Source organism: Mycobacterium sp. RTGN5 (assembly GCF_033804465.1).
In the GTDB taxonomy this organism is placed as follows: Bacteria; Actinomycetota; Actinomycetes; order Mycobacteriales; family Mycobacteriaceae; genus Mycobacterium.
In genome coordinates, this window is the sequence record NZ_JAPZLA010000001.1 from 2,264,130 (window position 1) to 2,321,800 (window position 57,671).

At 67.7% G+C, this 57,671-nt stretch carries 48 protein-coding genes and 1 pseudogene (2 of these 49 cut by a window edge); 33 read left to right on the forward strand and 16 right to left on the reverse strand.

Translation table 11 applies throughout. The features are described 5' to 3' along the window. Positions 1 to 162, forward strand: partial view of an ABC transporter ATP-binding protein gene (locus tag SLQ31_RS11045; protein ID WP_319433036.1) — the 3' portion only. 579 nt of this gene lie to the left of the window's left edge; 162 of the gene's 741 nt are visible here — the last part of the coding sequence; its start codon lies beyond the left edge, outside the window; it ends in the stop codon at positions 160 to 162. Positions 163 to 179: 17 nt separating this feature from the next. On the opposite strand, the gene mtr is transcribed toward SLQ31_RS11045, so the two are convergent. Further along, complete coding sequence (gene mtr, locus SLQ31_RS11050; protein WP_319432229.1) at positions 180 to 1,592, reverse strand: mycothione reductase; 1,413 nt, start codon at positions 1,590 to 1,592, stop codon at positions 180 to 182. A gap of 10 nt (positions 1,593 to 1,602) precedes the next feature. Next, on the reverse strand, positions 1,603 to 2,595 hold the full coding sequence (locus SLQ31_RS11055) for an alpha/beta hydrolase (RefSeq protein WP_319433038.1): 993 nt from the start codon (positions 2,593 to 2,595) through the stop codon (positions 1,603 to 1,605). Between the two features lie 192 nt (positions 2,596 to 2,787). Between SLQ31_RS11055 and mqo the strand changes: the two genes are divergently transcribed. From mqo to SLQ31_RS11100, 9 genes are all read left to right on the forward strand, one after another. After that, positions 2,788 to 4,359: a malate dehydrogenase (quinone) gene (gene mqo, locus SLQ31_RS11060; protein ID WP_319433040.1), complete on the forward strand. Its 1,572-nt coding sequence runs from the start codon at positions 2,788 to 2,790 to the stop codon at positions 4,357 to 4,359. Continuing rightward, positions 4,356 to 4,859 carry a GNAT family N-acetyltransferase gene (locus tag SLQ31_RS11065; RefSeq protein WP_319432230.1) on the forward strand — a complete coding sequence of 168 codons (504 nt, stop codon included), beginning with the start codon at positions 4,356 to 4,358 and terminating at the stop codon, positions 4,857 to 4,859. Before mqo ends, SLQ31_RS11065 begins: the two co-directional genes overlap by 4 nt. Beyond that, entirely contained in the window at positions 4,856 to 6,673 is a 1,818-nt protein-coding gene (locus SLQ31_RS11070; protein WP_319432231.1) for a magnesium chelatase subunit D family protein, read from the forward strand. The genes SLQ31_RS11065 and SLQ31_RS11070 overlap by 4 nt, the downstream gene beginning before the upstream one ends. Positions 6,674 to 6,693: 20 nt before the next feature. Then, complete coding sequence (gene cobO / locus SLQ31_RS11075) at positions 6,694 to 7,308, forward strand: cob(I)yrinic acid a,c-diamide adenosyltransferase (protein WP_319432232.1); 615 nt, start codon at positions 6,694 to 6,696, stop codon at positions 7,306 to 7,308. 2 nt (positions 7,309 to 7,310) lie between these two features. Beyond that, complete coding sequence (locus tag SLQ31_RS11080) at positions 7,311 to 8,687, forward strand: cobyrinate a,c-diamide synthase (RefSeq protein WP_319432233.1); 1,377 nt, start codon at positions 7,311 to 7,313, stop codon at positions 8,685 to 8,687. Beyond that, a complete protein-coding gene (gene cobA, locus SLQ31_RS11085) occupies positions 8,684 to 9,901 on the forward strand; it encodes a uroporphyrinogen-III C-methyltransferase (protein WP_319432235.1) in 1,218 nt (405 codons plus the stop codon). The genes SLQ31_RS11080 and cobA overlap by 4 nt, the downstream gene beginning before the upstream one ends. Positions 9,902 to 9,934: 33 nt before the next feature. Continuing rightward, positions 9,935 to 11,500 carry an MFS transporter gene (locus SLQ31_RS11090; RefSeq protein WP_319432237.1) on the forward strand — a complete coding sequence of 522 codons (1,566 nt, stop codon included), beginning with the start codon at positions 9,935 to 9,937 and terminating at the stop codon, positions 11,498 to 11,500. 95 nt (positions 11,501 to 11,595) lie between these two features. Next, positions 11,596 to 13,089, forward strand: coding sequence for an MFS transporter (locus SLQ31_RS11095; protein ID WP_319432239.1), 1,494 nt, complete (start codon positions 11,596 to 11,598; stop codon positions 13,087 to 13,089). Positions 13,090 to 13,188: 99 nt separating this feature from the next. Further along, positions 13,189 to 13,452, forward strand: a complete 264-nt coding sequence (locus SLQ31_RS11100; protein WP_319432241.1) for a hypothetical protein — start codon at positions 13,189 to 13,191, stop codon at positions 13,450 to 13,452. 20 nt (positions 13,453 to 13,472) lie between these two features. Here SLQ31_RS11100 and SLQ31_RS11105 read toward each other — a convergent pair whose 3' ends face one another. Beyond that, entirely contained in the window at positions 13,473 to 14,849 is a 1,377-nt protein-coding gene (locus SLQ31_RS11105) for a purine-cytosine permease family protein (protein ID WP_319432243.1), read from the reverse strand. A 124-nt stretch (positions 14,850 to 14,973) separates the two neighbouring features. On the opposite strand from SLQ31_RS11105, the gene SLQ31_RS11110 reads away from it, so the two are divergent. The 4 genes from SLQ31_RS11110 (at position 14,974) to SLQ31_RS11125 (ending at position 20,891) form a co-directional block, all read left to right on the forward strand. After that, entirely contained in the window at positions 14,974 to 16,029 is a 1,056-nt protein-coding gene (locus tag SLQ31_RS11110) for an ABC transporter permease (protein ID WP_319432245.1), read from the forward strand. 2 nt (positions 16,030 to 16,031) lie between these two features. Beyond that, positions 16,032 to 16,706, forward strand: coding sequence for a VOC family protein (locus tag SLQ31_RS11115; RefSeq protein WP_319433042.1), 675 nt, complete (start codon positions 16,032 to 16,034; stop codon positions 16,704 to 16,706). A gap of 23 nt (positions 16,707 to 16,729) precedes the next feature. Then, a complete protein-coding gene (locus SLQ31_RS11120) occupies positions 16,730 to 18,475 on the forward strand; it encodes a proline--tRNA ligase (RefSeq protein WP_319432247.1) in 1,746 nt (581 codons plus the stop codon). Positions 18,476 to 18,599: 124 nt separating this feature from the next. Beyond that, positions 18,600 to 20,891 (forward strand): hypothetical protein, encoded by a 2,292-nt coding sequence (locus SLQ31_RS11125; protein ID WP_319432249.1) that lies wholly within the window; start codon positions 18,600 to 18,602, stop codon positions 20,889 to 20,891. A 24-nt stretch (positions 20,892 to 20,915) separates the two neighbouring features. Here SLQ31_RS11125 and SLQ31_RS11130 read toward each other — a convergent pair whose 3' ends face one another. Further along, positions 20,916 to 21,401: a ferritin-like domain-containing protein gene (locus tag SLQ31_RS11130; RefSeq protein WP_319432250.1), complete on the reverse strand. Its 486-nt coding sequence runs from the start codon at positions 21,399 to 21,401 to the stop codon at positions 20,916 to 20,918. Next, complete coding sequence (locus SLQ31_RS11135; RefSeq protein ID WP_319432251.1) at positions 21,398 to 21,928, reverse strand: hypothetical protein; 531 nt, start codon at positions 21,926 to 21,928, stop codon at positions 21,398 to 21,400. The genes SLQ31_RS11130 and SLQ31_RS11135 overlap by 4 nt, the downstream gene beginning before the upstream one ends. Positions 21,929 to 22,053: 125 nt before the next feature. On the opposite strand from SLQ31_RS11135, the gene rimP reads away from it, so the two are divergent. The 8 genes from rimP to SLQ31_RS11175 all read left to right on the forward strand — a co-directional run bounded on the left by rimP (position 22,054) and on the right by SLQ31_RS11175 (position 31,545). Beyond that, complete coding sequence (gene rimP / locus SLQ31_RS11140) at positions 22,054 to 22,584, forward strand: ribosome maturation factor RimP (RefSeq protein WP_319432253.1); 531 nt, start codon at positions 22,054 to 22,056, stop codon at positions 22,582 to 22,584. Then, on the forward strand, positions 22,581 to 23,594 hold the full coding sequence (nusA, locus tag SLQ31_RS11145) for a transcription termination factor NusA (RefSeq protein WP_319432255.1): 1,014 nt from the start codon (positions 22,581 to 22,583) through the stop codon (positions 23,592 to 23,594). The genes rimP and nusA overlap by 4 nt, the downstream gene beginning before the upstream one ends. A gap of 376 nt (positions 23,595 to 23,970) precedes the next feature. Beyond that, positions 23,971 to 25,389 carry an FAD-dependent oxidoreductase gene (locus tag SLQ31_RS11150; protein WP_319432257.1) on the forward strand — a complete coding sequence of 473 codons (1,419 nt, stop codon included), beginning with the start codon at positions 23,971 to 23,973 and terminating at the stop codon, positions 25,387 to 25,389. A 71-nt stretch (positions 25,390 to 25,460) separates the two neighbouring features. Next, positions 25,461 to 25,853, forward strand: a complete 393-nt coding sequence (locus SLQ31_RS11155; RefSeq protein ID WP_319432259.1) for a YlxR family protein — start codon at positions 25,461 to 25,463, stop codon at positions 25,851 to 25,853. Between the two features lie 81 nt (positions 25,854 to 25,934). After that, positions 25,935 to 28,736 carry a translation initiation factor IF-2 gene (gene infB, locus SLQ31_RS11160; RefSeq protein WP_319432261.1) on the forward strand — a complete coding sequence of 934 codons (2,802 nt, stop codon included), beginning with the start codon at positions 25,935 to 25,937 and terminating at the stop codon, positions 28,734 to 28,736. Further along, a complete protein-coding gene (rbfA, locus tag SLQ31_RS11165; RefSeq protein WP_319432263.1) occupies positions 28,736 to 29,242 on the forward strand; it encodes a 30S ribosome-binding factor RbfA in 507 nt (168 codons plus the stop codon). The genes infB and rbfA overlap by 1 nt, the downstream gene beginning before the upstream one ends. Beyond that, on the forward strand, positions 29,217 to 30,215 hold the full coding sequence (locus tag SLQ31_RS11170) for a bifunctional oligoribonuclease/PAP phosphatase NrnA (protein WP_319432265.1): 999 nt from the start codon (positions 29,217 to 29,219) through the stop codon (positions 30,213 to 30,215). The genes rbfA and SLQ31_RS11170 overlap by 26 nt, the downstream gene beginning before the upstream one ends. Beyond that, positions 30,208 to 31,545, forward strand: a complete 1,338-nt coding sequence (locus tag SLQ31_RS11175; RefSeq protein ID WP_319432267.1) for an MATE family efflux transporter — start codon at positions 30,208 to 30,210, stop codon at positions 31,543 to 31,545. Before SLQ31_RS11170 ends, SLQ31_RS11175 begins: the two co-directional genes overlap by 8 nt. On the opposite strand, the gene SLQ31_RS11180 is transcribed toward SLQ31_RS11175, so the two are convergent. Further along, positions 31,542 to 32,210 (reverse strand): TetR/AcrR family transcriptional regulator, encoded by a 669-nt coding sequence (locus SLQ31_RS11180; RefSeq protein ID WP_319432269.1) that lies wholly within the window; start codon positions 32,208 to 32,210, stop codon positions 31,542 to 31,544. The genes SLQ31_RS11175 and SLQ31_RS11180 overlap by 4 nt on opposite strands. Positions 32,211 to 32,254: 44 nt before the next feature. On the opposite strand from SLQ31_RS11180, the gene SLQ31_RS11185 reads away from it, so the two are divergent. Further along, positions 32,255 to 33,541 carry a glycosyltransferase gene (locus SLQ31_RS11185; RefSeq protein WP_319432271.1) on the forward strand — a complete coding sequence of 429 codons (1,287 nt, stop codon included), beginning with the start codon at positions 32,255 to 32,257 and terminating at the stop codon, positions 33,539 to 33,541. On the opposite strand, the gene SLQ31_RS11190 is transcribed toward SLQ31_RS11185, so the two are convergent. Then, the gene (locus SLQ31_RS11190; RefSeq protein WP_319432273.1) at positions 33,538 to 34,098 is read right to left on the reverse strand and encodes a class I SAM-dependent methyltransferase; all 561 of its coding nucleotides are present in this window, start codon (positions 34,096 to 34,098) and stop codon (positions 33,538 to 33,540) included. The two genes, SLQ31_RS11185 and SLQ31_RS11190, sit on opposite strands and share 4 nt — an antisense overlap. 510 nt (positions 34,099 to 34,608) lie before the next feature. Between SLQ31_RS11190 and SLQ31_RS11195 the strand changes: the two genes are divergently transcribed. After that, positions 34,609 to 37,185, forward strand: coding sequence for a chitinase (locus SLQ31_RS11195; RefSeq protein ID WP_319432275.1), 2,577 nt, complete (start codon positions 34,609 to 34,611; stop codon positions 37,183 to 37,185). A 6-nt stretch (positions 37,186 to 37,191) separates the two neighbouring features. Here SLQ31_RS11195 and SLQ31_RS11200 read toward each other — a convergent pair whose 3' ends face one another. Beyond that, positions 37,192 to 37,950 (reverse strand): enoyl-CoA hydratase, encoded by a 759-nt coding sequence (locus tag SLQ31_RS11200; protein WP_319432277.1) that lies wholly within the window; start codon positions 37,948 to 37,950, stop codon positions 37,192 to 37,194. Positions 37,951 to 38,002: 52 nt separating this feature from the next. After that, positions 38,003 to 38,551, reverse strand: a complete 549-nt coding sequence (locus SLQ31_RS11205; RefSeq protein WP_319432279.1) for a helix-turn-helix domain-containing protein — start codon at positions 38,549 to 38,551, stop codon at positions 38,003 to 38,005. Positions 38,552 to 38,679: 128 nt separating this feature from the next. On the opposite strand from SLQ31_RS11205, the gene SLQ31_RS11210 reads away from it, so the two are divergent. Continuing rightward, positions 38,680 to 38,946 (forward strand): DUF2277 domain-containing protein, encoded by a 267-nt coding sequence (locus SLQ31_RS11210; RefSeq protein ID WP_319433044.1) that lies wholly within the window; start codon positions 38,680 to 38,682, stop codon positions 38,944 to 38,946. After that, entirely contained in the window at positions 38,943 to 39,488 is a 546-nt protein-coding gene (locus SLQ31_RS11215) for a DUF1802 family protein (RefSeq protein ID WP_319432281.1), read from the forward strand. Before SLQ31_RS11210 ends, SLQ31_RS11215 begins: the two co-directional genes overlap by 4 nt. On the opposite strand, the gene SLQ31_RS11220 is transcribed toward SLQ31_RS11215, so the two are convergent. Beyond that, the gene (locus SLQ31_RS11220) at positions 39,447 to 41,129 is read right to left on the reverse strand and encodes a CocE/NonD family hydrolase (protein ID WP_319432283.1); all 1,683 of its coding nucleotides are present in this window, start codon (positions 41,127 to 41,129) and stop codon (positions 39,447 to 39,449) included. The two genes, SLQ31_RS11215 and SLQ31_RS11220, sit on opposite strands and share 42 nt — an antisense overlap. 82 nt (positions 41,130 to 41,211) lie before the next feature. Between SLQ31_RS11220 and SLQ31_RS11225 the strand changes: the two genes are divergently transcribed. From SLQ31_RS11225 to truB, 3 genes are read left to right on the forward strand one after another with little or no spacing between them, the layout of a single operon-like run. Continuing rightward, a complete protein-coding gene (locus SLQ31_RS11225) occupies positions 41,212 to 42,147 on the forward strand; it encodes a metallophosphoesterase (RefSeq protein ID WP_319432284.1) in 936 nt (311 codons plus the stop codon). Further along, positions 42,144 to 42,812 carry a 4'-phosphopantetheinyl transferase gene (locus SLQ31_RS11230; RefSeq protein WP_319432286.1) on the forward strand — a complete coding sequence of 223 codons (669 nt, stop codon included), beginning with the start codon at positions 42,144 to 42,146 and terminating at the stop codon, positions 42,810 to 42,812. The genes SLQ31_RS11225 and SLQ31_RS11230 overlap by 4 nt, the downstream gene beginning before the upstream one ends. Continuing rightward, positions 42,809 to 43,696, forward strand: a complete 888-nt coding sequence (truB, locus tag SLQ31_RS11235) for a tRNA pseudouridine(55) synthase TruB (RefSeq protein WP_319432288.1) — start codon at positions 42,809 to 42,811, stop codon at positions 43,694 to 43,696. Before SLQ31_RS11230 ends, truB begins: the two co-directional genes overlap by 4 nt. A gap of 13 nt (positions 43,697 to 43,709) precedes the next feature. On the opposite strand, the gene SLQ31_RS11240 is transcribed toward truB, so the two are convergent. From SLQ31_RS11240 to mntR, 4 genes and pseudogenes are all read right to left on the reverse strand, one after another. Further along, on the reverse strand, positions 43,710 to 50,027 hold the full coding sequence (locus SLQ31_RS11240) for an AAA family ATPase (protein WP_319433046.1): 6,318 nt from the start codon (positions 50,025 to 50,027) through the stop codon (positions 43,710 to 43,712). A gap of 66 nt (positions 50,028 to 50,093) precedes the next feature. Further along, positions 50,094 to 50,228 (reverse strand): annotated as a pseudogene (locus SLQ31_RS11245) (double zinc ribbon domain-containing protein); the annotation flags it as partial. Position 50,229: 1 nt separating this feature from the next. Then, positions 50,230 to 51,270, reverse strand: a complete 1,041-nt coding sequence (locus SLQ31_RS11250) for a phosphotransferase (RefSeq protein WP_319432290.1) — start codon at positions 51,268 to 51,270, stop codon at positions 50,230 to 50,232. 124 nt (positions 51,271 to 51,394) lie between these two features. Next, complete coding sequence (gene mntR / locus SLQ31_RS11255; RefSeq protein WP_413641750.1) at positions 51,395 to 52,117, reverse strand: manganese-binding transcriptional regulator MntR; 723 nt, start codon at positions 52,115 to 52,117, stop codon at positions 51,395 to 51,397. A gap of 62 nt (positions 52,118 to 52,179) precedes the next feature. Between mntR and SLQ31_RS11260 the strand changes: the two genes are divergently transcribed. Next, positions 52,180 to 53,157, forward strand: a complete 978-nt coding sequence (locus SLQ31_RS11260) for a bifunctional riboflavin kinase/FAD synthetase (RefSeq protein ID WP_319433048.1) — start codon at positions 52,180 to 52,182, stop codon at positions 53,155 to 53,157. A 25-nt stretch (positions 53,158 to 53,182) separates the two neighbouring features. Here SLQ31_RS11260 and SLQ31_RS11265 read toward each other — a convergent pair whose 3' ends face one another. Next, positions 53,183 to 53,668 carry an SRPBCC domain-containing protein gene (locus SLQ31_RS11265; protein WP_319432294.1) on the reverse strand — a complete coding sequence of 162 codons (486 nt, stop codon included), beginning with the start codon at positions 53,666 to 53,668 and terminating at the stop codon, positions 53,183 to 53,185. Then, positions 53,668 to 54,009: a metalloregulator ArsR/SmtB family transcription factor gene (locus SLQ31_RS11270; RefSeq protein WP_319432296.1), complete on the reverse strand. Its 342-nt coding sequence runs from the start codon at positions 54,007 to 54,009 to the stop codon at positions 53,668 to 53,670. Before SLQ31_RS11270 ends, SLQ31_RS11265 begins: the two co-directional genes overlap by 1 nt. 168 nt (positions 54,010 to 54,177) lie before the next feature. On the opposite strand from SLQ31_RS11270, the gene rpsO reads away from it, so the two are divergent. The 3 genes from rpsO to SLQ31_RS11285 form a co-directional block, all read left to right on the forward strand. Beyond that, positions 54,178 to 54,447 carry a 30S ribosomal protein S15 gene (gene rpsO, locus SLQ31_RS11275; RefSeq protein WP_319432298.1) on the forward strand — a complete coding sequence of 90 codons (270 nt, stop codon included), beginning with the start codon at positions 54,178 to 54,180 and terminating at the stop codon, positions 54,445 to 54,447. Between the two features lie 300 nt (positions 54,448 to 54,747). Continuing rightward, positions 54,748 to 56,997: a polyribonucleotide nucleotidyltransferase gene (locus SLQ31_RS11280; RefSeq protein ID WP_319432299.1), complete on the forward strand. Its 2,250-nt coding sequence runs from the start codon at positions 54,748 to 54,750 to the stop codon at positions 56,995 to 56,997. Continuing rightward, positions 56,975 to 57,671 carry the 5' portion of a pitrilysin family protein gene (locus SLQ31_RS11285; RefSeq protein WP_319432300.1) on the forward strand. Its footprint extends 650 nt past the window's final position, so 697 of the gene's 1,347 nt are visible here — the first part of the coding sequence; the start codon lies at positions 56,975 to 56,977; its stop codon lies beyond the right edge, outside the window. Before SLQ31_RS11280 ends, SLQ31_RS11285 begins: the two co-directional genes overlap by 23 nt.

Sequence of the window (57,671 nt, forward strand, 5' to 3'; positions counted from 1 at the left end):
CACGACCTGCCGTACGCCGCCCAGCTGTGCGACCGGGCGATCGTCCTGGACGGGGGAGTGGTGGTGGCCGACGACACCGTCACCGCCGTGCTCTCCGACAGCGAGCTGCTGGCCGCCCATCGGCTCGAATTGCCCTGGGGCTTCACCGTTCCCGTGCGCTGAGTTCCTCTCGCCGAAGATTAGTGTCGACGCGCCGACGGCCAGCGCGGCTCGCCGCACAACGACAGCAGCGCGTTCTCGATCACCTCGGGCAGCGCCGGGTGGATCCAGTACTGGCCGCGGGCCATGTCCTGGCCGGCCAGCCCGAAACTCATCGCCTGGATCAGCGGCTGGATCAACGACGACGCCTGGTGGCCCATGATGTGCGCGCCGAGGATCACCCCGCTGTCCGCCTCGACGATGAGCTTGGCGATGCCGGTGGTGTCCTCCATCGCCCAGCCGTAGGCCACATCGGCGTAGTCCTGCAGCTTGACCTTGATGGTGTAACCGGCTGCGCGGGCCTCGTTTTCGGTGAGCCCGACCGAGGCGATCTGCGGATCGGTGAACACCGCCGACGGCACGAAGCGGTGATCCGACGGCATCAGATGTTCGAGGTCGTCCCAGCCCTGCAGCAGGTTGTGTCGCACCCGGCGGGCCTCGTGGTTGGCGACGTGCTTGAGCTGAAAATGCGAGGACACGTCGCCGAGTGCGAAAATATTTCGCGCCGTGGTCCGTTGGTACTCGTCGACCACAACGAGTCCGTCCTCGTCGAGTTCCACCCCGACCAGGTCCAGGTCCATCAGATCCCCGTTGGGAATCCGGCCGGTGGCCACCAGCACCGTGTCGGCCGATACCGAGGAGCCGTCATCGAGTTCGACGACCACCTGATCGCCCTCGTGGTGCGCCCCGATCATGTTGCGGTGACTGCGAATTTCCCACTTCTTGGCGGCGACGTCGGTGAACCGCTCGCATATCGTGTCGTCGCAGTGCGACAGCATGACGCCCCCGCGGATGATGATGGTCACCCGCGTGCCCAGCGCGGAGAACACGTGCGCGAACTCGGCGGCGACGAATCCGCCGCCGATGATCACCAGGTGTTTGGGCAGCTCGGGGATGCGCATGATGGTGTCGCTGGTGTGCACCTGCACCCCACAGCCCGCGATGGCCTCGGGAATCATTGCCCGTGCGCCGGAAGCGATCACGACCTGCTCGGCGGTGAACTCGTCGCCCTTCTCGGTGCGCAGCTGGTAACCCGCCTCGGTGCGACCGGTGAAGCGGGTGTGGCTGTCGTAGACCGTGACGTTCGGCAGGGATCGGCGGTAGTGTTCGCCGCCGGCCGCCAGCGGGTCGATGCGGCCGAAGACCCGCGAGACGATGTCGTTCCAGCGCACCCCGTCGATGTGGGCGTCGACGCCGTATCGGGCCGACTCGCGCACGATCTGGGCCACCTCGGCGGCGTAGACGAACATCTTGGTGGGAATGCATCCCACGTTCAGGCAGGTACCGCCGAACACGCCCTGCTCGCAGATCGCAATCTTCTTGCCTGCGTAGCGCTCATCGATGATCGAATTTCCCGACCCGGTCCCGATGATCGCAATATCGAAGTGCTGCAACGAAATCCCCTTATCCCCGGCCCGCGTTCGACGCGGCCGATTCCAGATGCGCACGGTAGAACTCCAGCCAGGAGTCCAGTTCGCGATAGGACTGCACCCGCGGCTCGGTCAGCGACAGGAACACGTCGTGCTTGGCGTCGCGGATCGGAACGATGGTGCTGCGGTTGCCGATGCAGCCCGCCCGGCGCGCGATCTGGGTGACGTCGAGCACGGCGTCACCACGCTGCATGCTCGACGCGTCGGCGCTCTCGGTCACGCTGTGGTCGGAACGCAGGATCAGGTTCGGCACACCGACATCCAGGCCGCGATGCAGCGTGGCGTGGCCGCGGCGGATGGCGTGGATCCAGCCGAACGTCACCGGGAAGCCGCCCAGCGGCTTCCACAGCAGGTTGTAGTCGAACTCGCCGTCGTAGTCGCGGTGCAAGGTCAGCCCGTAGCCGCCCTTGCTGGTGGGGCGCACCACCCGGGTCTTGCGCACCCGTGACATCGCGCCGATCGCCGTCGAGGTGAGCCGGGTGCGCAGGATCGCCGGGCCGTGCAGGTCCAGCCACGGACTGTTGAGAATCAGCCCCCCGAGGGACAGCGCGGCCGTCGCGTTGCGCCGGTGCACCCGGTTTAGCCACAGCGACACGATCAGCCCGCCGGCGGAGTGTCCGTACACCAGGATCGTCGAGGCCGGAGCCGCTCGGCCGGCGACATCGGGTCGAGCGTTCTCGGTCGTAATGATTTCAACCGCCCGCTCGAGCTCGCGGTCGTAGCGGGCGAGGTCGGTGGTGAAGTGCGGCGTCTGGCCGTCGCGCCAGGACCGGCCGCATTTGTGTTGGTCCAGCGCATAGAACCGAAACCCGGCGGCCGCGAAGTGGTCGGCCAGTTCGGTGTTGAAGAAATAGTCGGTGAAGCCGTGCACCGCCAGCACGGTGTGCGTGGCCGGCGCGCCGTCGGCGCGGCGCACGAGCGTGGCGAACAAATCGCCCTCGCCGTCAGGGTCCGGCCCCAACGCCATGGTGCTCTGTTGGTAGCCGGGTAGGACATCGTCGGCCCATTCGGCCCGAGCTGCCGTCACACGCCCTACCCTAACCGGGTGTGGTGCTCGCTACATCGGGGTGTGGTGCTGGCGACTCTCCCGAATAACTGAGTGTCCATCGGGATAACCTGACTACCTGTACAGCCGTTACGAGTGAAGGACGACGAGCCGGTGTCTGATACCACCAAGACCGACGTGGTGCTGGTTGGCGCAGGAATCATGAGCGCGACGTTGGGGGCGCTGCTGCGACTGGTCCAACCGGACTGGTCGATCACGCTGGTCGAGCGCCTCGACGCGGCCGCCGCGGAGAGTTCCGATCCGTGGAACAACGCCGGCACCGGCCACTCGGCGCTGTGCGAGCTCAACTACACCCCGGAGAAGGCCGACGGCACCATCGACATCGCCAAGGCCATCAACGTCAACGAACAGTTCCAGGTCACCCGCCAGTTCTGGAGCTATGCGCACGAGAACGGCATCCTGCCCGACGTCCGCAGCTTCCTGAACCCCATTCCGCACGTCAGCTTCGTGCAGGGTGCCGAGCACATCGATTACCTGCGCCGCCGCCGCGACACCCTGGTCCGTAACCCGCTGTTCGCCACGATGGAGTTCATTGGCGACCGCGACGAGTTCACCCGCCGCCTCCCGCTGATGGCCAAGGGCCGGGACTTCTCCGAGCCGGTCGCCCTGAACTGGACCGAGGACGGCACCGACGTGGACTTCGGGTCGCTGACGCGTCAGCTGCTCGGCTACGGCACCCAGCGCGGGATGACCACGCTCTTCGGCCACGACGTGCTCGACCTGCACAAGGAGTCCGACGGCAGCTGGACGGTCAAGATCCACAACCGGCGCACCGGGCAGAAGCGCAAGCTGTCCGCCAAGTTCGTGTTCATCGGCGCCGGCGGCGGTGCTCTTTCGCTGCTGCAGAAGGCCGGCATCCCCGAGGCCAAGGGCTACGGCGGCTTCCCGGTCAGCGGCCAGTGGCTGCGCACCGGCAACGCCGAACTGGCCGCCGCGCACCACGCCAAGGTCTACGGCCTGCCGCCGCTGGGTGCCCCGCCGATGTCGGTGCCGCACCTGGACACCCGCGTCATCAACGGGCGCTCGTGGCTGCTGTTCGGCCCGTTCGCCGGCTGGTCGCCGAAGTTCCTCAAGGAAGGCAAGGTCACCGACCTGCCGCTGTCGGTCAAGCCCAACAACCTCGCCTCGATGATCGGCGTCGGGCTCACCGAGATGGGTCTGCTGAAGTACCTCATCAGCCAGCTCGCCCTCAGCGAGGCTGACCGCGTCAACGATCTTCGCCAATTCGCGCCCACTGCACGGGATTCCGACTGGGAGATCGATGTCGCCGGCCAGCGCGTGCAGGTGATCCGCCGCGATGCCAAGAAGCTCGGTGTCCTCGAGTTCGGCACCGCCGTGCTGACCGCCGCCGACGGCTCGATCGCCGGTCTGCTCGGTGCATCCCCGGGTGCCTCCACCGCCGTCCCGGCGATGATCGACGTCCTGCAGCGCTGCTTCCCCGACCGCTACCAGGGCTGGGTGCCCAAGCTCAAGGAGATGGTGCCCTCCCTGGGCGTCAAGCTTTCGGAGAACCCGGAGCTATTCGCCGAGCTGTGGGCGCACGGCACCAAGGTGCTCGGGCTGGAAAGCCGAACCGACGCCGCCCGCGCCGCACTGGCCGCGGGAGCCGACATCGCACCCGTCGCTTCGGGTTCCGGTAACCCGGAACCCGCGGGGGTCGTGTGACGGTCGCCTTGCGCCGATTCTGGGCCAAGGACCTCGACGCGGCCACCCTCTACGAGCTGCTGAAGCTTCGGGTCGAGGTGTTCGTCGTCGAGCAGGCTTGCCCGTATCCGGAGCTCGACGGCCGTGACCTGCTCGCGGAGACCCGCCACTTCTGGCTGGAGCAGCCCGACGGCACGGTGATCGCCACCCTGCGGCTGATGGAGGAGCACGCCGGCGGGGAGAAAACGTTCCGCATCGGCCGGGTCTGCACCCAGCGCGCCGCCCGAGGCCAGGGCCACACCACGCGGCTGCTGCAGGCCGCGATCGCCGAGGTGGGCGACTACCCGTGCCGGATCGACGCCCAGACCTACCTCGCCGACATGTACGCCCAGCACGGCTTCGTCGCCGCCGGAGCCGAATTCGTCGAAGACGGAATCCCGCATGTGCCGATGGTGCGGCGTACCACCGGAGCCGCTTGGCCGGCGACATCGGATACCGCCGCCGAAAATGAACAGCCGTGAGCACAGCCCCGTATCCGTTCAGCGCCATCGTCGGGCACGACCAGCTGCGGCTGGCCCTGGTGTTGTGCGCGGTGCGCCCGGAGATCGGCGGCGTGCTGATCCGCGGCGAGAAGGGCACCGCGAAGTCGACGGCGGTGCGGGCCCTGGCCGCGATCCTGACCGAAGTCGATCCCGACTCGCGGCTGGTGGAGCTGCCGATCGGGGCGACCGAGGACCGGGTGGTCGGCTCACTGGATCTGCAGAAGGTCCTGCGCGACGGCGAGCACGCGTTCTCGCCGGGCTTGTTGGCCCGGGCGCACGGCGGAGTGCTCTACGTCGACGAGGTCAACCTGCTCCATGACCATCTCGTCGACATCATGCTCGACGCCGCCGCGATGGGCCGGGTGCACATCGAGCGCGACGGCATCTCGCACTCGCATGAGGCGCGCTTCGTCCTGATCGGCACCATGAATCCCGAAGAGGGTGAACTGCGTCCGCAGCTGCTGGACCGCTTCGGGCTGACCGTCGATGTGCACGCCTCCCGCGATGTCGCGGTGCGCAGCGAGGTGATCCGCCAGCGGCTGTCCTATGAGGCCGACCCGGCCGGGTTCGCTGCCCGGCACGCTGCACAGGACAGCGATCTGGCCCGCCGGATCGCCGCCGCCCGTGATCGGGTCGCCGATGTGGTGTTGCCCGACGCCGAGCTGACCCGGATCGCGGCGCTGTGCGCGGCTTTCGACGTCGACGGGATGCGCGCCGATCTGGTGGTGGCGCGCACCGCGATGGCGCACGCGGCCTGGCGTGGCGCACAAGCCGTGGCGCAGGAGGACATTCGGGTGGCCGCCGAGCTGGCGTTGCCGCACCGGCGCAGGCGTGACCCGTTCGACGATCCCGGTCTTGACCCCGCGCAGCTCGACGAGGCCCTGGCCGCCACCGAAAGTGGGCCGGAGCCGGAACCCGAACCCGACCCGCCCGGCGGCGGGCAGGCAAGCGACGGATCGTCGCAACCATCTGCGCCGCAAGGCAATTCGTCGTCGCCGCCGCGGCAGTCCGCGCCACCCGCGGCGTCGTTTCGTACCCGGACGCTGACCGTACCCGGAATAGGGGAGGGCACCCCCGGCAGGCGCTCGCGGGCCCGCAACCGATCCGGGGCAGTGGTCACCGCCACCGACGTCCCCGAGCAGGGCCACGGGTTGCATCTGTTCGCCACCGTGCTCAACGCCGCAGGCAACGGCCGGCTGCGCCCACAGCCCGAGGACATCCGCCGGGCAGTGCGGGTGGGTCGCGAAGGCAACCTGGTGATCTTCGTCGTGGACGCCTCCGGGTCGATGGCCGCGCGGGACCGGATGTCCGCGGTCTCCGGGGCGGCGCTGTCGTTGTTGCGTGACGCCTATCAGCGCCGCGACAAGGTCGCCGTCATCACCTTCCGTCAGGACGGTGCCCGGGTCCTGCTGCCGCCGACGACGTCGGCGTATATCGCCTCGCGACGGCTCACCCGATTCGACACCGGTGGCACCACGCCGTTGGCGCAGGGGCTGCTGGCCGCCCGCGACGTTGTGGTTCGTGAGCGGGTGCGCGACCGGACCAGGCGCCCGTTGGTGGTGGTCCTCACCGATGGCCGAGCCACCGGTGGCCCGGATCCGCTGGGGCGCAGCCGTTCTGCGGCTCGCCGGCTGGTAGCCGAGGGTGCTGCCGCGGTGGTGGTGGATTGCGAGACGTCGTACGTCCGGCTGGGCTTGGCCGCCGATCTGGCTGAGCATCTGGAAGCCCCCTTACTGCAGTTGGAGCAGCTGCGCGCAGACTATCTGGCACAGGCGCTGCGCCGCGCGGCCTGAGTGTTGGAAGGGGACCGCCGATGCCGCAGGGCCAGCCCGCTGCCGTGCCCGATGACGGCCTGACCACTCGGGCGCGGCGCAAGACCCCGGTGCTCGCGGTGCACACCGGGCCCGGCAAGGGCAAGTCGACCGCGGCCTTCGGAATGGCGTTGCGGGCGTGGAACGCCGGGATGAGTGTGGCGGTGTTCCAGTTCGTCAAGAGCGCCAAGTGGAAGGTCGGCGAGGAGTCGGCGTTCGCGGCGCTGGGCACGCTGAACACCGAGCAGGGCATCGGCGGCGCGGTGGAGTGGCACAAGATGGGCTCGGGCTGGTCGTGGACTCGCAAGACCGGGTCGGACGACGACCACGCCGCGGCCGCCGCCGAGGGCTGGACCGAAATCGCCGGCCGGCTGGCCGAGCAGCGGCATGACTTCTACGTCCTCGACGAGTTCACCTACCCGCTGAAGTGGGGCTGGATTGCCGTAGATGACGTAGTCGAGGTGCTCCTGGCCCGACCAGGAAACCAACACGTGGTGATCACCGGACGCGACGCTCCGCAGCGGCTGATCGACGCCGCCGACCTGGTGACCGAGATGACGAAGATCAAACACCCGATGGACGCCGGCCGTAAGGGCCAGCGCGGTATCGAGTGGTAAGCATGAGCAACGTCCCCGCCCTCGTGATCGGCGCTCCCGCATCGGGGAGCGGAAAGACCACTGTCGCAACGGGTTTGATCGGAGCACTGCGGTCGGCTGGACATCGGGTCGCGCCGTTCAAGGTCGGCCCCGACTTCATCGACCCCGGTTACCATGCGCTGGCCGCGGGCCGGCCCGGTCGTAACCTCGACCCGGTTCTGGTGCCCGAAGAGCTGATCGGCCCGCTGTACCGGCACGGCACCCGCGACGCCGACATCGCGGTGATCGAAGGTGTGATGGGCCTTTTCGATGGCCGCATCGACGAACACATCGTCACCCCGGCTCGTGGCTCCACCGCGCACGTCGCCGAAATTCTCGGCACCCCCGTGCTGCTGGTGGTCGACGCTCGCGGTCAAAGTCACAGCATCGCCGCTGTGCTACAGGGGTTTTCGACATTCCACCCCGGTGTTCACATCGCCGGAGTGATTCTCAACCGGGTCGGCACCGCCCGCCACGAGCAGGTGCTACGCCAATCCTGCGAGGCCGCCGGGGTTCCGGTGCTCGGCGCGATCCCGCGCCACGACGAATTGTCGGTGCCCTCGCGGCATCTGGGCCTGGTCACCGCCGTCGAGCATGGCGAGCGGGCGCTGGCCGCTGTCGCCGCGATGACCGCGCTCGTCGCCCGCCACGTCGACCTGCCTGCCGTCGTCGCGCTGAGCAGCTCGCGAGTAACGGCCCGTGCCTGGGCCCCCGAAGACGTCGTCGGGCAGCCCACCGACGCGCGCCCGGTGGTGGCCGTGGCCGCGGGCAAGGCGTTCAGCTTCGGCTACGCCGAACACCCCGAGCTGCTGCGCGCCGCGGGCGCCGATGTCGTCGCGTTCGACCCGCTCACGCAAACGCTGCCCGCCAAGACCGCCGCGGTGGTGCTGCCGGGCGGCTTCCCCGAGCAGCACCTGGCCGACCTGTCGGCCAATACCGAACTGCGCACCCAGATCCGCGAGTTGGCCCGGCACGCGCCCGTGCAGGCCGAGTGCGGCGGGCTGGCCTATCTGATGGACGACCTCGACGGACATCCGATGTGCGGTGTCCTGGCCGGCTCGGCCCGGTTTGGCCAGCGGCTGACCCTCGGCTATCGGGACGCCGTAGCGCTGTCCGACTCACCGCTGCATTCGGCGGGGGAGCGGGTCGTCGGCCACGAATTCCACCGCACCACAGCCGAATTCGCCGACTCTGTCGGACCCGCATGGGCATTCCTGGCCAGCGATGGCGAACCCGTGCGCGAAGGGGCGGTGTGCGCCGGGGTGCACGCGTCGTATCTGCACACCCATCCCGCCGCCCAGCCGCGCTCGGTCGCACGGTTTGTCGAACACGCGGCCTCATTCACTAAGCTCGGCCGGTGACCGAGAACGCCTACCTCGTCGGCTTACGCCTGGCCGGCAAGAAGGTCGTCGTGATCGGCGGCGGCACGGTGGCGCAGCGACGCCTGCCGCTGCTCATCGGAAGCGACGCCGCGGTGCATGTGATCGCGCGGGCCGCGACCCCAGCGGTGGAGGTTCTGTCCACTACGACACCCGGGATCACCTTGCAGCTGCGCGAGTACCGCGACGGCGACCTCGACGGCGCCTGGTACGCGATCGCCGCCACCGACGACGCCGAGGTCAATGCCGCCGTCGTCGCCGAGGCCGACCGCAGGCAGATCTTCTGCGTGCGCGCCGACATCGCGCGGGAGGGCTCCGCGGTCACCCCGGCGTCCTTCGACCACGACGGGCTGATGGTGGGTGTGCTGGCCGGCGGGGAACACCGCCGCTCGGCGGCCATCCGGTCGGCTATCCGCGAAGCGTTCCAGCAGGGATTGATCGCGCTGGACAGCCCCGAGACCGGTGACGCCGCGCCTGGCACTGTCGCCCTGGTGGGTGGCGGACCCGGTGATCCCGAGCTGATCACGGTGCGCGGCCGCCGGCTGCTGGCCCGCGCCGACGTCGTCGTCGCCGACCGGCTGGCCCCGCCCGAGCTGCTCGCCGAGCTCGGGCCGCACGTCGAGGTCATCGACGCCGCCAAGATCCCCTACGGGCGGGCGATGGCCCAGGAGGCCATCAACAACATTCTTATAGAACGGGCCAAAGAGGGCCGCTTCGTGGTGCGCCTCAAGGGCGGCGATCCCTTCGTGTTCGCCCGCGGATATGAGGAAGTTCTCGCCTGCACCGAGGCCGGAATACCGGTCACCGTCGTGCCGGGTGTGACAAGTGCCATATCGGTGCCCGCCATGGCCGGAGTTCCGGTCACCCACCGGCACGTCAATCACGAATTTGTCGTGGTCAGCGGCCATTTGGCCCCCGACCATCCGGAATCGTTAGTGAATTGGAATGCGCTGGCGCAATTGTCCGGAACGATAGTTCTGCTGATGGCGGTCGAACGCATCGAATTGTTTGCCGAAGCACTCATTGCGGGCGGTCGACCTGCGGAAACGCCGGTTCTGGTGGTGCAGCACGGCACCACGGCGGCCGAACGCATTGTGCGGACCACGCTGCGCGATGCGCCGGAGCGCATTCGAGGGGACGGTATTAAGCCTCCCGCGATCATCGTGATCGGCTCGGTGGCGGCCTTCGCGGCTTAAACTTCTCTTAAGATTCCTGTAGGGTTGGCCGCTATGACGGCTCTCAACGACGCTGCGCGGGCGACCGCCAACAGTTCAGAGCGCGCTGTTCCCATGCGCCTCGAGCCGACTTCGCTGGATCGCACCAGCAGATACCCCGCCTGGCTGCCGTCGCGGCGTTTTCTTGCCGCGGTGACCGCCATCGGCGGCATGCAGCTGCTGGCGACGATGGACAGCACGGTCGCGATCGTGGCGTTGCCCAAGATCCAGGACGAGCTGAGCCTGTCTGATGCCGGGCGCAGCTGGGTGATCACCGCCTACGTGCTGACATTCGGTGGTCTGATGCTGCTCGGCGGCCGGCTGGGCGACACCATCGGCCGCAAGCGCACCTTTATTGCCGGCGTCGCGCTGTTCACCATCGCCTCCGTGCTGTGCGGTATCGCCTGGGACGAGACGACTTTGGTGATCGCGCGCCTGCTGCAAGGTGTCGGCGCGGCGATCGCCTCACCTACCGGCCTGGCGCTGGTGGCCACGACATTCCCGAAGGGTCCGGCGCGTAATGCCGCGACCGCGGTGTTCGCCGCGATGACGGGCGTCGGCTCGGTGATGGGCTTGGTGGTCGGCGGCGCGCTGGTCGAGGTGTCCTGGCGGTTGGCCTTCCTGGTGAACGTGCCGATCGGCCTGCTCATGCTGTACCTGGCTCACAAAACGCTGCGGGAAACCCACAAAGAGCGGATGAAGCTCGACGCGGCCGGCGCACTGCTGGCGACCGTCGGGTGCACCGCTGCCGTATTCGGCTTCACTCAGGGGCCGGAGAACGGCTGGCTGGCACCGCTGACCATTGCCTCCGGCGTGGTAGCGGTCCTCGCGTTCCTGGCCTTCGCCATCGTCGAGCGCACCGCCGAGAACCCCGTCGTCCCGTTCAGCCTGTTCCGCGACCGCAACCGGGTGGCGACCTTCGCGGCCGTCTTCATGGCCGGCGGCGTGATGTTCACGCTGACGGTGACGATCGGCCTGTACGTGCAGGACATCATGGGCTACAGCGCGCTGAAGGCCGGTATCGGCTTCATCCCGTTCGTCGTCGCCCTCGGTATCGGGCTGGGCCTGTCCTCGGCCCTCGTTTCCCGGTTCCCACCGCGGGTGCTGGTCATCGGCGGCGGCATCCTGGTGCTGGCCGCGATGCTGTACGGCTCGACGCTCAACGGCGGCATCCCGTACTTCCCGAACCTCGTCATCCCGATCACCGTCGGTGGCCTCGGTATCGGCATGATCGTCGTCCCGCTGATGGTGTCGGCGATCGCCGGCGTCGGCTTCGACCAGATCGGCCCCGTCTCGGCGATCGCGCTGATGCTGCAGAACCTCGGCGGCCCCGTGGTGCTGGCCGTCATCCAGGCCGTGATCACCTCGCGCACGTTGTACCTGGGCGGCACCACCGGCCCGGTCAAGAAGATGAACGAGGCGCAGCAGCACGCCCTGGACCAGGGCTATAGCTACGGACTGCTGTGGGTTGCCGCCGTCGCGGTGATCGTGGGCGCGGTCGCGCTGTTCATCGGCTACACGGCGGCGCAGGTCGCGCACGCACAGGAAGTCAAGGACGCGATCGACGCCGGAGAGCTTTGAGCTCGACATCTGGCCGAGCAGAGCTTTAGCTCCCCGCCGCTCCTTTCCGTTTCGGCGCGCCGACCCCCCAATTCGGGACGGTAGGGTTGCTTCCCATGTCTGGCGCGAGCGGTCCGCTACCGGCCGCCAGACCGCTCGCCTCCCGGGTTATGGGCTTGGCGATCGTCGCGATCACCGGCATGCAGTTGATGTCCACGCTGGACGGCACGATCGTGATCGTCGCGCTGCCGCGCATGCAGGCCGAGCTCGGCCTCTCCGATGCCTCCAAAAGCTGGGTGATCACCGCCTACGTGCTGACCTTCGGCGGCCTGCTGCTGCTCGGTGGGCGCGTCGGCGACGCCGTCGGCCACAAGCGGGCGTTCATCTCCGGTGTCGGCGTGTTCACCATCGCCTCGCTGGCCTGCGGGCTGGCCAACGACCAGTGGACGCTGATCGTGGCGCGCGCGGTGCAGGGGATGGGCGCCGCGGTGGCCGCACCGACCGGGCTGGCACTGATCGCCACCACGTACGCCGTCGGCCACGCCCGTAATCAGGCGTTGGCTGTGTCGGCGGCCATGCAGGGCCTCGGCTCGGTGCTGGGGCTCGTGATGGGTGGTGCGCTGACCGGCTTGTCCTGGCGGCTGGCGTTCCTGGTGAACCTGCCGATCGGCATTTTCATCATCGTCGTTGCGCTCACCCGCCTCGAGGAAACCCGGCACGAACGCCTCAAACTCGACGTCACCGGGGCGGTGCTGGCCACACTGGCGTGTACCGCGGCGGTGCTGGTCTTCACCCAGGGCCCGCCCCGCGGCTGGATCGATCCGTGGGTGATCGGTGCCGGCGTGGCGGCGGTGGTGTTCTTGGTCGCGTTCCTGATCGTCGAGCGCGGCGCCGACAACCCGCTTGTGCCGTTCTCGGTGTTCGACAGTCGCAGCCGGGTCGCCTCTTTCGCGGCGTACTTCCTGGCCGGCGGCGTGATGCTGACCCTGAGCGTGATGATCGGCCTGCTCGTTCAGGACGTGCTCGGGTACTCACCCCTGCGGGCGGGGATCTGCTTCATGCCGTTCGCGGCCGCCTTCGTGGTGGGCAACGTCGTGGCCACCAAGCTGGCGCCTCGGATACCGCCGCGGTGGGTGATCATCGGTGGCGGGCTCCTGGTGCTGGTGGCGATGCTCTACGGGTCGACGCTGAACCGCTCGATCCCGTATTTCCCCGATCTCTTCATTCCGATCGTCGTCGGCGGTCTCGGGATCGGCATCGTCTCGGTGATCCTGCCGCTGTGCACGCTGGCCAATGTCGGCCCGCGGGAGATCGGCCCGGTCTCCTCGATCACGCTGATGGTGTTCAACCTCGGCGGGCCGCTGGTGCTGGTCGTCGTCCAAGCCGTGCAGACCTCCCGCACGCTGTATCTGGGCGGCACCACGGGCCCGGTGAAATACATGACGCCCGCCCAGCTCGACGCGCTCGGCTACGGCTACACCTACTCGCTGCTGTGGGTGGCCGGCATCGCGCTGCTTGTCGGGGTGGCCGCCCTCGGGATCGGCTTCTCGACCAAGGACATCGCCAACGCCCAGCACACTCGCGAGGCGGTCGAGGCCGGCGAGCTGTAACCGGCTCACACTGCGGCCTGCGCTGGCGTGAACGTATCCTTACCGAGCCGCTACGGCGCGGTAATTGAGGCAAGCGGAAGGAGGGTGAGGATATGGGTGATGACCGTGGTTGCTGTACCTCACGACGCCTTCAAACGCTGGCCCGCACAGCCGGCGCATCCCGCTGATCGGGCGCAGGCACGCATCTTCTGCGAGCTTCTGCGCGAGGAGCTGGACGAGCTCGAAACACTTGCTGCGCGAGCGCGATCGGCGAGAACCGAGCACAGTGAGGTCCGGCTTCGCCAGGACATGCAACGGTTCAATGTGCGCATCAACGAGCTGCGTGGATTTCTGACGGCGCTGGAAAATCGGTTCAGCCCGTAGGGCTCAGCGGCGCGCCTACGTCAATCCCCGTCGCTTCGCTCGCCCTGAACCATCAATCCCCGTCGCTTCGCTCGCCCCTGAACCAGCCGGTAGCCGCCGTAAACCGCTGCTGCGACAAGGAAATTCACGAAGTACGCCAGATCGGCACCGTGCAGCGCGGTGGCCACAGGGCCGACGATCAGGTTGGTGTGCATGAACGGGACCGCCGCGGCGAACGCCACGAAGAACGCCCCCAGTGCCACCAGGCCGTCGGTGCGCTGCGTCACCTCGGCAGCGGGGTTGACGGTGTCGCGCCCGGCACTGCGGAAGCGCCAATCGATGGCCACGATCGCGACGAACGCCGGGATCCAATAGCTGACGAACAGGAGCACACCCTGGAAGCGGGTGGCCAGGTCGCCGGAGTGCAGCCACATGATGAGCGCGAACGCGATCACCACCACCACGACCGCCGACACCGGCCGTCGAACCCGAACCCCGACGGTCTGCAGCGCCAGCGAGCCGCTGTAGTCGTTCATCGCGTTGGAGGCCACCGAACCCAGTGCGATCACCAGCAGGGCCACCGCGCCCAGCACGCCGCCACCCATGATCTCCCGCACGCCCTGCGCGGTCTGATCGGTGAGCGTGCCGGCGGCCGCCACCCCGATGGCCTGCACGGCGATGTAGGCCACTGCCAGTCCGCCGAAGGTGTAGCCGAACACCGACTTTCGTGAGGTGTTCACCGGCAGGTAGCGGCTGTAGTCGGAGGCGTAGCTGGCCCACGAGATCGCCAGGCTCAGTGCGATGGTCACCTCGAGGACGAACGCCCCGGCCAGATCCGCACCGCTCAGCGTGGGCAGCGAGATCACTTGATGCCCGCTGATCAACTTCCAGGCGAACACCGCGAAGGTCGCGATGAGCACGACCGTCATCACCGCCTGCACGCGGTGGATCACCTCGTAGCCGAAGACGCCGACCACACCCTGCAACGCCAGCACGATGACCACCGCCAGCCAGAACGGCATGCCGAGCAACTCGGCCAGCGCCTCACCGCCGAACAGTCCGACCAGGCCGTCCCAGGCGATCGACGACAACCACTGGATCACCGCCACCACCCCGACGGTGCCGCCGAATGCCATGCGCGCGTTGGGTAATTGCGCGGTCCCGGTGCGCGGACCCCAGGTGGACAGATAGCCGACGACCAGTGAGCCGGCGACCGTGCCGATCACCATCGCCAGCAGGCCGAGCCAGAAACCCAGCCCCAGCACGACGGCCAGCGTGCCGGTGAACACCACCGTCATGTTGACCTGAGGGGCAAACCACACCGTGAAGAGCCGGCGCGCGGATCCATACCGGTTGCCCGGCGGAATCGGTGCGATGCCGTGTGTCTCGACGGCCATGTCGCCGACATGTGTCGGCATCCGGCCGGAGTAGGTTTGGGCCGCCAGAGAAGAGCCAGCAGACCCTGTGGGCGACGATTCGGGTGTCACCCACCCACCCTAGAGTGCCGGTGACTGCACGCCGCCGCCGGAGGAAGATGAGCCGATGGTCACCACGCAGCCCAACAAGCACGAAGCGCCCGAGCCGCCGGAGACGTGGCAGGACCGCTTCCGTGACGCCGTCGCCCCGCGCACCCTGGCGCTGGGGGTCGGTGTGCTGCTGCTGCAATTCGCGTTCATCCTGTCCTACCTCGGCGCGTTTCATTCGCCAACGCCGCATCAGATCCCGGTCGCCGTCGTCGCTCCCGCACAGCTGGCCGGCCAGGTCGTCGGACAGCTCAATGGCCTGGCGGGTGATCCCGTCGCCGCCTCGGCCGCCACCGACGAGGACGCGGCCCGCGCGGCTCTGCGCGCCGGTGACATCTCCGGCGTCTACGTCCTCAACCCGGCCGGCACCGAAGACCGTTTGCTGGTGGCCTCCGGTGGGGGCACCGCCGTCTCCGGCGCGCTGGAGCAGATCTTCACCAACGTGACCGCGGCCCAGCAGCGCACTGTGGCCGTCGACGACGTCGTCCCGCTGTTCTCGGGCGACGCCCGTGGGCTGTCCGGGTTCTACCTCGTCGTCGGCTGGGTGGTCGGCGGGTACCTGTTCGCCTCGATGCTCGGCATCGCGAAAGGCTCACGGCCCGCGACCTTTCCGCGTTCGCTCTGGCGGCTGGGCGCCACGGTGCCCTACGCGCTGGCCTCCGGGTTCGGCGGCGCAGTGGTGGCCGAGCCCGTGCTGCATGCCATGAACGGTCACTTCTGGTCGATCGCCGGGATCGGCACGCTGGTGACGTTGTCGGCGGCGACGGTGACGATCGCGTTGCAGATCCTGTTCGGCGTCATCGGGATCGGGCTGACCGTGGTGATCTTCGTGATCCTCGGCAACCCGTCGGCCGGTGGTGCCTATCAGCCGTCGGTGTTGCCGCCGTTCTGGCGCGCCATCAGCGGCCTGCTGCCCAACGGCGCGGGCACCGACGCCATCCGCCGGATCGTGTACTTCGACGGCCACGGGATCACCCATGCGATCGTCGTGCTGGTCTGCTGGATCGTCGGGGGTGTGGCGGCGAGCTTGATCGGCGCGGCGGTGGTGCACCGCGGGCAGAGCGCGGCGGCGTGACGATGGACGACGACGCCCGGCCGAGCCGCCAGGAGATCTCCGATGCGATCTCCGATCTGGGCTGGCGCCTGGTGCTCGGCGCCATCTATGCCGAAGTCCCGGTGCCGTCCCTGGCGCAGGCCACCCAGGTAGCCGCACTGGCGGTACAGGCCGCCGGTGACGACGGGCAGGACCATCTGAGCGTCGACATCCGCGCGCAGCGCACCGTGCTGCGCCTGCAGTCGGCGACGCAGTGGGCGGTGACGGGCCTGGACATCGGCCTGGCGCACACGATTTCGACGGAGCTGACCTCGCGCGGGCTGCGGCTGGGACCGGGTGTGGTTCAAGCGCTGGAGATCGCCATCGACGCGCTCGACATCGCGGGAGTCCGCCCGTTCTGGCAAGCGGTCACCGGTTACGTCGACGAACCCGGACCCTCCGACCTCAGTGACGGGCTGATCGACCCGTCGGGGCGTGGTCCGGCGATCTGGTTTCAGCAGATGGACGCCCCGCGGCCGCAGCGCAATCGCATTCACCTCGACATCGACGTGCCCCACGACGCGGCCGCTGAACGCATCGCGGCGGCGATCGCCGCGGGCGGGACGCTGCTGTCGGATTCGGCCCCTCCGGCGTTCTGGATACTGGCCGACGCGGAGGGCAACGAGGCCTGCATCTGCACCTGGCAGGGCCGCGACTGAGCGCATCGCTAGGCTTGCCCACTGTGATCACCCGCATGTCCGAGCTGTTCTTGCGCACCTTGCGCGATGATCCAGCCGACGCCGAAGTGCCCAGCCACAAACTCTTGATCCGGGCCGGCTACGTCCGGCCGGTGGCGCCGGGGTTGTACACGTGGCTGCCGCTAGGCCTTCGGGTGCTGCGCAAGGTCGAGAAGATCGTGCGCGAGGAGATGGTCGCGATCAGCGGGCAGGAGATCCTGTTCCCGGCGCTGCTGCCTCGGGCGCCGTATGAGACCACCAACAGGTGGACCGAATACGGCGACGGGGTGTTCCGGCTCAAAGACCGCCGCGACAACGACTACATGCTCGGCCCCACCCACGAAGAGTTCTTCACCCTGACGGTGAAGGGGGAGTACAGCTCCTACAAAGACTTCCCGCTGGTGCTGTTCCAAATTCAGACGAAGTACCGCGACGAGGCCCGCCCGCGAGCCGGCATCCTGCGCGGGCGCGAGTTCATCATGAAGGACTCGTACTCGTTCGACGTCGCCGACGACGGCCTCAAGACCGCGTATCACGCGCACCGCGAGGCGTACCAGAACATGTTCAAGCGCATGGCAATTCGCTATGTGATCGTCTCGGCGGTATCCGGCGCGATGGGCGGATCCGCCTCCGAGGAGTTCCTGGCCGAAAGCGAGGTCGGCGAGGACACGTTCGTGCGCTGCCTGCAGTCCGGGTATGCGGCCAACGTGGAAGCGGTGATCACCGCCATTCCGGAAGCGCTGCCGCTCGAGGGCCTGCCCGAGGCGCAGGTGCACGACACCGGGAACACCCCGACGATCGCCACCCTGGTCGAGTGGGCCAACTCCGCGGGCCTGGGCCGAGAGGTCACGGCCGCCGACACCCTCAAGAATGTGCTGCTCAAGACGCGGGTGCCGGGCGGCGACTGGGAACTGCTGGCCATCGGCGTGCCCGGTGATCGCGAGGTTGACGACAAGCGCCTCGGCGCCGCGCTGGAACCCGCGGAATACGCGATGCTCAGCGATGCCGATTTTGCCAAGCACCCGTTCCTGAAGAAGGGCTATATCGGCCCGAAAGGCTTGTTGGCCAACGGTGTTCGTTATCTGGTTGATCCGCGGGTGGTGGACGGGACGACCTGGATCACCGGCGCCGACGAGACCGGCAAGCACGTCGTCGGCCTGGTGGCCGGCCGGGACTTCGTCGCCGACGGCACCATCGAGGCCGCCGAGGTGCGCGACGGTGACCTGTCGCCCGATGGCGCCGGACCGCTGGTGTCGGCCCGCGGCATCGAGATCGGCCACATCTTCCAGCTGGGCCGCAAGTACACCGATGCGTTCTCCGCCGACGTGCTCGGCGAGGACGGCAAGCCGGTGCGGCTGACCATGGGCTCCTACGGTGTGGGCGTGTCCCGGCTGGTCGCGGTGATCGCCGAACAGCAGCACGACGAGCTGGGGTTGCGCTGGCCGGCGTCGGTGTCGCCGTTCGACGTGCACGTGGTGATCGCCAACAAGGACGCACAAGCCCGTGCCGGGGCCGAGGAGCTGGCCCGCGATCTGGACCGGTTGGGCTTCGAAGTCCTGCTCGACGACCGCACCGCCTCGCCGGGAGTGAAGTTCAAGGACGGCGAGCTGATCGGCGTGCCATGGATCGTCGTGGTCGGGCGGGGCTGGGGCGAGGGTGTCGTGGAGCTGCGCAACCGGTTCGACGGTGACAAGCGCGAGATCGGTGTCGAGACTGCGGCTGCCGAGATCGCCTCGGCGCTAGCTCTCTAGCGATTTCGGCGCGGTTTCGTTCGCCTGGCGGCGGTTTACGCGCCGAAATCCCAGTAGTCGACTACTGCAGACACCGCGGCCGTCAAGGGTCATGATGCCCACAGGCTGAGTCTGGGGGTGCGCGATGAGCGCTGGTCGGTTTGTCGGTCGGGTGGGTGGCCTGGCGGTTCTGTTGGGTGTCGGCATATCGCTGGGACAGGGGATCGCTGCGGCCGATGACACGTCGTCCGCGGCGTCGTCATCGAGTTCGTCGCAATCGGCGCATCACGCTCCCCGCGGGACGAAGGCGGTCGCGCCGGCGGCGCGTCCCAAGCCCAAGGCCGACACGACGGCACGTCGCGCGCAGCCAACCCGGGTTCGGGTAACGCCTGCCGCTGCGAGCGCAGCAAGCGCTCCCACCGCGGCAGCGGCCGCTCCCGCCGTGCGCGTCACGCTGCGATCGATGGCGACCGACGTGCTGGGCTGGACCGGCTTTGGTGCGCTGACGCCCTACGTACCGCTGCCCAATCTGCCGATGCCCGCGCCGATCGACGCCCTCTGGCTGGGCGTGCGCGATGTCGCCCGCAGGCTCGGCCATCCGGTCCAAGTCGCGGGGAGTGTCGGCATCGGCGGCGTGCCGGCGAACACCGTCGTTACGGCCGACGGAACCCGCGCGGTCGTCGTCACCCAAACCGACAATTGGGACTCGGGCGTGCACACCGCCCGGGTGGCGGTGCTGAATCCCGCCACCGGCGCCCAGGTTGGTAAAACCATCGTCCTCACCGGTGCGTCGACGAACCCGCCGGTGGTGAGTGCCGATGGAACCCGCGCGGTCATCACCACCGTCGATTACAACAGCACCGACGCCACCCGCGTCACCGTCATCGATCTGGCCGACGGCACCCAGGTCGGCACCACGGTCGCCCTCTATGGCCGGCCGATCTCCACGCCGGTGCTCAGCGCCGACGGCAGCCGCGCCCTGGTCACCTCGAGCGACGGCAATACGAACGGCAACGCGTGGCTGTCGGTGATCGACACGGCCACAGGCGCTCACATGGGTGCATCGCTGCACTTTTCCAGCGCACCTGTGGCGCTGAGTGCGGATGGCAAGCGCGCCGTGATCGCCACTTCTGACGTCGATGACGCGACCACCACCGTGACGACCCACTTGGCGGTATTCGACACGGATACGGGTGACCAACTGGGTACGACGATCACTCTCAGCAGGAGTGGCGACCAGTGGTCCGCTGGGACACAGGTGGTACGCACCGACGACACCCACGTCTTGGCCGTCGCGTACGGTCCCACCGCCACACAGGTGGCAGTGCTCGACACCGCGACTGGCGCACAGGTCGGCACGACCGTCACCCTCACCGATCCGAACGGGGTGAACAGCCCAACGATCACGGTCGATCACGGCAACGCCGTGATCGCGATGTCCTCTACCGACCCGGTCACCAGCCACATGTCGACATCGGTGGTGGTGATCGACACCGCCTCGGGTGCCCTGGCCGGTGCCACACCCGTGCAGCTGCCCGGTCGCTTTTCCGCAATTCTGTTCAGCGCCACCGGCGCGCAGGCCCTGCTGATCACCGATGAGTTCAACACCCTCATTCCGGGCGACGAGCCCAGCCACGCGTCCGTCATCGACACCGCAACCGGCGCTCAGATTGGCTCCACGATCGACCTGGATGGCCAGCCCTGGAACGCATCTGGCGCGGCGTTGGCTCCGGTGCTGAGCGCCGACGGAACGCACGCCCTGGTCACCGTCGGCGACAGTGGCGGAACCACCCACCTGGTGGTCGTCGACACCACCTCCGGCGAGCAGGCCGGCGTCGTCGTCAGCCTGCCCGGCAGGCCAGCCGCGTCGGTGCCCATCACCGTCGATGGCAGCCGTGCGGTGGTCACCACCATCGACGGCGACGACATCTACGGCTACACCACCCACGTATCGGTGGTTGACACCGCCACCGGCGACCAGATCGGCACCACAGTCTCTGTCCGTGGAGATGGCTCCGGCCCTGCGCTGCTAGCCGCGGACGGTTCCCGCGCCGTGATCCTCACCTCCGTTTACAGCTATGCCACCGGCCTTTCCTCAACCCGGCTGGCGGTCATCGACACCACCACCGGCAAGCAGGTCGGCGGGACCCGCACCCTCGGCGGCTATGCGACGCTGGCACAGGTATTGGGCACCGACCGCACGCATGCCCTCGTCGCGACCAGCGCCTGGAACCCGGTCACGTCCACGGCATCGGCCCACGTGCTGTTGATCGACACGGTGACTGGCCACAAGCTCGGGGGGTTGACGCTCGCCGGTGATCCGTGGCAACCGTGGGTCAGCGCCGACGGAACTCGCGCGCTATTCGCCAATCAAGTCTCGTACCTGTGGCACCTCGGCGCTGACACCACCGGGGTAACGGTCCTTCAGATCGCCTAGCGCACAAGGCTTCTCGAGTGCGCGCTACTCGTTACCGCCCGGGAACGCGACCGTCACCGGCTTGATCCCCTGTACCTGCTTCCAGCGTGCTGCGGCGACCGCCGTCTCGGTCAGTGCGGTGACGGCGAACGCGCGGGCCTGCTCGGAGCTCGCCCGCTCGATCGCGGCGCGCCAGGCCGCCGCGCAGTCCTCCTCCATCCGCACCGCGAGGTTGGCCGCGTCGTTGGGGTTGTTCACCGGCATCGGGAGCTGATAGCCCGCCGCCGGCACCGGTGCCTTGGCCGAACCGCCGGTCAGCATCGCGATCGCCGCCTCACGCCGCTCGCGATGCTCGGCCAGTGCCGCCGACACCAGGTCGTTCTCGTCGGGCGAGCTGTGCGCCGACACGATGCCGTAGCCGTAGATCGTGGCGTGCTCGGCGGCCACGGCGTCGAAGAGGGCCGCCGCGGCGGTATCCGCGGGACGGTCGGGATTCTGCGTGGTCGACGGTGTCGGCTGCGGTGAGGTCATTGCCCAGCCTTCCCTGAGGGCAGCGCCACGCTGTAGGCGGTGACGCAGGATGCCGCGATCGAGCCGAGCAGCCCCGCCCGGTATCCGGTCAGGGTGGGCGCCAGTTTGGTGGCACTGTCGGCCGAGCTGCGCAGGGCGGCGACCACGTCGGCCACCGTCGGTGGTGGCGCCGCGACAGCCGACGTGGTGGTCGGCGACGTGGTGCTCGTCGCGACGGTGGTTTTGCCGGCCAGCCGGGCGACCTCGTCAGCCAGCGCGGTCGCGTGCCGCCCACGTTCGGCGGCCACCTCGGTCAATGCCGGCGCCAGGGCGGGCGGTGCGGCCTTGGCCGCGGCTGCGGCCAGTTCGCTGTCGTGACGGGCCAGCTCGGCCTGTTGCTCCAGCGGATCAGGTTCGGGCGGCGGATTCGTCCCGCAGGCGGTAGCGGCCGCGCCGAGCAGCGCGAACATCGCCAGCCCGCGGGCACCACCGACGAGAACCCGTCGCCGGGGGATGCCCGCGAAAGGGCTGGGATCTGGGCTCAGCACGCCAACATCCTGCCATTGTGGCGGCCTGTGCTGGCGTATCGTTGATGACTGGCTCTCCGCGATCCCTTTTGTGGGGAGCCCTGCATCCGACGCAGATCAGAACAACTCAAGATGAGGAGCTCGCCGTGGCTGGCCGTTCTACGGGGCTACCAACCCAGAAGCAGGTGATCGAGCTACTCGATGGTGAGTTCGTGCGCGCCGGATACGAAATCGAAGACGTTGTGATCGACGATCGCCCCCAACCGCCGCACATCACCGTGATCGCCGACGGCGACAAACCACTGGACCTGGAGACCGTCGCCGAGCTGGCCCGCTCCGCGTCGGCCCTGCTGGACGCCTTGGACAGCGACGCGGCCTACGTGCTGGAAGTCACCTCACCCGGGGTCGAGCGGCCCCTGACCGCCGAGAAGCATTTCCGCCGCGCACACGGCCGCAAAGTCGACGCCGAACTCGTCGACGGGACCACCGTCACCGGCCGGCTGGGTGCAGTGTCCGACGGTGCCGTCGATCTGGTGGTGCGTGCTCGCGGTGACTGGGCGGTCCGCCGGATCTCACTCGCTGAAATCGTCAAAGCTGTTGTCCAGGTTGAATTTTCACCACCAAAAGCGCGCGAGCTGGAGCTGGCTGGGGCAGCGGGAACGGAGGCCGGAGCATGAACATCGACATGACCGCCCTGCACGCGATCGAGATCGATCGCGGCATCTCTGTCGACGAGTTGCTCGACACCATCAAGTCGGCCCTGTTGACCGCCTATCGGCACACCGAGGGCCATCAGCCCGACGCTCACATCGAGATCGACCGCAAGAGCGGCGTCGTTCAGGTGATGGCCCGCGAGACCGACGTCGACGGCAATCTGATCAGCGAATGGGACGACACCCCAGAGGGATTCGGCCGCGTTGCGGCCACGACAGCCCGCCAGGTCATGCTGCAGCGCTTCCGTGACGCCGAGAACGAGCGCAGCTACGGCGAGTTCTCCGCGCGGGAGGGTGACATCGTCGCGGGCGTCATCTCGCGGGATGCCCGCGCCAACGCCCGCGGGCTGATCGTCGTGCGGTTGGGCAGTGAGACCAAGGGCGCCGAAGGCGTGATCCCGTCGGCCGAACAGGTGCCCGGTGAGAGCTACGAGCACGGTGATCGGCTGCGCTGCTATGTCGTCGGGGTCAGCCGAGGCGCGCGCGAGCCATTGATCACGTTGTCGCGCACGCACCCCAATCTCGTCCGCAAGCTGTTCTCCCTGGAGGTGCCCGAGATCGCCGACGGGTCGGTGGAGATCGTCGCCGTCGCCCGTGAGGCGGGGCACCGGTCCAAGATCGCCGTGCAGTCGCGGGTGCCCGGCCTCAACGCCAAGGGTGCGTGCATCGGCCCGATGGGCCAGCGGGTGCGCAACGTGATGAGCGAGCTGTCCGGCGAGAAGATCGACATCATCGACTTCGACGACGACCCGTCCCGCTTCGTCGCCAACGCACTTTCGCCGGCCAAGGTGGTGTCGGTCTCGGTCATCGATGAGGGCACGCGCGCCGCGCGGGTGGTCGTGCCCGATTTCCAGCTGTCGTTGGCGATCGGCAAGGAAGGGCAAAACGCCCGGCTGGCCGCTCGGCTGACCGGCTGGCGCATCGACATTCGCAGCGATGCGGCGCCGCCGGACGGCGCTGAGCCCGAGGCGTAGAACGGCCGCGATGATGTCGGAATGGCTTATTTGCGGGCGATTCCAGCAAATTTCATCTGCGCGGTGCTAATAATCATGAAATGCGTAAATTTCGCCCGGAGGTAGTGGGAGCGAACTTTATGGCACTGCTTCACCGGCTAGCGTGATGCGCGCCAAGTCGTCGTGACGCGCCACCTCTGTTCAGCGAAACATACTGGCACAGAGCGGTCAGGATCGAGACGAGTCACGCCGGACCGTTGTCGGTTCCCCGGCAACGGGGTATTCGCTTCCTGCATTTGAATACAATCGGCACTGTAGTGTCGTGCCAATGGGGGGTATGTCTTGACGATTGTTATCCGCTCGGCGGCAAACACTTTCGCGCATAGAACGGGCGTCGGTGGTTTCGTCTAATTTCGGCGACGATATTTCCCTTTCTGTCGATGTCTTGATTATCGGAGCCGGCCCCACGGGTCTCACGGCGGCCGATTCCCTTGTCACGTCCGGCGCGTCGGTTGCCATCGTGGAACACACGGCGCGGGTGGGCGGGCTGGCGCGCTCGGCGAGCGTGGCCGGCAACGACATTGATCTCGGCGGCCACCGCCTGCTGTCTGCGACGCCGAATCAGCGCCGGGCGTGGCTGGATTTCGCGCGTCGGCTCGGGGGCATCCCGATGTCGGATATCGGCAGGCGCAGCGGCATCCTCCGCGACGGTTACGTCGTCGCCTATCCCTTCGACACGCGGCAGTTCCGTGACTCGGTTCCCTGGGCGGTTCGTGCTCGCGGAGCCGCGTCGCTGGCCGCCTGGAAACTGCGGGCGCCCACGGGTCGTGAGGATCACAACCTCGACGAGTGGGTGAAGAACCGGTATGGGCCGTTCCTGGCCGAGACGTTCATGGCGCCCCATGCGCGGAAAGTCTTCGGAATCGACCCCAGAAACATCCCGGCCGGGTGGGCAGCGCAGCGGATCCTGTCGCCCCGGTTCGGTTCGGTGCTGGCTACCGCGATACCCAAGCCGGGTCGCTCGGGGCAGCCGGCTGACGTGGTGGACCGCTTCTTCTATCCGCAGGGCGGGGTAGGAGTTCTGTGGTCGGGGCTGGCCGAATTCCTTGGCGATCAAGTGAATTGGCTCTTCGACTCGCGGGTGACGTCGATAGCCCGGCCGGCTGGTGGCCGCTTCTCGGTCACCGTGTCCGGGCCCGGCGGAGACGTCGCCGTGTCGTGCAACAGGATCATCTCCACCGGCCGTCCTGAGGATCTCGCCACCAGCCTGGGGCTCGACGAACTCGGCGTTGGCATTGCGCAGAAATCGGGGCGGCGAGATCTCGTCGTCGCCGTGGTGCGCGTCCGTGACTACCCGGCCAGCTGGCACGGCTATCAGTGGCTGTACACCCACGACATCGGCATCCGGGCGCACCGGTTCAACAACTACGGCGAGTGGCAGAGCCTGAATTGCCCGGCCGGTCTGATCGGGCTGGAGTACACCGTGCCGACCGGCGAATCGTTCGATGTCCGCGTGACGGCGTTGGAGGACATGTCGATCCTGCTGCCTGGCGGCGCGGTCGACTACCTCGGATCCGAAGTGGCGACCGACGCCTACGCGAATTTCGACGCCACGGCAGACCAGCTCGGTCTGCTCGACGAGGCGCTGCGCGGATTCGGCGACGGAATCGTCAGCACCGGCCGGCAGGGAGCCGGGATCTACATCAACCTGGATCAGGCAATGCGGCTGGGTGTGCGGGTCGCTGCGATGTCAGCCCAGGATTCCGGTGTCGTCGGACGTGACGAATACTCGCCGTATCAGGAGAAAGTGGGCTGACCACGGGGTCGGCCGGCCTCGGGACCCAGGCCGGATTCGGCCGCCGAAGGCTGGTTCGGAGCAGCGGCGCGATGACGGTAGACTATGCCGTGATCCAGCGCGAGACTCCGACTCCCGAGAGACCGCATCGACGCACCGAAGGACCGGTGCGGACATGTGTCGGGTGCCGGAAGCGAGAGTTGGCCGTCGATCTCCTCCGAGTGGTCGCGGTGTGGAACGGGAACGGTGAATGCGCCGTAACCGTTGACCAGACCGGTAACCTCCCGGGTCGGGGTGCTTGGTTGCATCCCATTGAGCGGTGCCTTGAGGCAGCGATTCGGCGGCGAGCCTTCGGCCGAGCGTTGCGCATCACCGGTTCACCGGACACCTCCGTGGTGGTCGAGGACGTCAGAGCCCAAGTGGCACTGGCCGACTCGCCCAGCCCGGCAAGAGAACAGGTAGCGAAGAAGATGAGCACACCGTGAAGTCGCGACGATGACCATGCGTCGTAGCTAAACCCGAGGCGCGGCCTACCACCGCTGTCGCCTCTCTATGTAGGAGATGTAGTGGCAGGTAAGGCCCGCGTACACGAGTTGGCTAAGGAACTCGGTGTTACCAGCAAGGAAGTTCTCGCCCGTCTGAGCGATCAGGGCGAATTCGTTAAATCCGCGTCGTCGACGGTGGAAGCCCCGGTTGCGCGCCGCTTGCGCGAAGCATTCGGCGGCAGCAAGCCCGACAAAGCCCCAGCTAAACCCGCACCGGCCAGTGCCGCCGGAAACGGAGCGCCGAAGCCGGCGCCCGTGTCCGACGGCGCTGTCGCGACCGCGCCCCCGGTGCCTGCGGCTCCCAAGCCCGCGGCCCCCGCCCCGGCGGCACCGCCGCCGGCGCCCCCCGCACCCGCGCCTGCGGCCCCGCCTGTGCCCGCAGCCTCCGTCGAAGCATCGGCGCCGGCCCCTGCCGCGCCGTCGGCGGCCCCAGGTCCCCGTCCCGGACCGGCTGCGCCCAAGCCGGGTATGCCCCGCCCGCCGCGAGTCGGCAACAACCCGTTCTCCTCGGCCCAGCCGGTCGAGCGCCCAGCGCCGCGCCCGCAGAGCCCCGGCCCCGGTGGCCCACGTCCCGGTGCCCCCGGCCCCGGTGGCCCACGTCCCGGTGGCCCACGTCCCGGCGGTGCCACGCCCGGCAACATGCCGCCGCGTCCGCCCGGCGCGCGCCCCGGTGCGCCCGGTCGTCCCGGTGCCCCGCGTCCCGGTGGCGGGCCTCGGCCCGCTGGCGGCCCCGGTGGCGGTGGTCGTCCTGGCGGTCCCGGTGGCGGCGGTGGTAACTACCGACCCGGCGGCCCCGGTGGCGCCGGTGCCGGCGCAGGTGGTGGCGCAGCTGCTGGCGGCTTCAGAGGCCGTCCCGGTGGTGGCGGTCCCGGTGGCGGCGGTGGCCGCCCCGGTCAGCGCGGCGGCGCGGCCGGCGCGTTCGGCCGTCCCGGCGGTGCCCCGCGTCGTGGCCGCAAGTCCAAGCGCGCAAAACGCGCCGAGTACGAGAGCATGCAGGCACCGGTCGTCGGTGGCGTGCGGTTGCCGCACGGCAACGGCGAGACCATCCGGCTGGCCCGGGGCGCTTCGCTGTCCGATTTCGCCGAGAAGATCGACGCCAACCCGGCCGCATTGGTCCAGGCGCTGTTCAACCTCGGCGAGATGGTGACCGCGACCCAGTCTGTCGGTGACGAGACGCTCGAGCTGCTCGGCGGCGAGATGAACTACGTCGTGCAGGTCGTGTCGCCCGAGGACGAGGACCGCGAGCTGCTGCAGTCCTTCGACCTCACCTACGGCGAGGACGAGGGCGGCGAGGAGGACCTCGAGTTCCGTCCGCCGGTCGTCACCGTTATGGGTCACGTCGACCACGGCAAGACCCGACTGCTGGACACGATCCGCAACGCCACGGTCCGCGAGGGCGAGGCCGGTGGCATCACCCAGCACATCGGTGCCTACCAGGTCGCCGTCGAGCATGACGGCATCGAGCGCCTCATCACCTTCATCGACACCCCCGGTCACGAGGCGTTCACCGCCATGCGTGCCCGTGGTGCGAAGGCCACCGATATCGCGATCCTGGTGGTTGCCGCCGACGACGGCGTGATGCCGCAGACGGTGGAGGCCATCAACCACGCACAGGCGGCCGATGTGCCGATCGTGGTGGCGGTCAACAAGATCGACAAGGAGGGCGCCGACCCGGCCAAGATCCGGGCGCAGCTCACCGAATACAACCTGGTGGCCGAGGAATACGGCGGCGAGACCATGTTCGTCGACATCTCGGCCAAGAACGGGACCAACATCCAGGCGCTGGAGGAGGCGGTTCTGTTGACCGCCGACGCCTCGCTGGATCTGCGGGCCAACCCGGATATGGAAGCCCAGGGTGTGGCGATCGAAGCGCATCTGGATCGTGGCCGTGGCCCCGTTGCGACCGTGCTCATCGCGCGCGGCACGCTGCGGGTCGGCGACTCGATCGTCGCCGGCGACGCCTACGGACGTGTGCGCCGCATGGTCGACGAGCACGGCGAGGACATCCACGAGGCGCTGCCCTCGCGGCCTGTCCAGGTCATCGGCTTCACGTCGGTGCCAGGCGCGGGTGACAACCTGCTCGTCGTCGACGAGGACCGCATCGCCCGTCAGATCGCGGACCGCCGCAGTGCGCGCAAGCGCAATGCGCTGGCCGCACGCACCCGCAAGCGCATCAGCCTGGACGATCTGGATGCCGCGCTGAAGGAAACCTCGCAGCTGAACCTGATCCTCAAGGGCGACAACTCCGGCACCGTGGAGGCGCTGGAGGAGGCCCTGCTGGGTATCGAGATCGGCGACGAGGTCGAACTGCGCGTCATCGACCGCGGTGTCGGTGGAGTCACCGAGACCAACGTCAACCTGGCGTCGGCGTCGAATGCCATCATCATCGGCTTCAACGTGCGCTCCGAGGGCAAGGCCACCGAGCTGGCCAACCGCGAGGGCGTGGACATCCGGTACTACTCGGTGATCTACCAGGCCATCGATGAGATCCAGAGCGCGCTCAAGGGCATGCTCAAGCCGGTCTACGAGGAGAAGGAACTCGGCCGTGCCGAGATCCGGGCGATCTTCCGGTCGTCGAAGATCGGCAACATCGCCGGCTGCCTCGTCACCTCGGGTCTCATGCGCCGCAACGCGAAGGCGCGTCTGCTCCGCGACAACGTCGTCGTCGCGGAGACGGTCACGATCTCGTCGCTCAAGCGGGAGAAGGACGACGCCACCGAGGTGCGCGAGGGTTACGAATGCGGTCTGACGCTGACGTACTCCGACATCAAGGAAGGCGATGTCATCGAGACGTACGAGCTCGTTGAAAAAGAACGCGTCTGATGGTTGACGTAGGTAGGGCCCGGAGGCTCTCCAAGCGCATCGCCACCATCGTCGCCTCGGCGATCGAGTTCGAGATCAAGGATCCGCCGCTGGCGTTCGTGACGGTCACCGATACCAAGGTCACCGGTGACCTTCACGACGCGACGGTCTACTACACCGTGCGTGGCAACACCCTCGACGAGGAGCCGGACTATCAGGGTGCGGCCGCGGCGCTGGAACGCGCCAAGGGCACGCTGCGCAGCAAGGTCGGTGCCGGCACCGGCGTACGGTTCACCCCGACCTTGGCCTTCGTTCTGGACAAGCTGCCCGATGTGGCGCGCGACATGGAGGATCTGCTGGCCAAGGCGCGCGCTGCCGACGCCGATGTCGCGCGCATTCGGGCCGGTGCCACTCCAGCGGGCGACGCGCAGCCGTACCGTGTGGTAGGAGAAGAGGGCACACCCTCTACTACGCAGGACGACCAGGACGACCAGGACACCGGTGACCGCGATCGATTCGACGACTGAGATCTCCCGCCTCGGTAGGCGGGTGGATCCGCATGGCGCCGTCGAGGTGCTGCGCGGCGCGGGGTCGGTCAGCGTGATCTGCCACGTCCATCCCGACGCCGACAGCATCGGCGCAGGCCTGGCACTGGCGCTGATCCTCGAGCGCGACGGTATCGACGTTCAGGTGAGTTTCGCGACGCCGTCGAACCTGCCGGAGTCGTTGCACATGCTGCCGGGCGGCCACCTGCTGGTCGCGCCAGGAGATATGCGTCGCGACGCCGATCTGGTGGTCACCGCCGATGCCCCGAGTATCAACCGCCTTGGCGCGCTGGCCGAGCTGACGACGCCCGGCCGCGAGGTCTTGGTCATCGACCACCACAAGTCGAACACCCTGTTCGGTACCGTCAATCTTGTTGACCCCAAGGCGGATTCGACGACGATGGTGGTCGCCGAGTTGCTGGACGCGTGGGAGAAGACGATCGACCGTGATGTCGCCGTCTGCCTGTACGCCGGGTTGACCATCGATACCGGTTCGTTCCGGTGGGCGTCGCCGCGGGCCCTGCGACTGGCGGCACGCTTGGTGGAGCTGGGTGTGGACAACGCCGCGATCAGCCGGGAACTGTTCGACACCCACCCGTTTGTCTGGCTGCCCCTGCTCGCCCGGGTGCTGTCCAGTGCCCAGCTGGTGCCCGAGGCGGCCGGCGGGCAAGGGCTGGTCTATGCGGTGGTGGCCCACGAGGACTGGATGGCGAACCGGTCCGAAGAGGTGGAGAGCATCGTCGACATCGTGCGCACCACCCACGAGGCTGAGGTCGCGGCGGTCTTCAAGGAGATCGAGCCGCAGCACTGGTCGGTGTCGATGCGGGCCAAGAGCTACGACCTGGCCAAGGTCGCCAGCGGTTTCGGCGGCGGCGGACACACGCTGGCCGCCGGGTATTCCGCGGCCGGACCGATCGACGACGTCGTGAAGCAGCTTTCCGCCGCTCTTGACTGACTCGGCGGACGATGGTTCCGTCACCGGTCGCCGGATCGCGGGGCTGGCGTTTCCCGCGCTGGGTGTACTGGCCGCGGAGCCGATCTACCTACTGTTCGATCTTGCGATCGTCGGGCGCCTCGGTGCGCTGAATCTGGCCGGCCTGGCGATCGGCGGGCTGATCCTGTCGGTGGTCAGCGCGCAGCTCACGTTCCTGTCCTACGGCACGACGGCCCGCTCGGCCCGCTTCTATGGCGCGGGCAACCGGGTCGCGGCAGTGGGCGAGGGCGTGCAGGCCACCTGGCTGGCGCTGGCAATGGGTGCGGTGATCGTGACCGCGGTGCAGGTGTTCGCCGTCCCCCTGGTCTCGGTGATCGCGGGCACCAAGTCCAGCGGCGGGGACATCGCCGCGGCCGCCATGCCGTGGGTGCGGATCGCCATCTTCGGGGTGCCTGCGATCCTGATCTCGGCCGCGGGCAACGGCTGGATGCGCGGTGTGCAGGACACCATGCGCCCGCTGCGCTACGTGGTGGTGGGGTTCGGTGTCTCGGCGGTGTTGTGCCCGCTGCTGGTGTACGGCTGGCTGGGCTTGCCCCGACTGGAGCTGGCCGGCTCGGCGATCGCCAACCTGGTGGGCCAGTGGCTGGCCGCCGTCCTGTTCTGTCGCGCGCTGCTGACCGAGAAGGTACCGCTGCGTGTGGACACCTCGGTGTTGCGGGCGCAGGTGGTGATGGGGCGCGATCTGGTGGTGCGCACCCTGGCGTTCCAGGCCTGCTTCGTCTCGGCGGCCGCGGTGGCCGCGCGGTTCGGGGCGGCTGCGGTCGCCGCGCACCAGGTGGTGCTGCAGTTGTGGAATTTCCTTGCCCTGGTGCTGGATTCGCTCGCGATCGCCGCGCAGTCGCTGGTCGGTGCCGCGCTCGGCGCGGGCCGCACCGAGCACGCGAAGTCGGTGGCGTGGCGGGTGACGGTGTTCTCGACGATCGCCGCCGCGGCGCTGGCTTCGGTGTTCGCCGCCGGTGCGTCGGTGCTGCCGTCGTTGTTCACCAACGACGGCTCGGTGCTCGCCGCGATCGGGGTGCCGTGGTGGTTCATGGTTGCGCAGCTGCCGATCGCCGGCATCGTCTTCGCGCTCGACGGTGTGCTGCTGGGCGCCGGTGACGCGGCGTTCATGCGCACTGCGACGCTGGCGAGCGCGCTGATCGGCTTCCTGCCGCTGATCTGGCTATCACTGGCGTTCGGCTGGGGCCTGCTCGGCATCTGGTCGGGTCTGAGCACGTTCATGGTGCTGCGGCTCGTCTTCGTCGGGTGGCGGGCCTTGTCGGGACGCTGGTTGGTGCCAGGAACCGCTTAGGCCCGCGCGAAGGTGGTCTCGGCCAGAATGCGCCGCAGCCAGGTGCGGTAGCGGGGCACGCTCCAGCCGTCGCGGCGGGTAACCCGCAAGAAGGTGTCGATCCCCGAGGCAACCGTGGACGTGAGGACGAGTTCGTCGAACGGGACGTCGTCACGCAGCCATCCGCGGTCGCGGGCGACGACCAGTACCCGCCGGGCCTGCTTGGTGATGCCGGCGAACAGCTCGTCGAGGTAGTGGTTCAGCTCAGGGTCAGATGCCGCTGCCCCGATAAGGGCCTGCGCCAGGCCGGCGCCGCGCTCGTGCAGCTCGATCTGGGTTGCCACCCAATAGTCCAGCGCGTCGTCGCGGTTGTCGATCTCGAGGTAGCGGCGGCCGATGTCCAGGTTCAGCACGTTCTCCTCACCGGAGACCCCGAACATCGCGTACTCCATGGCGGCCACCATCAGGACAGCCTTGGGGCCCTGTGCAGCAACCGTTTCGGTGGATACCCCGGCTGCTGCGGCGATCTTCGCCAGCGTGGTGCGCGGATAGCCGTCGGCGGCGAAGAGGTCAGCCGCTGCGGCGACGATGCGTTGCCGAGTCTGTTCGGCCTGCTGGCGGCGCAGATCGGACCGGTAACTGCGAGTCTGCTGAGAACCCTTGTCGATATTTGGCTTGGGTGCCATAGTATCGAATACTAGACCAACGTAGTCAAAAGCCGGGGGGCGACATGGCATCGATCATCATTGCGAGCGTGCCCGTGCATGGCCATTTCGCTCCGATGCTGGCTGTGGCCGAGAAGTTCGTCGAGCGTGGTGACGACGTCCGGTTCATCACCGGTGCGCGGTTCGCGGAGCAGGTGACAGCCAGGGGTGCCACCCACATCTCGCTGCCGCCCGACGCCGATTACGACGAAGGGCTCATCACGTCGTTCCCCGAACGCGCTCAATTGAAGGGCCTCAAGGCAATCGCCTTCGACGCCGAGAACGTCTTCGCGAAACCATCGAAGTCGCAGTACCACGCACTGCTCGACGCGCACCGAGAGCGCCCCGCCGATGCGGTGCTCTTCGACCCTGCGCTCTGGGGCGCCTGGTACATGGCGGCGCAGCCCCGTGCCGCCCGCCCGGCGATGGTGATGTGTGGTGTCATCCCCTTTGGCATCCAGAGCCGCGACACCGCACCGTTCGGCATGGGCCTGCCACCGGCTCGCTGGCTCAACCGTCCGCGCAACGCTGCGCTCTATGCCCTCACCCGGCGCGTGCTGGCCGGTACGAACCGGACGCTGAACGACATCAACCGCGAGGTGCACGGCACGGAAATGCCCACGGATCTGTTGAATTGGGCCCGGCACTTCGATGCGAATGTTCAGTTCACCGTTGAGGCGTTCGAGTATCCACGTTCCGACGCCCCGCCGCAGCTGCACTTCGCCGGCCCGTTGTCGGCCACCGGTTCAACCGCGCCGCTACCGCCCTGGTGGGACGAAATCGATGGGATGCGGCCGATCGTGCACGTCACTCAGGGCACGGTCGCCAACAACGACTACGAGCAGCTCATCGCCCCCACATTGCGCGCGCTCGCCAACGACGATGTCCTGGTGGTGGTTGCCACCGGCGGACGGCCAGTGGACAGTCTGCCTCCGCTCCCGGCCAACGCCCGTGCTGCCACGTTTCTGCCGTACGACGAATTATTGCCTCGCACAGACGTTTACGTCACCAACGGCGGCTATGGGGGAGTGCACTACGCGCTGCGCCATGGTGTGCCCATCGTGGCCACCGGAGGCAAGGAGGACAAACCCGAGGTCGGCGCGCGCGTTGCCTGGTCGGGTGTCGGGCGCCGGATCAGGTCCGAACGGCCGAAGCCCGCTGCGCTGCGTCGCGCCATCCTCGACGTACTGAATCGACCGGACTACCGGCAGGCAAGCAAGCGCATCGCTGCCGATATGGCTTCGGCCCCGGGCTTTCCGAAGCTGGCCGCAGTTGTGGACGGACTCGTCGGCGCGCCGGCCGGGGAGGCCTAACGGCGGGCGGTGGCCGCCCAGCCGAGGTCGTTGGTGCGCACATCGACGTCGGCAAACCCGGCAGCGGTGAGCCGCGCCGCCAGGCCGGCCGGGTCGACGGGGTTGTAGGTGTCGCCGTCGTGCGCGTTCTCCAGGTCGACGCTGGCGATGCTGTCGCTGGCCACCAGCGTCGCCCCGGGCCGCAGCACCCGGGCAACCTCGGCCAGCAGCCGGTCCTGTAGCTCAGCGGTGGGCACATGGTGCAGCATCGTGAAGCACGCCGCACCCGAGAACCTGCCGTCGGGAAAATCCAGGGCGGTGGCGTCGCCGCGCAGGATCCGTACCGACGGCACTCCAGAGAACCGCTCGGTCAGCATCGCCGCCAACTTCTCGTCGATCTCCACACAGGTCACCTGCGGCAGCGCGGTGCTCAACACGTCGGTGACGGCGCCGTAACCAGGCCCGACCTCCAGGACGTCGTCCCCGAGGTCGTTGCCGTTCAGTACCCACGGCAGGATCTGCTCGCGCATCAGCTGGCGCCATTCGTCGCTGCCGCAGATCTCATGTGCCTCATTCATGCGCCCCAGCGTAGAGAACCCGCGCTTCGGTGGGGCGCCTACCTCCGACTGAATTTTTGCTGAGATAGCTCCGCGCACCCCGATCATGGGTTAATACTGAACGTTGCTGACAGACCGTCCAGCTACGGGGGTGCCATGAGTTCAACAGCATTTGGCTTGCGCGTCGGTTCGGCCGCGTTTGCGCTGAGCCTGGGTCTCGCGGTCACCACAACCCCGGGTGTTGCGGTAGCTGACACACCCGACGGCGGCTCGACGTCACAACCGTCGAAGCCGTCAAGGCCGTCGAAATCGCCAGCTGACTCGTCGCGCCGTGCCGCGCAGGAGCCATCCGGCAGCGGGGTCGGCGCACCCAGGAAGTCCACTCGCACACGATCGGCGTCGCGACCGGCCGCGGTGAGCCCCCCCGATGTGCAGGTGCCCGCGTCCGCTGACTCCAAGCCCGCCGCGTCAACGGTTTCCAGCGGGCCGGTCCGACCCAGTGCAGCGAACGCAACGGTGGAACCGGCTGCCGTGGAACAGGTTTCGTCCGTCGCAGCCGAACCGCTCGCTGCGTCGGTACCGAAGGCGTTGGTGGCGCCTGCCCGGCAGACCGCGACCGTCGCACTGAGTCCGGCCGACCTCGTCAAGGGTTTCTTGTCGCTGTTCGGGCTCAAGGGCCTGCCGCCGTCACCGGTCCAGCTGCTGACCGGCATGCTGGCCCTGATCCGGCGCGAGATCGAGTCGTTCCTGCATCCGTCACCGGCGGTTCCCAAAGTCTCGATCACCGACACCAGCCTGGTCGAGAACACCACGTGGAGCGCCGCGTTCACGGTCACGCTGTCCAAAGCCAGCACCAAAGCCGTGACGGTCACCTACACGACGGCGGACGGTTCGGCGACGGCCGGCCAGGATTACGCGGCCGGTTCGGGCACGGTCACCTTCGCCCCCGGCGTGACCTCGCAGCAGATCAACGTGGCCCTGTTCGGCGACACCACGGTCGAGCCGACCGAGACCTTCACCGTCACGCTGGCCAATCCGTCCGGTGTCACCATCGGCCGGGCCACCGGCACGGCGACCATTACCGACGATGACGCCACCGTCCCGCAACTGCCGACCGTGTCGATCGATAAGGCGGTTAAGGCTGAGGGCAACAGCGGGACGTCGAACATGACGTTCACGGTGACGTTGTCGAAGGCCGCAACCGCCCCGGTCACCGTCAACTACGCGACCGCCAACGGCACCGCGACCGCCGGCCAGGACTACACAGCTGCCACGGGCACGGTGACCTTCGCCGCGGGCCAGACCACCAAGACCATCACCGTCGCCGTGATCGGTGACGCCACGGTCGAGACGGATGAGAATTTCACCGTCACGCTGTCCAATCCGACCGGTGCCACCATCGCAGGAGCCTCAGCGGTCGGCACCATCGCCAATGATGATGTGGCAGTTACCCCGCCGAACGTGTCGATCGGCAATGCGAACAAGGCCGAGGGCAACAGCGGGACGTCGAACATGACGTTCACGGTGACATTGTCGAAGGCCGCGACCGTTCCCATCACCGTCGACTACGCGACGTCGAACGGCACCGCGACCGCCGGCCAGGATTACACGGCTGCGACGGGCACGGTCACCTTCGCCGCGGGGGAGACCACCAAGACCATCGCCGTCGCCGTCGCTGGTGACGCCACGGTCGAGCCGACTGAGACGTTCACCGTCGCCCTGTCGAACGCCACCGGTGCCACCATCGTCACCGCGTCAGCGATCGGCACGATCACCAACGACGACACCGCAACGCCCGGCGGAAAGGCGCAGTGGGGCAAGACTTTCTTCGCGCCGTACGTCGACATGGGCGCCTACCCGGTACCGAACCTGCTGGCACTGTCCAAGACCTACGGCACGTCGCTGGTGACGCTCGGCTTCATGCAGGTCGACGAAAAGGGCAACCTGGCATGGGCGGGATTGTCTGCGCTGGAACCGAATTCGACCAATGAGCAGGCGATAGCGATCAACCAGTCGATCGCCACCTTCAAGGCAGCCGGCGGCGACGTCATGATCTCGTTCGGCGGTGCATCCGGCACGAGCATCGCCCAGTACTACGCCGCCACGGGGCGCAGCGCCCAGGAGCTGGCCGACGCCTACGCCGCCGTCGTCGACACCTACGGTGTCACCCACCTCGATTTCGATATCGAGGGCGCGGCGGCGGCCGAGCCGGCTTCGATCACGCTGACCGCTCAAGCCCTTGCGCTGCTGCAGAAGGCCAAGCCCGAGGTGCAGATCTGGTACACGCTGCCGGTGTTGCCGACCGGGTTGACCGCCGACGGTGTCAACGTCGTGGCTGCCGCGCTCAAGGCCGGGGTCAACCTCGCCGGGGTCAACGTGATGGCGATGGACTACGGCGAATCCGCCGCGCCCACCAGCGGACCGAACGCGAAGACGATGGGCGCCTACGCGATCGAGGCCGCCGAGTCCACCTACGCCCAGGTCTCCACGCTGTACACCGCGTACTCGAAGACCTTCGGCTGGAACCAGATCGGCGTCACCCCGATGCTCGGCGTCAACGACGTCATGACCGAGGTGTTCACCGTCGCCGACGCGCAGGCTCTCGAGGACTTCGCGCGCACCAAGGGCATCGGCATGCTGGCGATGTGGCAGGTCCTCCGCGACAACCCCGGCACGCTCGGGCAGTCCACGACGGGCGCGTCGGGGCTCAGTGACCCCCTCGGCGCCTTCAGCAACGTCTTCAACGACTACGGCACGATCAACGTCGTCGACTACACCAACGCCGGCCCCGGCGGCGGCAGTGGTGGCGTCGGCGGCACGCCGGTCACCGGCGGCACGTCCACGACCATCGGCTGGGCGTGGGGCGCCAACCCGGTGCTGACCTTCGACCCCGCCAAAGACACCCTGGATTTCGTCTGGATGCAGGCAAAGGAGTTCGACGTCTCGGACACGTCCGGCTCGACGGTCATCACCATCGTCGGCAACAACAGCAGTTACACCTTGGCCGGCGTGACGCTGAGTCAGCTGCAGTTGGGCAACATCATCGCCAAGGACGCCGGCACGCTAACCAAGTGGCAGGGCCTCATCGCTGCCGCGAAAGCCGTGTGACGCAGGCTATTTCACCTGAGAGCGGCCGCGCTCGATCACCGATGCGCGGCTGGCGGCGATATCGTCGCCGGAAGTCTGGGCCATCCACGAGCGGGCCGACATGGCCTCGATCCACAGCCCCGAGTCGGTCTGGTCGGAGTCGATGCGGTGGTAGGACGCCAGCAGCGCGCGGACGGCTTTCTGGTTGTTCCCGACGATCGACGTGGCCACCGCCCTGGCGGCCGACAGCAGCTCATCGTGTGCGACGACCTGGGTGACCAAGCCGGCGCGTAGCGCATCGTCGGCGGACAGGTAGTCGCCGGTGAGGCTCATTCGCCGGGCCATGCCGACGCCGACCTTCTGCGGCAGCCGCACGCTCAGGCCCCAGGTCGGCAGCAGCCCGACCCGGGCGTGGGTGTCGGCGAAGCGGGCGTGTTCGGAGGCGATCAGGATGTCGCAGTACAGCGCCAGTTCCAGCCCGCCGGTCACCGCGGCGCCGTTGATCGCCCCGATGACGGGCTTGGTCATCGGCGGCCACTTGGGCGAGATGTCGGGAAGTTCGGTGGTGTCGCCGAGTTCTTTGAGGTCCAGCCCCGCGCAGAACACCGGGTCGGCACCGGTGACGATGATGACGTCGACGTCTTCGTCGGCGTCGGCCTCGCGCAGCGCACCGAAAAATCGGCTGCGCAGCGCGCTCGACAGCGCATTGCGGGCGCCAGGCCGATTCAAGGTGACCGTACGGATCCGGTCGATGGTGTCGATGAGCAGGATGTCGTCGCCGGTCATAGGGACACCGTAACGGCACCGTTCACGGCCCCGAGCGCGCCGTCCGGGTTGCTCAGGGCGCGTCGAAGCCCGTCTCGATGTCCGACCAGGTGAGGTCGCAGGCGGCCAGGACCCATCGCCCGACGATCATCGCGACCAGAAGGTCGGCCCGGTGTTCGTCGTCGTGGCCGCCCATCGCTTCCTCGCACAGGAGACGCAGGTCGGCAGCGACGCTGGTGATCCGCGGCGCGATCTCGGCGATCCGATGCGATTGGGCCAGTGAGGTACCCAACAGCGCGCACCCCAAGCGCAAACCGCCCTCTGCCGGGGCGGTGAACCTCTGCAGCGGGTGTGCCGTGACGGGAGTCATGACCGTGTCGCAGGCCCGATCCAGCGCCGCCCGGTACAGCGGCGCCTTGCCGGGAAAGTAGTGGTGCACCGCGGGCCTGGTGATGCCGACGAGATCCGCGACTTCCTGCACGGTGGCGGCGTCGTAGCCGCGGTAGGCGAACACGCGCACAGCCGCGGAGATGATCATCTCGCGGCGCGCATCGGTGTTCGAACCGCGCGGCCGGCCAGGAGTCCGCTTGTTCGGCCGGGTCGCCGCGAGCCCCGCAGCCATGGTGCACCCTTCTCGTCTAGTCCCGGCCAGGCTAGGACGGGAACTTGTGAGCCAGATGGGTGCTGGGTATCAATCCGATCAACGATCCCGCGGTGAACTCGGCGCCGATCGCGGGCATGCTGGAGGGCATGTGCCGAAACATCACCGAGTTGCGCGGCCTTGAGCCGGCGGCCACCGACGACGAGATCACCGCGGCCGCGCGTCAGTACGTCAGGAAGGTCAGCGGAATCACGCGTCCGTCCGACGCCGTCGCCGAGGCTTTCGAGATCGCGGTGGCCGAGGTCGCTGCCACCACCAGACGGCTGCTGTCCGAGCTGCCCGCCCGGCGCCAGCCGCCCAAGACGATTCCGCCGCTGCGCCGCCCTGAGGTCATTGCGCGGCTCGCATCGTCGTGATGCCTGCGCTCAAGGAGTGGAGTGCGGCGGTGCATGCCCTGCTCGACGGCCGGCAGACCGTGCTGCTGCGCAAGGGCGGGATCCACGAGAAGCGGTTCGCTGTCGCCGCGGACGAGTTTCTGTTGTTCCCGACGGTCGCGCACAGTCATGCCGAGCGGGTCCGCCCGGAGCATCGTGACCTGCTCGCCGACTCCGCGTCCGACAGCACCGACGAGCAACTCGTGATCCGGGGCGCGGCGAAAGTCGTTGCTGCCGTTGCGGTATCGAACCCCGACGGGCTTACCGACATCCAAGATCTGCACATCTGGACCGCCGAGTCGGTGCGCGCCGACCGGCTGGATTTCCGGCCCCGCCACCGGCTGACCGTCCTGGTGATCCAGGCGGCCCCGCTGGTCGTGCCGATCCGGCTGGTGCGTGAGCCGCAGTACGGCGGCTGCACCAGTTGGGTGCAATTACCCGCGACGGCCGACCGGGGCCGGCCGGTGCACGACGTTGCCGCGTTAGACGAGATCGCCGGCCGGGTCCGCGCCGCCGTCGGGTGATGGCAGGCCGGCCGAGGCCGGCAGGATCAGCCGGGACACCCCGCCTGCCCCGTGGTGCACGGTGTGCACGGCGGGAACCATCCGCTGTCCGGTGAGGGCCGGTGCGCCGGTGCCGAGGTTGCGGGCGTACCGCGGATGCGATCCGCCGGCGATGAGTACCCGGACCTGGGTGCCCGCGGGGAAGCGGTGCGCGACGGCGTCGAGCTCGACGCGGATCGGGCCCTGCTCTGCCGCACTGAGCCTGCGGTAGCCGTCGCTGACATTGCGGGAGCGCCCGCGGTCATCCACCTCGCTGATGCGCACGAACAGGTCGACGTGATCGATGCCCGCCTCGTGAGCCAATTCGGCGACGGGGTTCCCGAACACATACAGGTCGGCGTCCAGCGGCCCGCTGGTGAAGCTCAGCACGTCGGCGCGCCGGGCCAGTGCCGAGTCGTCCTGATAGCCGCCTTTTTGGGTCAACATCCGCCCGCCCACCGTCGGGGTCGGGTCGGCGGGGTCGTAGCGGAAGTGCGACGGCGTGGCATCCGGGGGTGGCGCGGTCGCGGCCAGCCGGCCTGCCGGCTGCAGGTACAACACGCCGTCGCCGGTGGCGGGCGGCCAGTCCGGCAGGTCGATCCAGCCGTGATGCGCGACGTACACCCGCACCGGGCTGCGCCTGGTCTTGGCGGGGATGCCGGCCAGATGAGTGCCGAGCCAGTCCAGCGTCTCGGCCGCGGCGATGCCGCCGGCCTTGATGATCATGTCGCTGTGCGCCCACGGCCCGACCGTCATCGCGACGTCGACATCACGGTCGCGCAGCCGGCGGTATTGCAGCAGGGTCTGCTCGAGGAACAGGTCCTGCCAGCCGCTGATCAACAGCACCGGCACGTCGCTGCGGTCCAGCGCCGACGGCGTTCGCATGGCGTCCCAGAACGGATCGTCGCGGCCCGGATGCTCGATCCACGACTCGTACCACGGCGAGCGGGCGCCCAGCAGGTCGCGGCCCGCGCTGCCCAAGGGAAGACCGAGCATGGCACGCTCCAGACGGCGCGCCGCACGGCGCTGGAACGCCAGTCGCCGCGGGAGCGACTCCTGCTGGTGAGCCATCGAGTGCGACCAGCTCAGGAAATCGTTCAGCGAGAACGATCCGGCGCCCCACGTGGAGGCGTGGAAGTCGTGCGGGCCGACGGTGACCACCGCGGCGGCCAGTTCGGGGGGCGGGTCGGAGAGCAGGGCCCACTGGGTGAAGCCCAGGTAGGACAAGCCGATGGTGGCGAATGTGCCGGTGAACCATTGCTGTTCGCGTAGCCACACCGCCGTGTCGGCGGCGTCGTCGGCCTCGTGGACCATCGGCACGAAGTCGCCACCCGACCCGAACGTGCCGCGCACGCTCTGCAGCAGCACGTGGTAGCCCCGCGCGGCGTAGAGCCGGGCAAAGATCAGCGAGAACGGGAACGAGCGGCCGTACGGCCCGCGGACCAGGATGGTGCCCAGCGGGGGGTCGGCGGTGGGCGCGAAGTGGGTGGCGCGCAGGACGGCGCCGTCGCGCATCGGGATGCGGACGCCGCGATCGACGGCGTAGTCGCCGGTCGGCGGCGCTATCCGTAGGAATCGCGAGAGAGCGCGGTCGACGACTTGTTGGGGTCGACGGCTCCGCACGCTGTTCAGAATATGCAGTACGGCGTGAGCTGCTGGGCCCGCAGGCAGTCCGACCGGGTACGCGCAAGTAGTCTGGCGTGTTGTGGCACCCACACTCTGGGCGATCAGTGACCTGCATACGGGTCACACCGGCAACAAGCCGGTGACTGAATCGCTGTATCCATCGTCGCCGGACGACTGGCTGATCGTCGCCGGCGATGTCGCCGAGCGCACCGACGACATCCGCTGGTCGCTGGATCTGCTGCGCCGGCGCTTCGCCAAGGTGATCTGGGTGCCGGGCAATCACGAGCTGTGGACCACCGGCAAGGACCCGGCCCAGGTGTTCGGCCGCGCCCGCTACGACTACCTGGTCAACATGTGCGACGAGATGGGCATCGTCACCCCAGAGCATCCCTTTCCGCTGTGGACCGGCCCGGGTGGGCCGGCGACCATCGTGTCGATGTTCCTGCTCTACGACTACACATTCCTGCCGGCGGGTGCGACCACCAAGGCCGAGGGCCTGGCGATCGCCAGGGAACGCAATATCGTGGCGACCGACGAATTCCTGCTGTCCAGTGAGCCGTATGCCACCCGCGATGCGTGGTGCCGGGATCGGCTGTCGCACACCAGGGCCCGGCTCGAGGAACTCGACTGGATGACGCCGACGGTGCTGGTGAACCATTTCCCGTTGCGTCGCGAGCCCTGCGATGTGCTGTTCTTCCCGGAGTTCGCGCTGTGGTGCGGGACGGTGGAGACCGCCGACTGGCACACGCGCTACAACGCCGTCTGCTCGGTCTACGGTCATCTGCACATTCCGCGGACCACCTGGTATGACGGGGTGCGGTTCGAAGAGGTGTCCGTGGGTTATCCGCGAGAGTGGCGGCGCCGCAAGCCTTATCGGTGGCTGCGCCAGATCCTGCCGGACCCGCAGTACGCGCCGGGTTATCTGAACGACTTCGGCGGGCATTTCGTCATCACCCAGGAGATGAAGGAGCAGTCGGAGAAGATGCGTGAGCGGCTGCGCAGTCGACGCGAATGAGTGAACTCATGGCAGCGGTGCTGCCCGATGTCACTGATCTGGTCTACGCCGAGGCATTCGACGATCCGCCCGGCCTGACGGCGCTGCCCGAGGAAGAGCCGCTGATCGCGAAATCGGTGGACAAGCGGCGCAACGAGTTCATCACCGTCCGGTACTGCGCCCGCCTGGCCTTGCAGAAGTTGGGTCTGCCGCCGGTACCGATCCTCAAGGGCGACAAGGGCGAACCGTGCTGGCCTGACGGGGTGGTGGGCAGCCTCACCCACACCCAGGGGTATCGCGGTGCGGTGGTTGGGCGCAGCGCGAGCGTCCGTTCGGTGGGCGTCGATGCCGAACCGCACGGCGTGCTCCCCGACGGGGTGCTCAATGCGATCAGCCTGCCCGCCGAGCGGTATGAGATCGGCGCGCTCCCGGGTGGGTTGCACTGGGACCGAATCCTGTTCTGCGCCAAGGAAGCGACGTACAAGGCGTGGTTTCCACTGACGCAGCGATGGCTGGGTTTCGAAGACGCTCACATCACCTTCGGTGTCGACGCGTCCGGGGTCGCCGGAACGTTCGAGTCGCGGATCCTGATCGACCCGGCCGCGCGCTTCGGGCCGCCGCTGACTGAGCTGGCCGGCCGGTGGTCGGTCGGTGGTGGGTTGGCGCTGACGGCGATCGTGCTGTGACGCCTCCGGGCATTGTTGTCGTCGACAAACCCGGCGGCATGACGAGCCACGACGTGGTCGGCCGCTGCCGGCGGATCTTCGGCACCCGCAAGGTCGGCCATGCCGGCACCCTGGACCCGATGGCCACCGGCGTTCTGGTCGTCGGCATCGAGCGGGCCACCAAGATCCTCGGCCTGCTGACCGCCACATCGAAGTCGTATGCGGCGACCATCCGGCTGGGCCGGTCTACGTCCACCGACGACGCCGAAGGCGAAGCGCTGCAGGATATTTCCGCTGATCAGGTGACCGAGGACCAGATCAACGCCGGGATCGCAAACCTGCGCGGGGAGATCGCGCAGCGGCCGTCGTCGGTCAGCGCGGTCAAGGTCGACGGTAAGCGGGCCTACCAGCTGGTGCGCGAAGGCCAGGACGTGCAGTTGGCCGAGCGCAGGGTTCGCATCGACCGGTTCGAGGTGCACGACATTCGGCGCGACGGGCCGTTCGTCGATGTGGATGTCGATGTCGACTGCTCGTCGGGCACCTATATTCGGGCTCTGGCGCGCGATCTCGGTGACGCACTCGGCGTTGGCGGACACCTGACCGCGTTGCGCCGCACCCGCGTCGGTGGTTACGGACTCGACCACGCCCGGTCATTGGACGAGCTAGCCGAGCATCCGCAGCTGAGTTACTCCCTCGACGAGGCGTGTCTGCTGGCGTTTGCGCGCCGCGATATCACGTCTGGTGAAGCCGAGGACGCCGGCCACGGCAGGCCGCTGACCGCGGCGGGAATCGACGGTGTCTATGCCGCAACCGATCCCGATGGACGGGTGATCGCCCTACTCGAGGACAAGGGCGGCCGGACCAAATCTGTGGTGGTCATCCGCCCCGCGACGCTGGAGTCCTAGCGCGAGGAGAAACTCACTCGCCGAGCGTGGCGTGCGCATAGGCGAACGCGGCGTCTTCTTCTTCGTCGTCGAACTCGCATAGCGCAGCAATCCGCCCGTCGCGACCGATTCCGACAAGGAGCCGGGACCATTCGAAGCGCTCACCGTCGTTGCCCAGGCCTTCTCGTTCCATCCGTGCGACGAAGACGTTCGGCGACAACCAGCGGATGGTCGAGAACCAGGAGCGCACGGACGGAACCAGGCGTTGCAGTTCCACCAGGCTGGCTCGCATCTCGGCTGCCGAGCGATCGGGGAATCCTGTGCGCGAACGATTCTCGACCCGCATATCGGGCCAGCTCAGTTTGGTGAACATGGTGTCGAAGTCGCCGTGGTTCATCGCAGCGACGTACTCCGCGGTGCCCAGCCCCGAGCGGGCCGCAGCCGCGCCCTCACCCGCGTAATAGCGGCGTTCCAGTTCACTGTAGGCACTGTCGAAATCGTCCTCGTCGAAACGGACGTCGACGGCGATGCGTGCTTTGTCATCTACGTCGAAGACGTGCAGATGTGCGCTCTCGTTCCCTGCATCGTCGGCCCATTGGCTCCACGCCAGCACCAGGTTCTCACCTCGCACGGCGAGTGTGCGAGCTTCGAAGTTGTTGAACTGCGCGAGGAGTCGTTCAGTTGCAACCTTAAGGGCGTCCTTCCCTTGAATTGGGCCACCACTGTAGTGGCGGCGGTCGTCGCGGACGTAGTCGTCCGAATAGCACTCGACGACGGTGTGCACGTCGCCGGCCTGCATGGCTGTTGCGAGAATTCCGGCCGTCTCGCTGGCGCGGTTGGCGACGGCAACCCGGCTGGTGCTCTTCCGGGCAAGTTCCTCGGCATAGGCGAGCGCGGCATCCTCGTCGTCGATGTCGAACTCGCATAGCGACGTGAACTGGCCATCTCGCACCTGAGTGGCATACAGGCGACTCCAGGCATAGTTCTCGCCGCCGTGTCCGACGGCCTCACGTTCATGACGGGATACCGTGACGTCGTCACCCACCCAGCAGAGGGTCGAGGCCCACACCCGGTACGTCGCGACCATGGCGCCGAGCTCCTCGACGCTGCGGCGCAGCTCGGCGGGGCTGCGTCGCGGAAAGACCGACCGCGACCGGCTCTCGATCTGCAGACCTGGCGTGGCGAACATGCTGAACGTGGTGTCCAGGTCGCCGCGGTTCTCGGCGAGGATCTGTTCAATGAACGGGGCCCCCGCGGCCGCATGGGATTCCCCGGCGCCGGCATAGTAACGGTGCTCGAGTTCTGAGTAGGCGCCGTCGAAATCGTCCTCATCGAAGGTTCCGTGATAGACCACGCGACCATCGTCATCGATCTCGCCGACCATCAAGGCGGTCGACTGGTTCCCAGCTTCATCGGACCAGCACGCCTGCGCGAGATGCAGGGTATCGCCACGCACTGCCAACGTACGCACCTCGAATCGGGTGAACTGTTGACTGAGACGCTCGAATGCCGCTCGCACCGCGACGATTCCGACGATTGGGTCACCGCTGAGCCGCCGACGGTCGTCGTAGACGACATCGTCGGAGTACTGCGTGACCGCATTGTCGACGTCACCGGAGTTCATCGCCGCGATCACGCGGTCCCCGACCTCGCAGGAACGGTTGGCGACGGCGAGCCGGCTGGGCTGTTGCCCCGCCAGTGCTTCGGCGTAAGCGAACGCCTCGTCCTCGTCGACGACGTCGAACTCGCGCACCGAATTCAGCAGCCCGTTCTCCCACTGGGTCACGAACAGGAGGTTCCACCGATAGTCTTCGCCGTCCGCCCCGGCCGCCTGGATTTCGCCCAGCCCCACATTGCAAGTAGGGGACAACCACTGCAGGGCCGTCACCCAGTGACGTTGGGAAGCGACCTGATTTCCGCGCTCCTGCGTCCAGCGGAACATGTCGTCGACCGAACGTTCTTTTTCCTTCAACGCCGAAGGTGGGGCAAGCCAGCGGAATTCGGCACCTGACACTCGGCGCACCGCATCGATGTCACCCTGGCCGATACCAATCACCCAGTCCGCGGAAGGTAGCCCGTTGGTTGCGAACCGTGCGCCTTCCCGTGCGTAGTAGCGCGTTTCCAAGTCGCGGTAAGCCACCGAGAAGTCATCCTCGTCGAAGCGGCTGTGATAGATGACGAGTCCGTCCACGTCGATCTCGTAGACGCCAAGGTAGGCGGCCGCGTTCCCGGCATCGTCGGACCAGCGACTCCAGCCCAGGTACACACGATCTCCGCGGACGGCCAGGTTGCGGGCCTCGAAGTGGTTGTACTGCTGCAGGATCCGCTGGACAGCAACGTGCAGATCAGGCAGACCGTCGACGGGGTCACCGCTGAGCCGGCGGTGATCCGCGTAGACGAATCGATCAGCCCAATGCCCGACGGTGCCGTCGGCGTCACCGGCCTGCATCGCGGCGATCAGGGATTCACCGGCCTCGCTGGCGCGGTTGGTGCCGCTGAGCCGGCTTGGCCGTTGGGCGACTAATGACTCGGCGTAGGCGAAGGCCTCGTCCTCGTCGGCGACGTCGAACTCGCGCACTGATGCCAGCAATCCATCGCGATAGACTCCGACGTGGATCAGAGACCAGGTGTACTTCTCGCCCGCGGGTCCAGCACCGTGTATCTCGCTCAAGGTGATATGGCAATCAGCCGACAACCAACGGATCGCCGCGAGCCAGATCCTCTGATTCGCAACTTGTTTGGTGCGCTCCGCCAGCCATTGGAAATACTCGTCGATTGACCGCTCGGCCGGTTTCAGCGCCTTGAGCGCGGCAAGCCAGCGGAAGTCCGTGTGCGACAACTGACGCGCGTCTTCGATATCGTTCGCCCAGATCGCGTCAATCCAGGCGCTGACCTTGTGGCCAATCTCCGCCCAGGGTGCGCCCTCACCGACGTAGTAGCGCCGTTCGAGCTCCCGGTAGGCGCCCTGGAAGTCGTCCTCGTCGAACCGTCCGTGATAGGTGATCAGTTCGTCTTCGCCAACCTCGATCACATCGAAAGTCGTTGTCGTGTTGCCCGAATCGTCGGACCAGTTATCGGAGACGAGCACCAGCGACTCGCCCCGAACCGCCAGCGATCGCCATTCGGGATGTGAGTACTGAGCCATCAGACGTGCTGCGGCGGCGCGCAGTTCGCCCTCAGTCGTGATGGGGTCGCCACTGATGCGCCGGCGATCGTCATAGACGGCCTGATCGGCGTAGACCGCCACGACCGCATCCGGATCAGATGACGCCATCGCCTGCCACCCCAGGTCGGCAATCCTGCTGGCCCGGTTCGCGATGACGACCCGGGACGTCGTCGCGGACCCGGCGGCGGCGGAGGCGGCGGGGGTCGCGCTTTCGGGAGCTCGCCCGACCATGAACACCGCATCTTTGGCGGCGTACAACGCTTCCGCGTCACGGCGGGCAGCCGCTGAAGCGTGCCCGTCACCGGCTGCCATCAATACCCGACTCAGTGCCAGGCAGGCCTCCGCGTGGTCGAGCACGAGGTCGGTGCCGGCGGCGACGGCCACTGCATCGCGTGCCATGGACACTGCCGGTTCGTGGTCGCCCTGGGCCGAGAGGATCTCGGCGCGCACCGAACGCCAGGCAATGGACGTCTTCAGGTTGTGGCCGGCGATGCGTTCGCTTTCCGCCGCATACCGGTCGGATTCATTCAGACGGCCCTGCGCCAGAACCGATCTGGCCAGCAGGGCGGCAGCCTGTCCGGCATCGGCACCGACACCAAGGGCGTCGAGCCCCTCCAGTGCGACCCGGAAGTGCGGTTCGGCCGCTACCGGGTCACCCACCATCAATTCGATGATCCCGGAGAACAGTTCGGTCTCCATCAGACCGTGCCGAAGACCCAAATCCGCGACCACCTGACGGGCGTCGGTCAGCATCGAGCGAGATTTGTCCGGTCGTCCGCGGAGCAGTTCGAGCACCGCGAGGCAGCGCAGTGATGTGGCCTCAAGCGATGGCGCTGCTGTCGTCATGCGTTGCATCCGAACCACATCCAGGCACCGGCCGCCCGCCTTGGGAGCCGGACTCGGACCCCAGAGCGCGGCGGTGGGTGCTGCCCCGAGCGCCGCGGTGATCTGCCGATGGTCCCCACACTGCCGCGCGGCGATCAGGGCGTCGAACAAGTCGGCTTCACAGTCGCCGATCCGGCCCAGCCGAGCTCGGGCGCCCGCCCGAACCCGGTGCGCCTTGGCAAGTCCGGCGGCGTCCTCGCGCCGGCTGAACTCGTCGATGGCCTCCGTCAGCCGTCCGTCGACCTCGAGCAACCTGGTGGGATCGGTGTACACGACGAGCTGACACTGATAGCAGGTCGCCCACGGCGCAAGTTCCTGTTCCGCAATGCTTTCCAGATCGGCGACCAGCGGCGCTCCGGACGCCACGTCGCCGGCGGAAAGGAAGGCTTCGCAGCCGACCAGTAGTAGCTCGGCCTGTAGTGCGGAGTCGGTGGTGGCTAGTGATGCGCCTCGGGCCGCCTGGCTGCCCGCCGAGCCGAGTTCGTCACGGTCGAGTGCACGCCGCGCCGACGCCAGATAGCTACGCGCCGAACGCAGGGCGAGCCCGCTGGTCTGCCCGTCCCGCAGACCGAGATCACACCGGTACCCATGGGCCGCCTCGAGATTGCGGGCGATGACCTCGTCGGACTCGAACGCCACCCTGGCCCCGCCCGCGTGCACCCAATTTGCCAGGCGCTCATGGAGGTCGGCACGTTCGGACTTGAGCAGCCTGCGGTATGCGACGTCGCGGATGAGGACGTGATGGAATCGCCAGACCGGCACGTCGCCGGCGTACGCTCCGCTCGGCTGCGCGAGGTCGAGGCGGCGCAGTCGGTTCAGGGCCGACATGATTTCGGCTTCGCCGAGACCGGCGAGCGCGGCCACCGCGCTGGGGGAGAAGTCTGTGCCGATCACCGAGGCGACTTCAAGGACTCGACGGTTGGCGGAGCTCAGCCGTTCCAGGCGGGACGCCAGAAGCGCCTGGATCGTCGGTGGGACGGAGATGGCGTCGACATCGACAGTCAGGCTCCAGCCTCCGGGTTTTGCGACCAGAACACCGTCGTGGACAAGCATTCCGACCAGTTCCCGGACGAACAACGGATTGCCTCCCGTCGACGAGGGCAGTCGGCCCACCAGTTCTTCGGGCAGTTGGTCGCTGCCGAGCACGCGCGCAGCGAGCTCGGCGGTGGCGCGGGCTTCCAGGCCACGCAGGCGCAGCGCCTCGGCGACCCATCCGCCCACGGTGACGAGATCCGGTCGCGTTTCCTGCAATTCGGGCCGGGCCAGTGCGACCAGCAGCACCGGGGCATTGCGGACCCACTCGACGATGTGCTCGACGAAATCGACCAGCAGGGTGTCCGCCCATTGGATGTCGTCGACGAGGATGACAAGCGGGCTGTCGGCGGCGAGTACTTCGGCGAACCGGCGAAGCGCCCAGAACGCCTCCTCGACCGAACCGGCGACGCCGGCCGTCATCCCGGTGAGGTCGCGCAGGATGCGGTCCCGCTCGGCGACATTTCCGGGGATGTCGACATCGAGATCACGGGTTCGTAGGACGTCGACCAGTGGCGCCATGGCCGGACTGCCCTCGACCGCGCAGTGCGCCCGGATGACCCGGACCCCATCGCCGAGTGCGCCGATGAACTCCGCCGCCAGCCGGGTCTTGCCGACGCCGGGATCGCCGACGATCGTGACCAGGCGTGCGCTGCGAGTGGTGACGGCGTCGTCGAAAACCGTGTGCAGGCGGCGTAATTCGGTGGAGCGGCCGACAAAGGGAACAGAGTCGGCGGGGTCGGCCCGCCCCAGCCACTGATAGACAGGGACGGTCGCGGTGCGGCCCTTGACCTGCACGGCGCCGCGCGGTTCATAGCGGTGCTGCCCTCGCGTTGAGCGCCAGGTTTCCTCACCGACCACGACCTGGCCGTGCGGACATTCGGATTCCAACCGGGCGCCGACATTCAAAGCGTCACCGACCAGGTCGGCATCGTCGTGTCCGACCACCACCTCGCCGGTGTTCACCGCGACCCGCAGCGCCATCTCGACCCCGTGCGCCTCCGTCAAGCGACTGGCCAGGCCGACGAATCGCTCCTGTAATTCGACCGCGGCGTCGACAGCGTGCCCGGCGTCGCCGGCGCCGATCTCCGGCACACCCCATACCGCCATGAACCCGTCGCCGATGTACTTCGTCACGCCGGCGCGGTGGCGCTGTGCGGTGGAGCGCAGCAGCTCGTGGTACTGCCCGATGACCTCGCGGGCGGTCTCGGGATCCACCAGTTCCTCGAAGGCGGTCGAGCCGGCCAGGTCGGCGAACAGCACGGTCACGGTCTTTCGGGTGGGACCGCTAACCGGTTGGGCGACTTGATCATCCAGCGCGGCACCGCAGGAGCGGCAGAACCGCGCCGCCGCACTGGCCGCAACGCCGCAGGCACCACATGACCGCGGCAGTGTCGTTCCGCAGCTCTCGCAGAAGCGGGCGTCTGCTTCGTTGGCGGCGCCGCAGGAGGCGCAAGCGTGGCCGCTCATCTCAGTCGGGCCTCAGCGAGAGTGCGTCGTGGTCCTGGATTGCGGCCGCCGAGTTCTCCGCCATCGAGCGAAGCAGTTCCAGTTGACGGGCGTTGGCAATGTCGGCTTGGCCGGCTCCGATCACCGGGTAGGCGAAACACCACGCGGTGGTCAGCCGGTAATCATGGAGCAATTCTATTGCAGGATAATCGATTCCGAATTCTGCGAGGCGCTGGGCGTAGCGGTCCAGTAGGTGGGCTTCGCAGGCCCGCCGAGTGTCGGCGGCCAGGCTCTGGCTCAGGAAGTACCCGATGTCGTAGGCGCCTCGGCCCGTGCAGGTGACCTGCCAGTCCAGTGCGGTCACCGGCGGATCGTCGGGTGTGACGGCGAAGAACAGTTGGTCGAGCCGCAGATCACCGTGCAGAAAGGTGTGCGGTGGCCGCATGAGCTGATCCAGGTACCACGGCACCAGGGACGGGAATCGGGCGCCGAACGCCAACAACTCGGGCGATAGGTCGGCACCGACTCTGTCTAGGAAGCGGGGCCAGGCGGCCTCGAAGTTCCCGGCAAGAACGGCAGGGAACGGCGGCGTCCGGTACGACCTCAACCACGACAGTGACGCCAAGCGGTCGCTGTCCCACCAGTGGGCGTGGTGGCGGGCGATCGCGTCGATAACGATCTCGGCGTCCTCGGCCGTGCAGCCGACGGTCTGATCGGCCACGCGGAGTCGCCCCAGATCCTCGAGCACCAGGACGAAGTCGTGGGTGAGCTCATCGAACGCGGCGAAGTACGGCCGGGCGGGTGGCAGCGGGTTCGCCAACCCGATCTCCCGGTAGAAGTGCACCTCGCGTAGGTAGAACTCCAACGGCTCACAGACTTCTGTGCGGGCCCGCTCGTCGAGGGTCGGAAACTTCACCACCACCGACGTCGGTACGCCGGGACCTTCGAGATGGGCGCAGTAAATCCGCCCGAGCAGCCCGACGCCGATCCCGATCTGTTCGAGCCGGCACTGCCGAACGTCAGCGTCCAGGACTTCGCTAAGCCAGCCCGCTGTCACAGACATGGGGTCGACAGGAAACCACGTCATCCGCCCCCGTCCCTCCCCTGGATGGGGGAGATTTTACGGAATTACGGCGCTGAGCATGGGATTTCCGCGTATCGGCGAGGATGTTTGCCAGGCGGCTGTCTCAGCCGACGACCCAGATCGCCTGGGCCGCAGGGCTACCCAGTTCGACGGTGTTTGCTGCGCCATCGGACGACTCCACCGACACGGAGATCACACCAGCGAAGTCGCGCCGCGCGAGCACCCGAAGGCGGGAGTCCAGGCTGATGCCGACGGTGTCGAAATAGCGCAGCATCTCGGGATCGGCGTCCGAAATCCGTGCGACCGTGCCGAGTTCGCCGTCGACGCATGCCGATAGCTGGCGGGCGGGGGGAGTGGGCACCAGCCCGTCGGCCGACGGGATGGGGTCGCCGTGTGGATCGCGAGTCGGGTGGCCGAGCTTGGCGTCGATGCGATCGAGCATCATGTCGCTGATCGCGTGCTCGAGGATCTCGGCCTCGTCGTGCACCTCGTCCCAGCTGTAGCCGAGTTCGCGCATCAGGAAGGTCTCCAGCAGGCGGTGCCGGCGGACCACCGCCAGTGCGGCGAGGCGGCCGCGTTCGGTCAACGTCACCGCGCCGTATTTCTCGTGATCCACCAGACCTTGGTCGGCGAGCCTGCGGATCGACTCCGAGGCGGTGCTGGCCGACACCCCGATGCGCTCGGCCAGCAGCTTGGTGCTGACCTTTTCCTGCGACCACTCCTGCGCGCTCCAGATGGTTTTCAGATAGTCCTGGGCGACCGTTGTCAGGTCGTGTACCCCTTGGTTTGGGCTGCCGTCAGGACTCACACCCGAAAGTTTAGGCATTCATCACCTGATCTGGGGATCTAGCGTGTCTCGCTGTGCGAGAGCGCCGTAGGCTTGCCGACGTGGAGCGGTGGCGCGGACAGGACGAGATCCCCTCGGACTGGGGCCGATGTGTGGTGACCATCGGCGTGTTCGACGGCGTACATCGTGGGCATGCCGAGCTGATTGCCCGCGCCGTCAAGGCGGCCCGGTCACGCGGTGTGCCGACGGTGCTGATGACGTTCGACCCGCATCCGATGGAAGTGGTGTTCCCGGGCAGCCACCCGGCCCAGCTGACGACGCTGGCCCGGCGCGCCGAACTGGCCGAGGAGCTGGGCATCGACGTCTTCCTGGTCGTGCCCTTCACCACCGATTTCATGAAGCTCACCCCGGATCGCTATATCCACGAACTGCTGGTGGAGCGGCTGCACGTCGTCGAGGTGATCGTCGGAGAGAACTTCACGTTCGGCAAGAAGGCGGCCGGCAACGTCGGCACCCTGCGCAAGGCCGGCGACCGGTTCGGGTTCGCCGTCGAGAGCCTGTCGCTGGTCGCCGAACACCACCAGAGCGAGACGGTCACCTTCTCGTCGACGTACATCCGGTCCTGCGTCGACGCCGGCGACGTGGTGACCGCGGCCGAGGCGCTGGGCCGTCCGCACCGCGTCGAAGGCGTGGTGGTGCGCGGCGACGGACGTGGCCGGGTGCTGGGCTTCCCGACCGCCAACGTCGCGCCGCCGATGTATTCGGCGATCCCGGCCGACGGGGTGTACGCCGCGTGGTTCACCGTGCTGGGCCACGGGCCCGTCACCGGCTCGGTGATCCCGGGGGAGCGGTATCAGGCCGCGGTCTCGGTGGGCACGAACCCGACGTTCTCCGGGCGAACCCGCACGGTGGAGGCCTTCGTCCTGGACACCGCCGCCGATCTCTACGGCCAGCACGTCGCGGTGGACTTCGTCGCCCGGCTGCGCGGCCAGCTCAAATTCGACTCGGTGCACGACCTGGTCGAGGCGATGGGCAAGGACACCGAGAAAGCCCGCACGATCCTGTCGGCCCAGGACTGACCATCGGCCCAGGACTGACCAAGAGTCAGGACGCGATCAGGTCATCGATCTGGTTGATCGCCAACGTGGAGCCTTCGACCACACCCATGTCCAGTACCTGCTGAAGGCCTTCGGCGGACGCGAACTTGCTCACGTAGACCGCGCGGGTGCCGCCGTCGCGCTCGGTGAAGGTGAAGGTGCACTCCGAGACCGGCATATCGGGATTAGGGTTCAAGTCCGCGTCGGCGAAGCCGTCGAGGAAGGCGAAGCTCGTTGGCTCGTTAACGGTCGTGATGTCCCAGTATCCGCCGTACTTCTCGCCGTCCGGGCCGGTCATGAAGTACGTCGTGCGGCTGCCGGGCGCGAGGCTGTGGTCGACGACGGTTGCCGGGTGCGACGGCGGTCCCCACACCTTCTCCAGCTGACGCGGGTCGGCGTAGACCTGCCAGATGCGCTGCACCGGTGCGGCGAAGTCGGCGGTGATGGTCAGGGTCAGGTTGTCGGTGTCGTGCTTGACGTCCGTCACGGGCATTATTCGTTCTCCTTGTCTTCGGTTGCGATGAGTTCGTCGATGCGGGCGATGCGACCCCGCCAGATCTGCTCCAGCTCGGTGAGCATGGCGGCCACCGAGCGCACGGCCGTCACGTCACCGCTGGCCAACTGCTCGCGACCGCTACGTCGCTTGGTGAGCAGGCCGGCCTTCTCCAGCACGACGACGTGCTTCTGCACTGCGGCAAAGCTCATGTCGTACTTGCCCGCCAGGGCGGAGACCGAGTACTCGCCGGCCAGCGCCCGACGCATGATGTCGCGCCTGGTCCGGTCGGCGAGTGCGTGGAACAGGGCGTCCGCGCGGTCCTCCTGGTCTACGGTCACTTCCTCAATCTACAACCAGATGGTTGTAGATTGTCAAGCGGCTGACCTGCCGCGATTTCGGTTCCCGGCGTACCCGCTGTTAAAGTGACGAACCTGGCGTGTGCTGCAGTCCGCGGTGGCCACGCGCTTTACCCCTACACGCGGTACCGATTTGATGGAGATATTTTCGTGGCGCTGACCGTCGAACAGAAGAAGGAAATCCTGGGCCAGTACGGTCTGCACGAGACCGACACCGGTTCGCCGGAAGCCCAGGTGGCGATGCTGACCAAGCGCATCGCCGACCTCACCGAGCACCTCAAGCAACACAAGCATGACCACCACTCGCGGCGTGGGCTGCTGTTGCTGGTCGGCCGTCGTCGCCGGCTGCTCAAGTACGTCGCCGCCCTCGACGTCGCGCGCTACCGCTCGCTGATCGAGCGGCTGGGTCTGCGCCGCTGAGCGGCATAACCCGCCGTGTAACATAGGGGCCGTTGTGAGCCGTTTTCCGGCTCGAACATCGGGTGCGGTTCATGCATATCCGCGTGTCCCGTTCCTGCGTGTCATAGCGAAGCTTCCCTGCGCGGGCGGTCTTCGGTAGTGGCTGCCGGGCCCCAATGAACTGGGGAGAGCCCGGCCGCTTCGATCGACGGCCGTAGCCGCAACCAGGCCCAAGCCTCGTAGTGCTCAGGACTACCTGGGTTCACCTGTGACGACGCGAAACAGCTGAACAGTGAATTCAGAAAGGCTGAACGGACATCTATGTCTGTAGCTGAAATCGACGAAGGCGTCTTCGAGGCGACCGCCGTCATTGACAACGGGAGCTTCGGCACCCGCACCATCCGTTTCGAGACCGGCCGGCTCGCCCAGCAGGCCGCCGGAGCCGTCGTCGCCTACCTCGACGACGAGACCATGCTGCTGAGCGCGACCACCGCCAGCAAGTCGCCCAAAGATCATTTCGACTTCTTCCCGCTCACCATCGACGTCGAAGAGCGGATGTATGCCGCCGGGCGCATCCCCGGATCGTTCTTCCGTCGTGAAGGCCGGCCCTCCACGGACGCGATCCTGACCTGTCGTCTGATCGACCGGCCGCTGCGCCCGACCTTCATCTCGGGTCTGCGTAACGAGATCCAGGTCGTGGTGACGATTCTGAGCCTCGATCCCCAGGATCTGTACGACGTGCTGGCGATCAACGCCGCGTCGGCCTCCACCCAGATTTCCGGTCTGCCGTTCTCCGGCCCGGTCGGCGGCGTGCGCGTCGCCCTGATCAATGGCCAGTGGGTTGCCTTCCCGACCGTCGAGCAGCTCGAGGGTGCGGTGTTCGACATGGTCGTCGCAGGCCGCAAGGCCGGTGACGATGTGGCGATCATGATGGTCGAGGCCGAGGCCACCGACAATGTCATCGAGCTCATCGCCGGTGGCGCCGGTGCGCCGACCGAGGCCGTGGTGGCCGAGGGACTCGAAGCCGCCAAGCCGTTCATCGCCGCATTGTGCGATGCGCAGCAGGCGTTGGCGGACAAGGCTGCCAAGCCGGTCGCCGACTACCCGCTGTTCCCCGATTACCAGGACGACGTCTACGCGTCGGTGGCGTCGGCGGCGACCGAGGACCTGTCCAAGGCCCTGCAGATCGCCGGCAAGCATGAGCGCGACGAGCGCACCGACGAGATCAAGGGTGAGGTGCTCGACCGGCTGGGCGAGCAGTACGCCGGGCGTGAGAAGGAGATCGGCGCGGCTTACCGCTCGCTGACCAAGAAGCTTGTGCGCCAGCGGATCCTGACCGACCACTTCCGCATCGACGGTCGCGGTGTCACCGACATCCGTGCCCTGTCGGCAGAGGTCGCGATCATCCCGCGGGCACACGGCAGCGCGCTGTTCGAGCGCGGCGAGACCCAGATCATGGGTGTCACCACCCTCGACATGGTCAAGATGGCCCAGCAGATCGACTCGCTGGGGCCGGAAAAGTCCAAGCGCTACATGCACCACTACAACTTCCCGCCGTATTCGACCGGTGAGACCGGTCGCGTCGGTTCGCCCAAGCGCCGCGAGATCGGCCACGGTGCGCTCGCCGAGCGTGCCCTGATGCCGGTGCTGCCGAGCGTGGAAGAGTTCCCGTACGCGATCCGCCAGGTGTCGGAAGCGTTGAGCTCCAACGGTTCCACCTCGATGGGCTCGGTGTGCGCGTCGACCCTGTCGCTGCTGAACGCCGGTGTGCCGCTGAAGGCCCCCGTCGCCGGTATCGCGATGGGCCTGGTGTCCGACGAGGTGGATGGCGAAACTCGCTACGTCACGCTCACGGACATCCTCGGTGCCGAGGATGCCTTCGGCGACATGGACTTCAAGTGCGCAGGCACCAAGGAGTTCGTCACCGCACTGCAGTTGGATACCAAGCTCGCAGGGATCCCGTCGCAGGTTCTGGCCGGTGCGCTGGCGCAGGCCAAGGATGCCCGGATCACCATCCTCGAGGTGATGGCCGAGGCCATCGACGCTCCGGACGAGATGAGCCCGTACGCCCCGCGCGTCACTGCCATCAAGATCCCGATCGACAAGATCGGCGAGGTCATCGGGCCCAAGGGCAAGATGATCAACTCGATCACCGAGCAGACCGGCGCCTCGATCTCGATCGAGGACGACGGCACCGTGTTCGTCGGCGCCACCGACGGACTGTCGGCGCAGGCGGCGATCGACATGATCAACGCGATCGCCAACCCGCAGCTGCCCAAGGTCGGCGAGCGGTTCCTCGGGACGGTGGTGAAAACCACTGACTTTGGAGCTTTCGTTTCCTTATTGCCCGGTCGTGACGGCCTGGTGCATATCTCGAAGCTGGGCCGGGGCAAGCGGATCAACAAGGTCGAGGATGTCGTGAAGCTCGGCGACAAGCTCCGTGTGGAGATTGCCGACATCGACAACCGCGGCAAGATCTCGCTGGTCCTGGTCGCCGAAGACTCGGACGACGCTTCCGAAGAAGCTGCACCGGCTCCTGTTGATGCCGATGCCGCGACCGCCGACGCCTAACCCCTCGTTACGCCGTGGCCGGCGCCTCAGCACTGAGGCGCCGGTTGCGGTGCGGCGCACCGTACTTCCCGGCGGCCTGCGCGTCGTCACCGAGTACGTGCCGTCGGTGCGGTCGGCCTCGGTGGGTGTCTGGGTCGACGTCGGTTCCCGCGACGAAGGTCCCACGGTCGCCGGAGCTGCCCACTTCCTGGAACATCTGCTGTTCAAGGCGACCCCGACCCGCACTGCTGTCGAGATCGCGCAGTCGGTCGATGCCGTCGGCGGTGAGCTGAACGCGTTCACCGCCAAAGAGCACACCTGCTACTACGCCCACGTCTTGGACGACGACCTGGAGTTGGCTGTCGACCTGGTCGCCGACGTGGTGCTCAACGGTGTGTGCGCATCCCGTGATGTCGAATTGGAACGTGACGTCGTCCTCGAAGAGATCGCGATGCGCGATGACGATCCCGAAGACGCGCTCGGAGATGTGTTCCTGACGGCCATGTTCGGCGACCATCCCGTCGGGCGGCCGGTGATCGGCAGCGTCGAATCAGTCTCCGGGATGACCCGCTCGCAGCTGCACTCATTCCACGTTCGTCGCTATACCCCCGAGCGGATGGTCGTGGCGGTGGCCGGCAATGTCGACCACGACGAGGTGGTCAGGCTGGTGCGCAAGCATTTTGCCGGTCGCCTGG

What these genes read in the sequence shown, in the direction of transcription:
- SLQ31_RS11105 (WP_319432243.1), bottom strand. Translation starts at nt 14,849, where the DNA reads ATGCCGACACATGTCGGCGACATGGCCGTCGAGACACACGGCATCGCA.
- SLQ31_RS11265 (WP_319432294.1), bottom strand. Translation starts at nt 53,668, where the DNA reads ATGCCCGTGACGGACGTCAAGCACGACACCGACAACCTGACCCTGACC.
- SLQ31_RS11115 (WP_319433042.1), top strand. Translation starts at nt 16,032, where the DNA reads ATGGACGACGACGCCCGGCCGAGCCGCCAGGAGATCTCCGATGCGATC.
- SLQ31_RS11095 (WP_319432239.1), top strand. Translation starts at nt 11,596, where the DNA reads ATGTCTGGCGCGAGCGGTCCGCTACCGGCCGCCAGACCGCTCGCCTCC.
- SLQ31_RS11125 (WP_319432249.1), top strand. Translation starts at nt 18,600, where the DNA reads ATGAGCGCTGGTCGGTTTGTCGGTCGGGTGGGTGGCCTGGCGGTTCTG.
- SLQ31_RS11080 (WP_319432233.1), top strand. Translation starts at nt 7,311, where the DNA reads ATGAGCAACGTCCCCGCCCTCGTGATCGGCGCTCCCGCATCGGGGAGC.
- rbfA (WP_319432263.1), top strand. Translation starts at nt 28,736, where the DNA reads ATGGTTGACGTAGGTAGGGCCCGGAGGCTCTCCAAGCGCATCGCCACC.
- cobO (WP_319432232.1), top strand. Translation starts at nt 6,694, where the DNA reads ATGCCGCAGGGCCAGCCCGCTGCCGTGCCCGATGACGGCCTGACCACT.
- mntR (WP_413641750.1), bottom strand. Translation starts at nt 52,117, where the DNA reads ATGCCTAAACTTTCGGGTGTGAGTCCTGACGGCAGCCCAAACCAAGGG.
- SLQ31_RS11180 (WP_319432269.1), bottom strand. Translation starts at nt 32,210, where the DNA reads ATGGCACCCAAGCCAAATATCGACAAGGGTTCTCAGCAGACTCGCAGT.
- SLQ31_RS11090 (WP_319432237.1), top strand. Translation starts at nt 9,935, where the DNA reads ATGACGGCTCTCAACGACGCTGCGCGGGCGACCGCCAACAGTTCAGAG.
- SLQ31_RS11210 (WP_319433044.1), top strand. Translation starts at nt 38,680, where the DNA reads ATGTGCCGAAACATCACCGAGTTGCGCGGCCTTGAGCCGGCGGCCACC.
- SLQ31_RS11110 (WP_319432245.1), top strand. Translation starts at nt 14,974, where the DNA reads ATGGTCACCACGCAGCCCAACAAGCACGAAGCGCCCGAGCCGCCGGAG.
- SLQ31_RS11185 (WP_319432271.1), top strand. Translation starts at nt 32,255, where the DNA reads ATGGCATCGATCATCATTGCGAGCGTGCCCGTGCATGGCCATTTCGCT.
- SLQ31_RS11055 (WP_319433038.1), bottom strand. Translation starts at nt 2,595, where the DNA reads ATGGCGTTGGGGCCGGACCCTGACGGCGAGGGCGATTTGTTCGCCACG.
- SLQ31_RS11155 (WP_319432259.1), top strand. Translation starts at nt 25,461, where the DNA reads ATGACGGTAGACTATGCCGTGATCCAGCGCGAGACTCCGACTCCCGAG.
- SLQ31_RS11205 (WP_319432279.1), bottom strand. Translation starts at nt 38,551, where the DNA reads ATGGCTGCGGGGCTCGCGGCGACCCGGCCGAACAAGCGGACTCCTGGC.
- SLQ31_RS11200 (WP_319432277.1), bottom strand. Translation starts at nt 37,950, where the DNA reads ATGACCGGCGACGACATCCTGCTCATCGACACCATCGACCGGATCCGT.
- SLQ31_RS11190 (WP_319432273.1), bottom strand. Translation starts at nt 34,098, where the DNA reads ATGAATGAGGCACATGAGATCTGCGGCAGCGACGAATGGCGCCAGCTG.
- SLQ31_RS11100 (WP_319432241.1), top strand. Translation starts at nt 13,189, where the DNA reads ATGACCGTGGTTGCTGTACCTCACGACGCCTTCAAACGCTGGCCCGCA.
- SLQ31_RS11230 (WP_319432286.1), top strand. Translation starts at nt 42,144, where the DNA reads ATGAGTGAACTCATGGCAGCGGTGCTGCCCGATGTCACTGATCTGGTC.
- SLQ31_RS11280 (WP_319432299.1), top strand. Translation starts at nt 54,748, where the DNA reads ATGTCTGTAGCTGAAATCGACGAAGGCGTCTTCGAGGCGACCGCCGTC.
- nusA (WP_319432255.1), top strand. Translation starts at nt 22,581, where the DNA reads ATGAACATCGACATGACCGCCCTGCACGCGATCGAGATCGATCGCGGC.
- SLQ31_RS11130 (WP_319432250.1), bottom strand. Translation starts at nt 21,401, where the DNA reads ATGACCTCACCGCAGCCGACACCGTCGACCACGCAGAATCCCGACCGT.
- SLQ31_RS11250 (WP_319432290.1), bottom strand. Translation starts at nt 51,270, where the DNA reads ATGTCTGTGACAGCGGGCTGGCTTAGCGAAGTCCTGGACGCTGACGTT.